This is a genomic window from Tatumella sp. JGM118 (genome assembly GCF_018257515.1).
In the GTDB taxonomy this organism is placed as follows: domain Bacteria; phylum Pseudomonadota; class Gammaproteobacteria; order Enterobacterales; family Enterobacteriaceae; genus Tatumella; species Tatumella terrea.
The window spans coordinates 57,672-98,882 of the sequence record NZ_JAERJR010000012.1 but is presented as its reverse complement, the minus strand read 5'-3'; the positions used below and the strand labels follow the sequence as shown (position 1 = coordinate 98,882).

At 52.6% G+C, this 41,211-nt stretch carries 40 protein-coding genes and 1 tRNA gene (1 of these 41 cut by a window edge); 33 read left to right on the top strand and 8 right to left on the bottom strand.

Annotation, left to right across the window (positions count from 1 at the left end; translation table 11 throughout):
* The first annotated feature begins 797 nt into the window (after positions 1-797).
* A complete protein-coding gene (gene argR, locus JK223_RS12050; RefSeq protein ID WP_212714427.1) occupies positions 798-1,268 on the top strand; it encodes a transcriptional regulator ArgR in 471 nt (156 codons plus the stop codon).
* Positions 1,269-1,345: 77 nt separating this feature from the next.
* A complete protein-coding gene (gene argS / locus JK223_RS12045) occupies positions 1,346-3,094 on the top strand; it encodes an arginine--tRNA ligase (RefSeq protein ID WP_212714422.1) in 1,749 nt (582 codons plus the stop codon).
* Positions 3,095-3,187: 93 nt separating this feature from the next.
* Here the strand turns inward: argS and JK223_RS12040 are convergent.
* A tRNA-Met gene (locus JK223_RS12040) sits at positions 3,188-3,264 on the bottom strand.
* 199 nt (positions 3,265-3,463) lie between these two features.
* Here JK223_RS12040 and mltA point away from each other — a divergent pair.
* Together mltA and tcdA are read left to right on the top strand one after the other, a co-directional pair.
* A complete protein-coding gene (gene mltA, locus JK223_RS12035) occupies positions 3,464-4,564 on the top strand; it encodes a murein transglycosylase A (protein ID WP_212714421.1) in 1,101 nt (366 codons plus the stop codon).
* Between the two features lie 77 nt (positions 4,565-4,641).
* Entirely contained in the window at positions 4,642-5,457 is an 816-nt protein-coding gene (tcdA, locus tag JK223_RS12030) for a tRNA cyclic N6-threonylcarbamoyladenosine(37) synthase TcdA (RefSeq protein ID WP_212714420.1), read from the top strand.
* Between the two features lie 11 nt (positions 5,458-5,468).
* On the opposite strand, the gene csdE is transcribed toward tcdA, so the two are convergent.
* Together csdE and csdA are read right to left on the bottom strand one after the other, a co-directional pair.
* A complete protein-coding gene (gene csdE, locus JK223_RS12025; protein WP_212714419.1) occupies positions 5,469-5,909 on the bottom strand; it encodes a cysteine desulfurase sulfur acceptor subunit CsdE in 441 nt (146 codons plus the stop codon).
* A gap of 4 nt (positions 5,910-5,913) precedes the next feature.
* Complete coding sequence (gene csdA / locus JK223_RS12020) at positions 5,914-7,116, bottom strand: cysteine desulfurase CsdA (protein WP_212714418.1); 1,203 nt, start codon at positions 7,114-7,116, stop codon at positions 5,914-5,916.
* 207 nt (positions 7,117-7,323) lie between these two features.
* On the opposite strand from csdA, the gene JK223_RS12015 reads away from it, so the two are divergent.
* The 4 genes from JK223_RS12015 to rlmM all read left to right on the top strand — a co-directional run bounded on the left by JK223_RS12015 (position 7,324) and on the right by rlmM (position 10,576).
* Positions 7,324-7,551: a YgdI/YgdR family lipoprotein gene (locus JK223_RS12015; protein WP_212714417.1), complete on the top strand. Its 228-nt coding sequence runs from the start codon at positions 7,324-7,326 to the stop codon at positions 7,549-7,551.
* A gap of 577 nt (positions 7,552-8,128) precedes the next feature.
* A complete protein-coding gene (locus tag JK223_RS12010; RefSeq protein ID WP_212714416.1) occupies positions 8,129-9,043 on the top strand; it encodes a transcriptional regulator GcvA in 915 nt (304 codons plus the stop codon).
* A 41-nt stretch (positions 9,044-9,084) separates the two neighbouring features.
* Positions 9,085-9,480 (top strand): DUF423 domain-containing protein, encoded by a 396-nt coding sequence (locus JK223_RS12005; protein WP_212714415.1) that lies wholly within the window; start codon positions 9,085-9,087, stop codon positions 9,478-9,480.
* The gene (gene rlmM / locus JK223_RS12000) at positions 9,473-10,576 is read left to right on the top strand and encodes a 23S rRNA (cytidine(2498)-2'-O)-methyltransferase RlmM (RefSeq protein ID WP_212714414.1); all 1,104 of its coding nucleotides are present in this window, start codon (positions 9,473-9,475) and stop codon (positions 10,574-10,576) included. The genes JK223_RS12005 and rlmM overlap by 8 nt, the downstream gene beginning before the upstream one ends.
* 6 nt (positions 10,577-10,582) lie before the next feature.
* On the opposite strand, the gene xni is transcribed toward rlmM, so the two are convergent.
* The 3 genes from xni to queF form a co-directional block, all read right to left on the bottom strand.
* Positions 10,583-11,350 carry a flap endonuclease Xni gene (gene xni, locus JK223_RS11995; RefSeq protein WP_212714413.1) on the bottom strand — a complete coding sequence of 256 codons (768 nt, stop codon included), beginning with the start codon at positions 11,348-11,350 and terminating at the stop codon, positions 10,583-10,585.
* Between the two features lie 84 nt (positions 11,351-11,434).
* Positions 11,435-12,799 carry a nucleotide 5'-monophosphate nucleosidase PpnN gene (gene ppnN, locus JK223_RS11990; RefSeq protein WP_212714412.1) on the bottom strand — a complete coding sequence of 455 codons (1,365 nt, stop codon included), beginning with the start codon at positions 12,797-12,799 and terminating at the stop codon, positions 11,435-11,437.
* Between the two features lie 187 nt (positions 12,800-12,986).
* Entirely contained in the window at positions 12,987-13,832 is an 846-nt protein-coding gene (gene queF, locus JK223_RS11985) for an NADPH-dependent 7-cyano-7-deazaguanine reductase QueF (RefSeq protein WP_212714411.1), read from the bottom strand.
* A gap of 62 nt (positions 13,833-13,894) precedes the next feature.
* Here queF and syd point away from each other — a divergent pair, with 62 nt between their 5' ends.
* The 9 genes from syd to eno all read left to right on the top strand — a co-directional run bounded on the left by syd (position 13,895) and on the right by eno (position 25,269).
* A complete protein-coding gene (syd, locus tag JK223_RS11980; protein ID WP_212714410.1) occupies positions 13,895-14,446 on the top strand; it encodes a SecY-interacting protein in 552 nt (183 codons plus the stop codon).
* Positions 14,447-15,028: 582 nt separating this feature from the next.
* A complete protein-coding gene (locus JK223_RS11975; RefSeq protein WP_212714409.1) occupies positions 15,029-15,358 on the top strand; it encodes a YqcC family protein in 330 nt (109 codons plus the stop codon).
* Complete coding sequence (gene truC, locus JK223_RS11970; RefSeq protein ID WP_212714408.1) at positions 15,358-16,134, top strand: tRNA pseudouridine(65) synthase TruC; 777 nt, start codon at positions 15,358-15,360, stop codon at positions 16,132-16,134. The genes JK223_RS11975 and truC overlap by 1 nt, the downstream gene beginning before the upstream one ends.
* Positions 16,134-16,580, top strand: coding sequence for a flavodoxin (locus JK223_RS11965; RefSeq protein ID WP_212714407.1), 447 nt, complete (start codon positions 16,134-16,136; stop codon positions 16,578-16,580). The genes truC and JK223_RS11965 overlap by 1 nt, the downstream gene beginning before the upstream one ends.
* A 511-nt stretch (positions 16,581-17,091) precedes the next feature.
* Positions 17,092-18,408, top strand: a complete 1,317-nt coding sequence (gene rlmD / locus JK223_RS11960; protein WP_212714406.1) for a 23S rRNA (uracil(1939)-C(5))-methyltransferase RlmD — start codon at positions 17,092-17,094, stop codon at positions 18,406-18,408.
* Between the two features lie 32 nt (positions 18,409-18,440).
* The gene (gene relA, locus JK223_RS11955; RefSeq protein WP_212714405.1) at positions 18,441-20,675 is read left to right on the top strand and encodes a GTP diphosphokinase; all 2,235 of its coding nucleotides are present in this window, start codon (positions 18,441-18,443) and stop codon (positions 20,673-20,675) included.
* Between the two features lie 68 nt (positions 20,676-20,743).
* Positions 20,744-21,544, top strand: a complete 801-nt coding sequence (gene mazG / locus JK223_RS11950) for a nucleoside triphosphate pyrophosphohydrolase (protein WP_212714404.1) — start codon at positions 20,744-20,746, stop codon at positions 21,542-21,544.
* A 698-nt stretch (positions 21,545-22,242) separates the two neighbouring features.
* The gene (gene pyrG, locus JK223_RS11945; RefSeq protein ID WP_212714403.1) at positions 22,243-23,880 is read left to right on the top strand and encodes a glutamine hydrolyzing CTP synthase; all 1,638 of its coding nucleotides are present in this window, start codon (positions 22,243-22,245) and stop codon (positions 23,878-23,880) included.
* Positions 23,881-23,967: 87 nt separating this feature from the next.
* Entirely contained in the window at positions 23,968-25,269 is a 1,302-nt protein-coding gene (gene eno, locus JK223_RS11940; protein ID WP_212714402.1) for a phosphopyruvate hydratase, read from the top strand.
* An 83-nt stretch (positions 25,270-25,352) separates the two neighbouring features.
* On the opposite strand, the gene JK223_RS11935 is transcribed toward eno, so the two are convergent.
* Positions 25,353-26,744, bottom strand: coding sequence for a PLP-dependent aminotransferase family protein (locus JK223_RS11935; RefSeq protein WP_212714401.1), 1,392 nt, complete (start codon positions 26,742-26,744; stop codon positions 25,353-25,355).
* Between the two features lie 459 nt (positions 26,745-27,203).
* On the opposite strand from JK223_RS11935, the gene JK223_RS11930 reads away from it, so the two are divergent.
* The 15 genes from JK223_RS11930 (at position 27,204) to queE (ending at position 39,432) form a co-directional block, all read left to right on the top strand.
* The gene (locus JK223_RS11930; RefSeq protein ID WP_249213601.1) at positions 27,204-27,446 is read left to right on the top strand and encodes a Flp family type IVb pilin; all 243 of its coding nucleotides are present in this window, start codon (positions 27,204-27,206) and stop codon (positions 27,444-27,446) included.
* A 60-nt stretch (positions 27,447-27,506) separates the two neighbouring features.
* Positions 27,507-27,929, top strand: coding sequence for a prepilin peptidase (locus JK223_RS17170; protein WP_212714400.1), 423 nt, complete (start codon positions 27,507-27,509; stop codon positions 27,927-27,929).
* Between the two features lie 12 nt (positions 27,930-27,941).
* On the top strand, positions 27,942-28,697 hold the full coding sequence (locus tag JK223_RS11920; protein ID WP_212714399.1) for an SAF domain-containing protein: 756 nt from the start codon (positions 27,942-27,944) through the stop codon (positions 28,695-28,697).
* Positions 28,694-30,052 (top strand): type II and III secretion system protein family protein, encoded by a 1,359-nt coding sequence (locus JK223_RS11915; RefSeq protein ID WP_212714398.1) that lies wholly within the window; start codon positions 28,694-28,696, stop codon positions 30,050-30,052. Before JK223_RS11920 ends, JK223_RS11915 begins: the two co-directional genes overlap by 4 nt.
* A 10-nt stretch (positions 30,053-30,062) precedes the next feature.
* Positions 30,063-30,503, top strand: a complete 441-nt coding sequence (locus JK223_RS11910) for a hypothetical protein (protein WP_212714397.1) — start codon at positions 30,063-30,065, stop codon at positions 30,501-30,503.
* A 16-nt stretch (positions 30,504-30,519) separates the two neighbouring features.
* Positions 30,520-31,644, top strand: a complete 1,125-nt coding sequence (locus JK223_RS11905) for a hypothetical protein (RefSeq protein WP_212714396.1) — start codon at positions 30,520-30,522, stop codon at positions 31,642-31,644.
* A gap of 2 nt (positions 31,645-31,646) precedes the next feature.
* On the top strand, positions 31,647-32,918 hold the full coding sequence (locus tag JK223_RS11900; protein ID WP_212714395.1) for a CpaF family protein: 1,272 nt from the start codon (positions 31,647-31,649) through the stop codon (positions 32,916-32,918).
* A gap of 3 nt (positions 32,919-32,921) precedes the next feature.
* Positions 32,922-33,854 carry a type II secretion system F family protein gene (locus JK223_RS11895; protein ID WP_212714394.1) on the top strand — a complete coding sequence of 311 codons (933 nt, stop codon included), beginning with the start codon at positions 32,922-32,924 and terminating at the stop codon, positions 33,852-33,854.
* Positions 33,854-34,699 (top strand): type II secretion system F family protein, encoded by an 846-nt coding sequence (locus JK223_RS11890; RefSeq protein ID WP_212714393.1) that lies wholly within the window; start codon positions 33,854-33,856, stop codon positions 34,697-34,699. Before JK223_RS11895 ends, JK223_RS11890 begins: the two co-directional genes overlap by 1 nt.
* Positions 34,692-35,438 carry a lipopolysaccharide assembly protein LapB gene (locus JK223_RS11885; RefSeq protein ID WP_212714392.1) on the top strand — a complete coding sequence of 249 codons (747 nt, stop codon included), beginning with the start codon at positions 34,692-34,694 and terminating at the stop codon, positions 35,436-35,438. Before JK223_RS11890 ends, JK223_RS11885 begins: the two co-directional genes overlap by 8 nt.
* A 35-nt stretch (positions 35,439-35,473) precedes the next feature.
* Entirely contained in the window at positions 35,474-35,989 is a 516-nt protein-coding gene (locus JK223_RS11880) for a TadE/TadG family type IV pilus assembly protein (RefSeq protein WP_212714391.1), read from the top strand.
* Positions 35,970-36,560 carry a tight adherence pilus pseudopilin TadF gene (gene tadF, locus JK223_RS11875; RefSeq protein WP_212714390.1) on the top strand — a complete coding sequence of 197 codons (591 nt, stop codon included), beginning with the start codon at positions 35,970-35,972 and terminating at the stop codon, positions 36,558-36,560. The genes JK223_RS11880 and tadF overlap by 20 nt, the downstream gene beginning before the upstream one ends.
* 12 nt (positions 36,561-36,572) lie before the next feature.
* A complete protein-coding gene (locus JK223_RS11870; RefSeq protein ID WP_212714389.1) occupies positions 36,573-36,974 on the top strand; it encodes a hypothetical protein in 402 nt (133 codons plus the stop codon).
* Complete coding sequence (locus JK223_RS11865) at positions 36,965-38,653, top strand: VWA domain-containing protein (RefSeq protein WP_212714388.1); 1,689 nt, start codon at positions 36,965-36,967, stop codon at positions 38,651-38,653. The genes JK223_RS11870 and JK223_RS11865 overlap by 10 nt, the downstream gene beginning before the upstream one ends.
* Positions 38,654-38,760: 107 nt before the next feature.
* Complete coding sequence (queE, locus tag JK223_RS11860) at positions 38,761-39,432, top strand: 7-carboxy-7-deazaguanine synthase QueE (RefSeq protein ID WP_212714387.1); 672 nt, start codon at positions 38,761-38,763, stop codon at positions 39,430-39,432.
* 55 nt (positions 39,433-39,487) lie between these two features.
* Here the strand turns inward: queE and queD are convergent, their stop codons facing one another.
* Complete coding sequence (gene queD, locus JK223_RS11855; protein WP_025902604.1) at positions 39,488-39,856, bottom strand: 6-carboxytetrahydropterin synthase QueD; 369 nt, start codon at positions 39,854-39,856, stop codon at positions 39,488-39,490.
* 274 nt (positions 39,857-40,130) lie between these two features.
* Here queD and cysJ point away from each other — a divergent pair, with 274 nt between their 5' ends.
* Positions 40,131-41,211, top strand: partial view of an NADPH-dependent assimilatory sulfite reductase flavoprotein subunit gene (gene cysJ / locus JK223_RS11850; protein ID WP_212714386.1) — the 5' portion only. The gene runs 728 nt beyond the window's last position; 1,081 of the gene's 1,809 nt are visible here — the first part of the coding sequence; it begins with the start codon at positions 40,131-40,133; its stop codon lies off the right edge, out of view.

Sequence of the window (41,211 nt, the reverse complement as noted above, 5' to 3'; positions counted from 1 at the left end):
CTTGCTGACTTGCTGACTTGCTGACTTGCTGACTTGCTGACTTCCTGACTTCCTGACTTCCTGACTTCCTGACTTCCTGACTTCCTGACTACTGACTACTGACTCCTGACTAGTGACTCCTGTCTCCTGGCTCCTGGCTCCTGGCTCCTGGCTTCTGGCTCCTGGCTCCTGGCTTCTGGCTTCTGGCTCCTGACTTTATTGCACTGTCACGCGACAGGGGAGTTATGCGATGATTTTATCCTGCGGGAGATCTGTCTTTTACTTCCCTACTCACTTAAGTGTCCGTTGTCTGGTTGTTCTGCCGGGTATTCATGGCGTCAGTGACACAGGCTAACCTGTTCACCGGCATCATGACTCTGCCGGTGACGGTCCTGACCACGGGGTAAAGAATAACGTATGTTTTGCCGGAGACGCTGATCCCGGGGGATTCAGTAAATCAGGGGCTGAGATCCTTGTTCGTCCTTTCGGCCAGCGCTGAGATTTTCTGTGGGTCGGCCGGTGGCCGCAGAAGTTGTGGTCTTCGGAATTCAGAACACTGAATATTAATTGACTATTTACCTTAATATTAATAACGCAGGATGATTAGCGACTATCAGGAATGAAATATCAGCGAAAAAAGCCTTTATGACCTCTTATCTGTTCGTTTTTTATTATGGAATAAAAGGCATGATTAAGGTCAATAAATAATTATTTTGTGAATATATGCCGGGATAAATTTATTCGGAAATGGTATTTCTGTAACGACTATAAATATACGTCTTGTATTTTATACGCACCGGGAAAAACTCATGACTGATATGATTAAGAAGATTAAACATTTGGATCTCGATAAAGTCTTTCAGCAATTATTAAGAGAAGAACGTTTTGGCTCTCAGGCTGAGTTTGTTGACTATCTAACCCGCAACGGGTTCAGGCATATCAATCAGTCTAAAGTCTCTCGCATGCTGACCAGTTATGGCGCGGTACGCACCCGCAATGCCAAAATGGAAATGGTCTATTGTCTGCCGGCGGAACGGGGAGTGCCGACGGCGAAAACCACCCTGAAAAGTTCAGTACTGAGTATTGAAACCAATGACTGGATGGTGGTTACCCACACGGTTCCCGGTGCGGCTCCCTTAATTGCCCGCCTGCTCGATTCCTGCGGAAAATCAGAGGGAATATTAGGCACTGTAGCGGGTGATGATACGATTTTTATCGTTCCGGTCATGGGGGTTAATTCTCATCAGCTTCAACAGTCGGTCATAAGTATCCTTCATTCTGATGGTTAATCAATGAATAAATAAAAGGAGGCTTTATTCCGTGGAGAATAAAGGTTGTTAATGATCTCACGGGTTAAAGAAAAATTATGGATATAAAAAAACTACTGGCTCAGCAGGTTCAGGAAGCGTTAACGGATATTCAACTCATTACGGATAAACCTGTTACGGTTCGACCTGCCGTCCGTCCTGAATTTGGCGATTACCAGGTCGACAGTATGATGGCTCTCGGAAAACTCTGCGGTGAAAATCCGCTGGTGCTGGCGGCACGGGTCGCCGATGCTCTGATGAAAAATAGCCACTCCAGGACGATGCTTGCCCGTGCAGAAGCGGTTGCGCCAGGCTTTATTAATCTGTTTCTGCGTGATGAATGGATTATTGATCTTACCGGACAGGCCGCGAACGATGAAAGGCTGGGGGTAGCCCGTCAGAACGCGCAGCATATTGTGGTCGATTATTCCTCGCCGAATGTGGCAAAAGAGATGCACGTCGGTCATCTGCGTTCAACAATTATTGGTGATGCCAGTGTGCGGACCCTGGAGTTTCTGGGGCACCGGGTGACACGGGTTAACCATATCGGTGACTGGGGGACACAGTTTGGTATGCTGATAGCCTGCCTGGAAATCGCAGAAAATCAGGGGGACATCTCTCTCTCTGATCTTGAAGGTTTTTATCGCGCGGCTAAAAAACGTTATGACGACGATCCCGGGTTTGCCCGGAAGGCTCGTGCTTATGTGGTTAAGCTGCAGCAGGGGGATGCCTGGTGCCGTGAAATGTGGCGTAAGCTGGTAGATATTTCGATGACCCAAAACCAGCAAAACTACGACCGGCTCGGCGTGTCACTCAGCAAAGACGATATCCGGGGGGAAAGTTTTTATAATGAGATGCTGCCGGAAATCGTCGACGATCTTCTGGCGCGGGGGATTGCCACGATGGACGGTGAAACAGCGATCGTTTATCTGGATAACTACCGCAATAAGCAGGGGGATCCGATGGGGGTGATCGTCCGTAAACAGGATGGCGGATATCTTTATACCACCACGGATATTGCCTGTGCGAAGTATCGCTATCAGCAGCTGCACGCAGATCGTATTCTTTATTATATTGATGCGCGCCAGCATCAGCACCTGATGATGGCCTGGGAGATTGTCCGCCGTGCCGGGTATGTCCCTGAGCAGGTCACTCTGGAACATCATAAATTCGGTATGATGCTGGATAAAACCGGCAAACCGTTTAAGACCAGGGAAGGGGGCACGATCAGGCTGGCAGAACTGCTGGAAGAAGCCGTCACCAGGGCACATAAGCTGGTCAGTGAAAAGTCTCCGCAGCTTGCTGCCGGTGAACTGGAGACGCTGGCGGAAATGATAGGTATCGGCGCCGTAAAATATGCCGATTTATCCAAAAACCGCACCACCGATTATGTGTTTGACTGGGATACGATGCTCAGCTTTGAAGGAAACACGGCCCCTTATATTCAGTATGCCTGTGCCCGTATTACCTCACTGCTGCGTAAAGCGGCGGCAACTGAGGGGCCGTTGCCAGAGACCTTCAGCGGAACACTCAGTTTTTCCACAGAGACTGAGCGGGCACTGGCCGTAAAATTACTGCAATTCGAAGAAACCTTGCTGGCCGTCGCAAAAGAGGGGATGCCGAATATTATGTGTCATTACCTGTTTGAACTGGCCTCGATGTTCTCAGGGTTCTATGCCTCGTCACCGGTACTGACACATCAGGAGCGATCCCGGCGTCAGAGCCGTCTGGCCCTTTGTGCTCTGACAGGAAAGGTCTTATCAACAGGGCTGGAGACGCTGGGGATCCGCGTACCGGAAAGAATGTAAGGCGGCAGGAATACGACAGCCGGGGCCGGGGAAGTCGCTGAATTCAGCGCAAAAAAAAACTTATCAAAATTAATTTGATAAGTTTTCTTCGGTTGGTTGCGGGGGCCGGATTTGAACCGACGACCTTCGGGTTATGAGCCCGACGAGCTACCAGGCTGCTCCACCCCGCGTCCGTGGATGCGCACTATACTCCCCATAGCCTTCGATGCAACCCATTTATGATAAAAAACGTAAAAAAAACCGTCATCTGCTGAATTTTACGGCAGTTTTCTTTTTTTATGTAAATCCCCGATGCTGATTCTGCGGAAGATTTAATTATCACCCGGCCTCTGCTATCTTCGCTTCAGATAATTCAGCGAAGGCAGCGTAATGAAAGGAAAATGGGCAAAGCTTGCACTGACCGGGGCATTTCTGGCGTTACTGGCCGGATGTTCTTCCCGACCTACCGATCGCGGTCAGCAATATAAAGACGGAAAACTGGAACAACCCTTTGCATTGGTTAACCAGCCGAATGCCAAAGGCAGTCCGGTAAACGCACGTGACTTTGCCGAACAGGTCCGGCAGATCCAGGGGGCCTCCGGCGCACTCTTCAGTCGTAACAGCAGTACCTATAACTCTATAGAAAGCTGGCTGGTCGCCGGGGGCAATACCCGCGACTTGCGTCAGTTTGGTCTCGATGCCTGGCAAATGGAGGGGACCGATGATTATGGTAACGTTCAGTTTACCGGCTACTATACCCCGGTGATCCAGGCCCGCTATACCCGCCAGGGAGAGTTTCAGTATCCTATCTATCGTATGCCGCCGCGCCGTCGCGGTTATAAATTGCCGAGCCGTGCCGAAATCTACAACGGTGCACTGAATTCCCGGTATGTGATTGCCTGGAGTAATTCATTAATCGATAACTTTATGATGGATGTTCAGGGCAGCGGTTATGTGGACTACGGCGATGGTCGTCCGCTGACCTTCTTTGGCTACGGTGGCAAGAACGGCTGGGCGTATCACAGCATCGGTAAAGAGCTTATCGATCGCGGGGAAGTCAAGCGGGAAGACATGTCAATGCAGGCCATCCGCGAGTGGGCTCAGAACCACTCTTATGCCGATGTCCGTGCTTTGCTGGAAACGAATCCTTCCTTTGTCTTCTTCCGTCCGGAGTCCTACACCCCGGTGCGGGGAGCCAGTGCGGTACCGCTGGTGGCTAAAGCCTCCGTTGCTGCCGACCGTTCGCTGATCCCGCCCGGCACCGTATTGCTGGCCGAAGTGCCGCAACTGAATGAAAAAGGCAAATTTAACGGCACTTACCAGATGCGGCTGATGGTCGCTCTGGATGTCGGCGGGGCGATTAAAGGCCAGCATTTCGATATTTATCAGGGAATTGGCCCTGAAGCGGCTCATCTGGCCGGTTTTTATAATCACTACGGACGCGTCTGGGTGTTAAAATCTGCGCCGGGAACGGGATTACTGACCCGTTGAGCGTCCGGCGAAAGGGGGGCAAACCCTGCCACTCTTCCGCCGGCGGTAATAAAGAATAATGTAAAGAAAGAGGATCTATGCCGGAAGTGACTGATACCTGGCGCCAGCGTTTTGGCGGGACAGGCCGTTTATATGGTCAGCAGGCTTTGCACTGGTTTGCAGATGCGCGCTTTTGTGTAGTGGGCATCGGCGGCGTTGGCTCCTGGGCCGCAGAAGCACTGGCCAGAACCGGCATCGGGCATATCACGTTAATTGATATGGATGATGTCTGCATCACCAATACTAACCGGCAGATCCATGCGCTTCGCGGAAACGTAGGGCAGGCGAAAACCGAAGTGATGGCTGAACGCCTGCGGCAGATTAACCCGGAATGTGAGGTGGTCTGTATTGATGATTTCGTCACGCCGGAGAATGTGGCTGCTCTGCTGGATCACCGGTTCGATTACGTGATTGATGCCATCGACAGTGTCAGACCGAAAGCAGCCTTGCTGGCTTATTGCCGCCGTCACAAGATCCCGTTGATCACCACCGGCGGGGCGGGCGGGCAAATCGATCCGACACAGATTGCGGTGACGGATCTGGCGAAAACGATACAGGATCCACTGGCGGCAAAACTGCGTGAACGATTGAAATCCGATTTCGCGATCGTTAAAAACAGTAAAGGCAAACTGGGCATCGACTGCGTCTTCTCCACCGAAGCGCTGGTCTATCCGCAACCGGACGGCACGGTCTGTGCTTCGCGCAGTACGGCTGAAGGCCCGAAACGCATGGATTGTGCCGCAGGATTCGGGGCGGCAACGATGGTGACGGCCAGTTTTGGATTTATCGCCGTATCTCATGCGCTGAAAAAGTTTATCGCCAGGAAAGTACGTCAGGCGGCCGACGCCACCTGAGGCTCTGCGGTTCAGGCGCTGCGGGCAATACGCTGAATGGCTGCAGCCAGTGCTTCCAGACCACTGCTGCGGCTGGCACTGAGTTGCTCTTTTAACCCCAGTAGTTCAAAAATGGCCAGCGGATCGAATTCTTCTAATTCGCTGGCTGTCTTACCTTCACAGACCGTCAGCATCACAGCCAGCAGTCCTTTCACGATGCGTCCCTCACTGTCACCATAAAAATGGAAACTGCCATCGTCCAGACGCTGGCTTCCCAGCCAGACACGGTTTTCGCATCCGTTGATTTCATTCTCCGGGGTTTTCAGTGCCTCCGGCAGCGGCGGTAATTTCCGGCTTAGCAGGATTAACTGGCGATAACGTTCCTCCCAGTGGCGGAACTGGCCGAACTGCTCCGTTAAGCCGGTCGCGGTGATGTCGTGACCAAACGGATGGGGGGCGATTAAAGACGTCATAACATTACTCACTTAACAGATCATGGGCCATCCGGACTGCCCGGACAAAAGCGTCAACATCCTGTCGATTATTATAAGGGGCAAATGATGCGCGCAGACAGCCCTGAATAGCCAGCGCTTTCATCAGCGGCTGGGCACAATGTTGTCCTGCACGTATCGCTATTTTTTGTTCAGCCAGCAGGGTCACCATATCGGACGGGTGGATACCGTCGAAACTGAAGGCTAACAGCGGCGCATTATGCTGCCGGAAACTGCGAAAACCGGGTAACTGTGCCAGTTGCTGTTCTGCGTCAGTGGCCAGCGCTTCGCTCCACCGGGCCGCGGCGCGGTGATCGACGGTGGATAAAAAGTCCAGAGTCGCGCCAAAGGCACAAACGCCGGCAATATTCGGGGTACCGGCCTCCAGACCGTGGGGCGGCGCCATTGCCGTGAACCCGTCGAAACTGACCTGATCGACCATTTTCCCCCCGCCGATCCACGGTTTCATTTCAGCCAGACATTCGGCACTGGCATAGAGTACCCCGACACCGGTCGGGCCGTAGAGTTTATGGCCGGAAAAGGCATAAAAGTCAGCCTTAAGGGCGGTGACATCGGCAGGCTGATGAACGATCCCCTGGGCACCGTCGACCAGTACTTTCACTCCGGCGGCATGCGCCGTGGCAATAATTTCGGACAATACCGGTAACGCCCCGGTGACGTTCGACATCTGAGTGACCGCCAGCAGGCGGGTTTTTCCGCTTAGCAGTGACGGCAGCAGGTCATTGCGTGGCAGTCCTTCCGCGGTCACCGGCCATTTCACCACACGGGCCCCTTTTTCTGCTGCAATCATCAGCCAGGGGATCAGGTTCGCGTGATGCTCCATCTCGCAAACCAGGATTTCGTCACCGGCCTGCAACTGAGGTGACAGCCAGCTATGCGCGACCAGATTGATGGATTCGGTGGTCCCCCGGGTCCAGACTATTTGTGCTGCGCTCTGCGCATTGAGCAATTCCGCGACCTGCTGGCGGGTATGTTCATAGGCGGCTGTCAGTTTTCGCGCCTGCGAGTGCTGGCTGCGGTGCACCGTTCCCGCGGCGCGATAACATTCTGAGCTGGCATCAATCATCACCTGAGGCTTCAGGGCGGTGGCAGCACTGTCCAGATAAATATTATCCTCAGTGAGCGCAGGAAACTGCCGGCGGAAAGCGACGGCATCAAAACCATTCATAGCGTACTCTTACAGGTAAATTTAAGATAAGACTGAAAAAACAGCCTCTGCTGGCAAAGTGACAAAATTGTCATATGCTTTATTAGCAGGCTGTAAGCATATTTATAGCTTAATGTTAGTTATCCGTGGTTACGGACAAAAACATGGACTGCATAAAGGCAGAATCGCTGACAGTTTAAGGTATTCTTATCTGTAAGGAGATAATAAATGAAAAAGCAACTCGCAGCAGTATTCGCAGTATCCGCGCTCGTCTTCACCCTGGCTGGTTGTTCGTCTAATTATGTCATGCATACCAATGATGGCCGTACCATCGTAGCACAAGGTAAGCCTGGCGTTGATGATGACACCGGTATGATCGTCTATAAAGACAGCAGTGGTATCAAGCAGCAGATCAACCGTTCTGACGTCAAAGAAATGACTCAGCTCGGTCAGTAAGCCTATCGTATTGATTGCAGTCGCCGGTGGCGGCTGCTTTATCTCTTCCTTCGTTTTTCCCGCCGTTTTTTGCAGATTATCTCTTCGTGTCGCCCGGCCAGTTTTTTACTGAAATGATTAATTATGTCGTTCCTCTGTCAGGTTTATGCATAATCTGAATCTATGCAAATATCTGCGCAAACGTTTCGCTTTTCGCATAAGGTGAGTTATTGCGGCTTGCGGGGTTTTGAAGGGGGGATAAGGCATCATCGCCGGAACTGAATATAAAAGACAAAAAAAAACACCGCATTAAGCGGTGCTGTAAAAATATAAACTATGGACAGACAGGGTATATCACAGGAAATAAATCAGGTCTGAAAAACAGACCAAATGCAAACACAACATCACCACCTAAAGCCAAAAGGCCCTGATATGACTGGTTCAGGAAACTTTTCGTTCCGGCTCAGGAAGTGCGTGAACTATAGGTATTTGCTGGAGGTTCCTCAAGGGACAATTTATAATGCTTCGGATAAAAAAAACTAATGTCTGAGTGCATTCCGGCTCCTGCATCCCATTGGCCCTGAATCTGAATATTGTTATGTCAAAACGACTGCCACCTCTCAATGCTCTCAAAGTCTTCGATGCTGCTGCGCGGCACCTGAGTTTTACCCGTGCGGCCGAAGAGCTGTTTGTTACCCAGGCCGCCGTCAGCCACCAGATTAAATCTCTGGAAGACTTTCTCGGTCTGAAACTGTTCCGTCGCCGTAACCGATCTCTGTTACTGACCGAAGAAGGCCAAAGCTATTCGCTGGATATTAAAGAGATATTTGCCGCACTGAACGATGCCACCCGTAAACTGCAGGCCCGAAGTGCGAAAGGTGCGCTGACGGTCAGTCTGTTACCCAGTTTTGCGATCCAGTGGCTGGTTCCCCGGTTGTCCAGTTTTAACCAGGACTGTCCGGGCATCGATGTCCGTATCCAGGCCGTCGACCGTGAAGAGGATAAACTGTCTGATGATGTGGACGTGGCTATCTTCTATGGCCGGGGGAACTGGCCGGGACTGCGGGTGGAAAAACTGTATGCGGAGTACTTACTGCCCGTTTGTTCTCCGGCCTTACTGACCGGTGAGTTTTCGCTGAAGAGTCCGGCAGACCTGGCCCATTTCACCTTGTTGCATGACGCATCGCGCCGCGACTGGCAGAGCTATACCCGGCAACTGGGGCTGAACCATGTCAATGTTCAGCAGGGGCCCATTTTCAGCCATACCGCGATGGTGTTACAGGCCGCTATTCACGGGCAGGGGATTGCACTGGCGAATAATGTTATGGTGCAGAGCGAGCTGGAAAGTGGTCGCCTGGTATGCCCGTTTAATGATGTTTTAGCCAGTCAGAACGCTTTTTATCTGGTTTGTCATGACAGCCAGGCAGATCTGGGTAAAATAGCGGCTTTCCGGCAGTGGATCCTGGCGCGTGCCGCCAGTGAACAGGAAAAGTTTCGTTTTCGCTATGATTAGCAAAACAGGACACAGCCAACGGGCTCGATGAGGAACAGGACATGTCCAGCCGCACGATGTTTATTTTTGCCGCCATCAGTGGTTTTTTACTGGTGGCTTTCGGCGCTTTCGGCGCCCATGTATTAAGTAAAACGCTGGGCAGTAATGAGATGGCGTGGATCCATACCGGTCTTGAATATCAGGCGTATCATACGCTGGCGATCCTCGGTCTGGCATCTGCAATGCTGCGCAGGGCGAATATCTGGTTTTACTGGAGTGCCGCACTCCTTGCATTGGGCACAGTGTTATTCAGTGGCAGTCTCTACTGCCTGGCACTGTCCCATCTGATGTTTTTAGTTTTTGTGACGCCGGTCGGAGGCCTTTGCTTCCTGGCCGGATGGTTATTGATGTTGATTGGCGCTCTGCGTCTGAAACGAAAGGCAGGCAGCCATGAATAAAGTTTTACTCTATTGTCGTTCCGGGTTTGAAAAAGAATGTGCGGCAGAAATCACTGCCCGTGCCACGGCACTGGAAGTGTTTGGTTTTGCGCGGGTGAAAGATCATTCCGGCTACGTGATTTTCGAATGCTACCAGTATGAAGATGCTGACAAACTGATCCGTCAGATCCCGTTTGCGTCCCTGATCTTTGCCCGGCAGATGATTGTGGTCGGTGAATTATTACGGGATTTACCGCCGGACGATCGTATCACGCCGGTGTGTGGCATGCTGACCGGTGCCGTGGAGAAGGGCGGTGAGCTGCGCGTTGAAGTACCGGATACCAACGAAGCCAAAGAACTGCTTAAATTCTGCCGTAAGTTTACGGTGCCGCTACGGGCTGCATTACGTCAGAACGGCATTCTGCTGAATTATGAATCGGCGAAGCGTCCGGTCGTGCATGTCTTCTTCATTGCCTCCGGGACCTGTTATGTCGGTTACTCTTATCCGGAAAACAACTCTCCGTTGTTTATGGGGATCCCGCGGCTGAAGTTCCCGTCCGATGCCCCGAGCCGTTCCACCTTAAAACTGGAAGAAGCTTTCCATATTTTTGTGCCGGCAGATGAGTGGGATGAGCGGCTGGGCAGCGGAATGTATGCGGTGGATCTGGGAGCCTGCCCGGGCGGCTGGACTTACCAGTTGGTGCAACGCAGCATGATGGTATATGCGGTCGATAACGGACCGATGGCCCCTTCACTGATGGACACCGGGCAGGTGATCCATTGTCGCGAAGATGGTTTTAAATTCCGCCCGCCAAAAACGAATGTGACCTGGCTGGTCTGTGATATGGTCGAAAAACCGGTCAGGGTCGCGGCTCTGATGACCGAATGGCTGATCAATGGCTGGTGCCGGGAAGCGATTTTTAACCTGAAACTGCCGATGAAAAAGCGTTATGAAGAGGTCACTCAGAACCTGCAAATGATCGCCGAATCTCTGCAGGCCGGCGGGATCAATGCACAGATCCGGGCGCGTCATCTCTATCATGATCGCGAAGAGATCACCGTCCACGTGCGTCGTATCTGGGGTGCCACACCCGGCCGTCGTGACGAACGCGAGTAAAGGTTGTCAGTGACCTGAGGCAGGCAGATAACGCAGGCTCTTCAGGTTTCCCTGTAACTCCAGATCGGTTGCCAGTCGGGCAACCTGTCTGGAGATCAGCGCGATTTCCTGCGACCCCTGCAATTTCTTACGCCACTTTTCTTCCACCTGATCCAGTTGCTCAAAAAGCCTCTCCAGATTACCAAACCGGTGGATAAGTTCTGCCGCACTCTTTGGTCCTATCCCCGCCACTCCCGGAATTTTACTGCCGGCGATACCGCAAAGCCCCCAGTAATCCGGCAGTTGTTCGGGTGACACGCCGTATTGCTGGCGGATAAAGGGGACATCCAGCCAGCGTTTCTGAAAGTAGTCACGTAAGCGAATGTCGGGGGCCAGCAACTGGCAGTAACCTTTGTCGGTCGACACAATGGTGGTCTGCTGGCCGGCCTGCGCCATCTTGCAGGCCAGGGTGGCGGCCAGGTCATCGGCCTCATCGTCTGTGGCATGCCAGCAGCGAATACCGCAGTCAGCAAACACCTGATGCAGGGCGGGCATCAGCAGACGTAACTCTTCCGGCATCTCCGTGCGGCCGGCTTTATAATCGCTCAGTATCCGGTGTCGCCAGCCTTCACGCTGATGAGGATTATCGAACACACCGACCACATGGGTTGGCTGACTGTGTTGCAGTAGCTGGCGCAGGGCGGCACGGGTGCCGGTAAGACACTGACTGCCCTGAACCGCATGGATTCGGCGAATAAGGTTCAGTGCATCGATGATCAGTAAATGAAAAGTCATAAGGGCCGGAGAATATCAACGCGGAACACAGCGTAAAGTAAAAACAGAAGCTGCTTACCGGCGGGTGGCCGGTAAGCAGAGAGATTATCTGATGATTTCGTAGCAAGGGACATACGCACTGCCCGGCAGTTTCATCCGGTGCTGCGCGATGAAGCCCTGCAACATTTCATCCATGCGGTGCATGATATCGGCATCGCCGTGAATTTTAAACGGTCCGTGGGCTCGTATTTCGCGGATGCCGATCTCTTTCACATTTCCTGCCACGATCCCCGAGAACATCCGGCGCAAATCTGCGGCCAGTTTATCTTTCGGCTGATCCTGGTTGAGGTTAAGGGCGGACATATTGGCATGGGTCGGCTGGAACGGCAGTTGCAGTTCCGGTTCGATGCGCAGTGACCAGTTAAAACTGTAGGCATCGCCGGTCTGACGGCGATACTCCTTCACGGCCGGCATGGCCTGTTTCATGGCTTTTGCGACCGCCGGGGCATCATCGATGATAATCCGGTAATGGCGGGTGGCCGCCTCACCCAGCGTATTGACGATAAAATCATCCAGCACACGGAAATAGTCTGCACTCTCTTTCGGCCCGGTGAGGATCAGCGGCAGCACCTGCTGGTGGTTGTGCGGATGCATCATAATACCCAGCAGATAGAGCAACTCTTCGGCCGTCCCGACGCCGCCCGGGAAGATAATAATGCCGTGTGCGATGCGTACGAAGGCCTCCAGACGTTTTTCGATATCCGGCATGATAATCAGCTCATTCACCAGCGGGTTCGGTGGCTCAGCCGCAATGATGGAAGGTTCGGTCAGACCGATAAAACGTCCTTCATGGTAACGCTGCTGTGCATGGCCGACGGCTGCACCTTTCATCGGCGCTTCCATCACCCCCGGGCCACAGCCGGTGCAGATATTCAGTTCACGCAGACCTAATTGCGTGCCGACATCCCGGCAATACTGATATTCCACCGGGTTCACTGAATGTCCCCCCCAGCAGACCACGGTATTCGGTAACTCCCCCACATGCAGAGCACGGGCATTACGCAAAATAGAAAACACCATATTGGTGATGTAGGCCGAATCTTTCGGGTTCGGTTCGCGAAAACGCGCCGAATGGTTCAGCTGACCGGTCACAAACAGGATATCCCGTAGTACGGCGAATAAGTTTGCCTGCAGCGAACGGATAATCTGACCATCGACAAAGGCATTTTCCGGCGGGTTAATCAGCTCCAGTTTTACGCCGCGTTCGCGACGCAATACATTGATATCAAAATCGGTAAAGCGCGATAGCAGTTGCTGACTGTTATCTGTCTGGCTGCCGGAATTAAGCACCGCCAGCGAGCAGTTGCGGAATAACTGATACAGGTCACTGCTGGCGGTTCTTTTCAGCATATCTACTTCCAGTTGTGAAAGCAGATCCATCGCCCCAAGGGGGCTGATATGTGTAATCAAGAGAACTCCTTACTCCCCGCGGGGAACTGCTGCATCACACAGCGGCTGTAAAATCATTGACCGTGACGCCGGCTCCCTGTCCGGCCCTGTGGTTTCACTGGCCGGTATTTCAGAGTATCGCTGGCTCGCGGATTTTCACAAGTGATAAGTGCTTATTCCTTGTGATGATTGCGGGGAATAGCGGAATTTACTGGCGGGCCAGCCGCGCTATAGGGGCATCAAACTCAACGTTACTGCGCCACGGGTTGATGTCCAGGCCACCTCTGCGCGTGTAGCGTGCATACACCGTCAGGTGCTCCGGCTGGCAAAACTGCTGCAGATCATTGAAAATGCGCTCAACACACTGTTCGTGGAATTCATTATGCTGGCGGAAAGAGAGCAGGTAGCGTAACAGCGCTTCACGATCGATCTGCGGGCCGCGATAGCGGATCATGACCGAGCCCCAGTCAGGCTGTTGGGTGATCAGGCAGTTGGATTTCAGCAGGTGGCTGACCAGCGTCTCTTCGACGATCTCAGGCACCGTGGCGCCTTTCAGCAGACTGTTATCAAAACTGTAATTATCGACGGTAACCGGCAGGTCGTCGATGCACTCTCCGGCGAAATGACCGACCGGTTGTCCTTCAGCCTCACTCAGGCTTGAGAGGGTTACCGTGACTTTACCCCCGGCACAGGCAGTGAGATCTTTTTCGAGAGTGGCTCTGACGGCTTCAGTATCCGCAAATTTTGTCTGATTGAAACTATTCAGATAGAGTTTAAAACTCTTCGATTCAATCAGATTCCGGCTGGTGGCACAGAGCGCCACATAACCGATAGCCACGCGCGGAACTCCCTGCTCATTTAGCCAGGAGAGTTCGTACAATGTCCAGAGGTCCTCGCCATGAAAGGGCAGGTTATCTTCCTGCAACCCCAGACCGTCACGGTTCAGGCTGCGCGGAACCGGTTGTAATAACTCCGGGGCATAATGTTCGGTGTAGGAAGTTTTTTTTCCCAGGGTCAGACCTTCCAGGGCCTGATGTTGGTCATAATGAGTCATGAAAGTACCACGGATAAAGTAAACGTTGTGCTCAGTGTACCCGATCAGAAGTGAGAAAATGAATGATGCAGCAAACCTTAGATGCTTTACACGCCTTTACCCGCCGCTATTGTGAGAAATGGCAGCAGCAAACCGGTCATTTTCCGTGGAGTGAAGCACTCGCGGGTATCGATTCTCCGTGTATTGAGTCGGGCGATGAGCGGGGGGTCTACTGGCAACCCCGGCCGTTTACTTTGCCCGCAACGCTGGAAGCGGTAGAACGTGCGCTGGATATTGTGATTCAGCCCGCCGTAGTCGCCTGGTATACCGCGCAGTTTGCGGCGGATATGCAGGCCGTCTGGCAGGGACGTCCGATGACCTTGCTGCAGGTCTGGAATGAGGAAGATTTCAGCCGGGTGCAGGAGAATTTAATCGGACACCTGGTGATGAAACGGCGACTGAAACAGACCCCGACCCTGTTTATTGCCGCGACCGATCACGACACCGAAATTATCTCGGTCTGTAACCTGAGCGGTGAAGTTATCCTGGAATCACTCGGCACCAAGAAGCGTGAAATTCTGGCCCCTTCACTGGCTGATTTTCTTACCGAATCTGACGGGATCGTGACGAAATAGTCTGAAATCCCGCAGTTTGTGAACAGAAGGCGGTAAGTAACTTGATTCAGATCAATAAAGAGTGTTTTTTACCTGGGAATTCGTCATTGTATAAAGCCTTCCTATTTCAGGGGGTTACTGTAAAAGCCATTGAATTATAAAGCTAATTAGGATTTTTACAGTAAAAATCCCGTTGCGAAAAATGGCAACTCTGCCAGAATGGCACCCACTGGCAGGACGCCGTGGAGGTGACTGGTTTTCAGGATGAAAACAGCCCAGGGAAGGTGGTATCTGTTATGGATGTCAGATGCCGTAAGGTTGTTTCAGGAAAGAAGTAACCTGCTCTGCCTGAGCTAACCCCCTCCCCGGGAGGGAAGTTGCTGTCGGGGATAGACAGTGGCGCATCGGGCCAGAAAGTCCGGTCAGGATGACCCGGCTGATACTGATTAAGCCCAATGAAAGCAGGGAGCACGATTGTAGCTGGATTGCTGCGAACAGACTGGGAGTACTGTATTTTTACAGTACTCCCTTTTTTATGCTCATCACTTTTCCTCCGTGTAATGGTATGCTGGCGCGGTTTTTATCAGGAAAAGGAGAACACCGGTGGCTGAGCAACATATCGTCCTGCAGCGACTGTCGCAACTTGAACAGATCTTACGGGACCATCAGCTATGGCAGGAAACGGCACCGGCAGAGAGCGCGCTGCAAAGCTCCCAGCCTTTCAGCCTGGACACCCTGCATCCGCTGGAATGGCTGCAGTGGATTTTTATTCCCCGGATGACGGACATCATCGATGCCGGGGCCGGGTTACCTGAAAAACTGGCGATCGCTCCGTATTTTGAAATGGCGCTGGAGCCGCAGCACAGCGTACGTCCGGTATTGTTACTGACCTTAAGGCAACTTGATGGTCTCTTTGAACAAGAAACGCCTTAATGCTTGAAATTATTTATCAGGATCGCTGGCTGGTGGTGGTCAACAAACCCGCGGGTATGCTGGTTCACCGGAGCTGGCTGGATCGGCATGAAACGACCTTCGTGATGCAGACACTGCGTGACCAGATAGGCCAGCATGTCTTTACCGTCCATCGTCTGGACCGCCCGACGTCCGGCGTGTTGATCTTCGCCTTATCGTCTGAGGTTGCCCGGCTGTTATCACAGCAGTTCGAACAGCATCAGCTGGAAAAAACGTATCATGCCGTCGTGCGTGGCTGGCTGACAGAGGCGGGCGAGCTGGATTATCCGTTGATGGAAGAGCGGGATAAGATTGCCGATAAACATTCCGCCGCGCCTGCCGCGCCTCAGTCGGCACTGACCCGCTATCAGCCGCTGGCTCAGGTTGAAATGCCGGTGCCGATAGGGCGTTATTCCACCTGCCGTTACACTCTGATGGAACTCACTCCGCAAACCGGTCGTAAGCACCAATTGCGTCGCCATATGTCGCACCTCCGGCATCCGATCATCGGTGATACTAATCACGGGGATTTACGTCAGAATCGCGGGGCCGCCGGACATTTCGGATGTCACCGACTGATGTTACATGCATCCCGGCTTATGCTGACGCATCCGGTGACCGGGGAGTCTCTATATCTGCAGGCCGGCCTCGATACGGTCTGGCAAACGGCCTTTGACCATTTCGGCTGGCAGGATCTGTTACCGGATTTACCCCGGACCATCCCGTTTATTGAACCGTCAGAGACGGAGGAGAAGTAATGGCCAGTATCGGAATTTTTATCGGTACCGTGTATGGTAATTCGCAGCTTATTGCCGAAGAAGCGCAGCCAATGCTGGAAGCCGTCGGACACCAGGTCCGCCTGTATGATGAACCGGTGTTAAGTCAGTGGCTGGATGAGAGTCTGCAGATCCGGTTAATTATTACCTCCACGACCGGGCAGGGCGACTTTCCGGACACTATCGCAGGGCTTTATACTGCCATGAAAGATCAGTGTGGTTACCAGCCGACGGTACGTTACGGGCTGATTGCTCTGGGGGATAGCAGTTATCAGGAATATTGCGGAGCCGGTCAGGCTTTCGATCAGCTGTTGCAGGAGCATCAGGCACAGCGTATCGGTGAGGTTCTGTTGGTCGATGCACAGGACTCACCGGTGCCCGAAGAGGTTGCCTTACCGTGGATTGAACACTGGATAACCTTGTTGTAATCCGCAGAAACCGCGGGCAGATGCATCTTTCCTGCCCGCCGCTTTTTGCGCTCTCCGGCGAACGTGCGGGCGAGTCTTTTTACTGTCGCCCCTTTTACTTCTTCATCTGTTGGGTCGTTTTACCCCTCCGCTTGCTAACCCCGTTCTGCTTCTTCGTCTGTCACGTCCTTTTACTGTTTCGTTTGCTCACTCCGTTCTGTCCCGTTATCGGTTGCTGCTATAGGGCTGTCAGCCACCGTAACATTTCAGGCAATCTGCCGCGCAGGCGGTATCAGGGATATATTTCCCCCTGCGGATCAGGGGGAGCTCTGAGAAAAGGTGTCTTTACCGGCAGACAGGATGAATGCTGAGTGAACAGATTTGTGAATGTATTTGGCTTTTTTACGCTACATTCCGTCTGTTTTTCCGTATCATTGTCTGCAGAATTTTACAGAGCAGGTAAAATACATTCTGTTGCCGGAAAGCCCGGCATACCTCTGACAATCTGCCATATTAAGAGAACACATTACTGATGGTGCAATTTTATTCCGCTGCCAGGCGCGCGAAGCCCCGCAAAGAACTCACGGTAACGATAGATGAGCTGGATCCGTTTGGTCAGGGCGTGGCGCGTTATCAGGGGAAAACCCTGTTTGTCAGTGGGGCGCTGCCCGGAGAAAAAGTGCAGGTGACGGTGCAGGAAGATAAACGTCACTATTCCCGCGGTAAAGCGACCCGGCTTCTCACGCAAAGTCCTGAGCGTGTGGTTGCACGTTGTCCTCATTATGGTGAATGTGGTGGCTGCCAGCAGCAGCACGTCAGTGAAGCTCTTCAGCAGCAAAGTAAAAAACAAGCCCTGGAAAGAATGCTCAACCACAACAGCCCGCAACCGTTAAAGGTTGAACAGGTGATCCACGGAGACAGCTGGCACTACCGGCGACGTGCACGGCTGAGCCTGCGCTGGGATAATAAACAGCAGCGGCTGGACATGGGCTTTCGTAAAAATGGCAGCAGCGAAATCGTGAATATCCGCCAGTGCCCTGTTATGGTGCAATCTCTGGATCGTTTGCTCCCCGAACTGAGACAGTGTATGACAGAATTACAGGGTGCCCGGGATCTCGGCCATGCCGAGCTGGTGCAGGCGGACAATGGGGTGATGCTGGTTTTACGCCATCTGAAACCATTTTCTGTGGCTGACCATGAAAAACTGGAACGATTTTCGCAACATCACCAGCTGATGTTGTTTCTTGCCCCGGACAACAATACTCTGCAACACATTTGCGGAGAAATGCCGTATTATCAGTCGCATAACCTGAAGCTATCCTTCAGCCCGCAGGATTTCATCCAGGTGAATGACAAGGTGAATCAGCAGATGGTGACGACGGCTATCGACTGGCTGGCGTTGCAGCCCGGCGACCGGGTACTGGACCTGTTTTGCGGAATGGGCAACTTCACTCTGCCTGTCGGGCAGTATGTTGAGAATGTTGTCGGTGTTGAAGGGGTAGAGGCATTAGTTCAGCAGGCTGCGCGTAATGCGCAGGATAATGATTTACATAATGTCACGTTCTACCGGCACGATCTGGAACAGGATGTGACAGGACAACCCTGGGCATCGCAGGGGTTCACTAAAGTACTGCTCGATCCGGCCAGGGCCGGTGCCGCCGGAATAATGGCGCATATTATTGCGCTGGCACCAGAACGTATAGTGTATGTGTCCTGTAATCCCGCCACACTGGCTCGTGACAGTGAGCCCTTGATGGCAGCAGGCTATATTGCGGAGCGGGTGACGATGCTGGATATGTTTCCTCATACCAGCCATCTGGAATCCATGGTGCTGTTCAGCAGAACCTAAACGGCCAGGCAGGCCGTCATGCAGGAGAAGTTATGGTTGCGGTAAGAAGTGCGCATATGAATACGGCAGGGGAATTTGCCCTCGAACAGTGGATAGCCACTCTGGGGATTGCTAATGAGCAATCCTGCCAGCGACTGGCGGACTGCTGGCGTTATTGCGAAACCGAGACCAGTCACCATCCTCTTCAGCCGATGTTACTGTGGCGCGGTATTGAGATGGTCGAAATACTGACCGAACTCAGTATGGACAACGATACCCTGCGCGCAGCGTTGCTGTTCCCGCTGGCTAACGAAGAGGTGGTTACCGAAGAACAACTGGAAGAGCGGTTTGGCAGGGAGATTGTCTCGCTGGTGCATGGTGTCCGGGATATGGATGCCATCCGTCAGCTGAAGGCGACCCATAACGATTCGATGGCCTCAGAACAGGTGGATAATGTCCGCCGCATGTTGCTGGCAATGGTGGAAGACTTTCGTTGTGTGGTGATCAAGCTGGCAGAGCGGGTCGCCCATCTGCGCGAAATGAAAGATGCGCCGGAAGACGAACGTGTTCTGGCGGCGAAAGAGAGCACCAATATCTATGCGCCGCTGGCAAACCGCCTGGGGATCGGTCAGTTAAAATGGGAACTGGAAGATTACTGTTTCCGTTATCTGCACCCGGAAGAATATAAACGTATCGCGAAACTGCTGCATGAGCGGCGGGTCGATCGTGAACAATATATCGAAAATTTCGTCGATAACCTGCGTCAGGAAATGACCCGCGAAGGGGTCAGGGCCGAAGTCTATGGCCGGCCGAAACATATCTATAGCATCTGGCGTAAGATGCAGAAGAAAGCCCTGTCCTTTGATGAACTGTTCGATGTCCGTGCCGTGCGCATTGTGGCTGACCGTCTGCAGGACTGTTACGGCGCGTTAGGGATCGTCCACACCCTGTACCGTCATCTGCCCAGTGAGTTTGACGACTATGTCGCTAACCCTAAGCCTAACGGCTACCAGTCTATCCACACGGTGGTACTGGGGCCGCGTGGACAAACGGTCGAGATACAAATCCGTACCCGGCAGATGCATGAAGATGCTGAACTGGGGGTGGCGGCCCACTGGAAATACAAAGAAGGCCCGGGGATCAGCAATACCCGTGGCGCGGCGGGTCACGAAGAGCGGATTGCCTGGCTGCGTAAACTGATCGCCTGGCAGGAAGAGATGGCTGACAGCGGCGAAATGCTTGAGGAAGTCCGCAGTCAGGTGTTTGACGACCGGGTGTATGTGTTTACGCCGAAAGGCGATGTCATCGACCTGCCTGCCGGCTCGACACCGCTGGACTTCGCTTACCATATTCACAGTGATATCGGACACCGCTGTATCGGTGCCAAAATCAGCGGACGGATTGTTCCCTTCACCTATCAGCTACAGATGGGGGATCAGGTAGAAGTGATCACCCAGAAGCAGCCGAACCCGAGCAGGGACTGGCTGAATCCGAACCTTGGGTATATTACCACCAGCCGGGGTCGTGCCAAAGTGCATGCCTGGTTCCGTAAACAGGATCGCGATAAAAATATCCTGGCCGGCCGGCAGATTCTGGACAGTGAACTGAGTCACCTGGATATCAGCCTGAAAGAGGCTGAAAAGCTGCTGTTGCCACGCTATAACATGACCTCGATGGATGAAATCCTGGCGGCCATCGGTGGCGGTGACATCCGGCTTAACCAGATGGTGAACTATCTGCAGGGCAAGCTGAATAAACCGACCGCCGAAGAAGAAGACAGGGAAGCCCTGCGTCAGCTGACTCAGAAATCACACAGTAATCACCATGCCGGCAAAGAGAGTGGTCGCGTGGTGGTCGAGGGCGTCGGGAATCTGATGCACCATATTGCCCGTTGCTGTCAGCCTATCCCGGGCGACGATATTGTCGGCTTTATCACCCAGGGGCGGGGGATCTCTATTCACCGGGCGGATTGTGATCAGCTGGCGGAGCTGACGAATCATGCGCCGGAACGTATTGTTGATGCCGTCTGGGGGGAGAGCTATTCCAGCGGATATTCGCTGGTGGTGAGGGTTATTGCGAATGATCGCAGCGGTCTGCTGCGTGATATTACGACCATTCTGGCCAACGAAAAAGTCAATGTGCTGGGGGTTTCCAGCCATAGCGATACGAAAAAGCAGCTCGCCACCATCGACATGGATATCGAAATTTATAACCAGCAGGTCCTGGGACGTATTATTGCCCGTCTGAATCAGGTGCCTGATATTATCGATGCCAAACGCCGCCATTAACCGGTCACCGGTCCCCGTTCAGCCTCTGGCTGACCGGGGATGGTTTTACCCCCTTCGTTGAGAATGCCATGAACACATCAGAATCTTCATTACAGCATTTGCTGACGCTGATGCAGCAATTACGTGACCCGCAGCACGGCTGCCCGTGGGATAAGCAGCAGACGTTTGCCTCTATTGCCCCTTACACCTTAGAAGAAACCTATGAAGTGCTGGATGCTATTCAGCGCGGAGACTTTACTGAACTGCGTGAAGAGCTGGGCGATTTACTGTTCCAGGTCGTGTTCTACGCACAAATGGCACAGGAACAGGGGCTGTTTGATTTCAGCGATATCTGTCAGAGCATCAGCAGTAAACTGGAGCGCAGGCACCCGCATATCTTTGCCTCACCGCAGGATAAAGCGGTGAACGATATCAACCAGCACTGGGAAGCGTTGAAACAGCAGGAGCGAGAGCAGAAATCGCAGCATTCCGCGCTGGATGATATTCCCCGGGCAATGCCCGCCCTGATGCGGGCCTATAAGATCCAGAAGCGTTGCAGCAATGTCGGTTTTGACTGGAATGAGACCGGGCCGGTACTCGATAAAGTTCATGAAGAAATTGCTGAGGTGATGGAAGAGGCTGGCCGCGATGAAATAAACCCGCAGCGGCTGGAGGAGGAGATTGGGGATCTGTTGTTCGCCACGGTGAATCTTTCCCGCCATCTTGGCAGTAAAGCCGAGACCGCGTTGCAGAAAGCCAACGATAAATTTGAAAAACGTTTTCGTCAGGTCGAAAGCATTATTGCAGCACAGGGGCTGACGATGCCTGGCGCGACCCTGGAGCAGATGGAAGCGGCCTGGCAGCAGGTCAAACAGCAGGAAAAATCCTGAGGCTGGTGGTGGGGCCGTCTGAATCAGGCGGATTTTCCCCTCCGCCGCCGGGCTCACCTCTGTGCGGGGAGCTTCTCCCGTGATCTGACGTTATGACCCCCGGCGAGCGGGTATTCTGACGGGGTTATCCGGCCCCGGTGGATGTTTTTCTTCAGTTGTCGACCGGGTATGCTGTGATACCGGCGCGGTGCCCGCGCAATAACCTTCCTGTGCAATAACCTTTCTGCGGAAAAAACAGGGTTTTCTGACGTGGGTATCCGGGCCCGGTAGTCGCCCCGGGGGATGCGTTGCTTTGTTCGGTGACGGCAGCCAGACTTTTCACCTCACCGGTACTTTCGGCCGTCGCCGGTGGCCCGCGTTAGCGGACTCGCGGGTCCCCGGTCCGCTGGTCTCCGGCAGAGGCGTGGCGTCAGTCTGCCGGAGCCAGTCGCGCAGTTTTCACCCTCCCGTTAATAAATTCGCCATAAGAACGTGATAAATAACTTTTATTCATCAGGCTAACTCGTTTCAGCTTTTTACGGAAAACGGGCAAAAATGTGATGAAAATCAAGTATAGCGGCGAGAGTTTGCCGTAAGGTGTCGGTTACGCAGAGTGAAGAGTCATTGAATGATTAATTGTGGCGGATGCGGCTTTCGGGTAGACTGCTTTCCCGTCCTGGTGATTCCACCGTCTTTAAACCTTAACTCTCAGGTTCAGCATGACAACGAACTATATTTTTGTGACCGGCGGGGTCGTATCCTCTCTGGGTAAAGGCATTGCTGCAGCCTCCCTGGCAGCTATTCTTGAAGCTCGTGGTCTGAAAGTGACCATTATGAAGCTCGACCCTTATATTAACGTCGATCCAGGCACCATGAGCCCGACTCAGCATGGTGAAGTCTTTGTCACTGATGATGGTGCAGAAACGGATCTTGACTTAGGGCATTACGAGCGTTTTATCCGTACCCGTATGTCTCGCCGTAATAACTTTACTACCGGACGTATTTACTCTGAAGTTCTGCGTAAAGAACGTCGCGGTGACTACCTGGGCGCGACTATTCAGGTGATCCCGCATATTACTAATGCTATCAAAGAGCGCATTATTGAAGGCGGCGAAGGCCATGACGTCGTGCTGGTGGAAATCGGCGGAACGGTAGGTGATATTGAATCACTGCCTTTCCTGGAAGCCATTCGTCAGATGGCTGTCGATGTGGGGCGTGAACATACCCTGTATATGCACCTGACGCTGGTACCTTATATGGCGGCGGCCGGTGAAGTAAAAACTAAACCGACTCAGCACTCGGTTAAAGAACTTCTGTCGATTGGTATTCAGCCGGATGTGCTGATTTGTCGTTCAGACCGTGCCGTCCCTGCCAACGAACGCGCCAAGATTGCGCTGTTCTGTAACGTGGCAGAGAAAGCGGTTATCTCTCTGAAAGATGTCGACTCTATTTACAAGATCCCGGGCATGCTGAAATCTCAGGGTCTGGACGACTTTATCTGTAAGCGTTTTAATCTGAATGCTCCGCAGGCTGATCTGTCCGAATGGGAACAGGTCATCTATGAAGAAGCCAATCCGGGTGGCGAAGTCACTATCGGTATGGTCGGTAAGTATGTTGAACTGCCGGATGCTTACAAATCGGTGATCGAAGCACTGAAACACGCGGGTCTGAAAAACCGTGTGACGGTGAATATTAAACTGATTGATTCTCAGGATATCGAAACCCGGGGTGTTGAGTTACTCAACGGACTGGATGCTATCCTGATCCCTGGCGGGTTCGGTACCCGTGGTATCGAAGGAAAAATTCTAGCCGCGCAGTATGCCCGTGAGAACAAAATCCCTTACCTGGGGATCTGCCTCGGTATGCAGATTGCGTTAATTGAGTTTGCGCGTAATGTGGCCGGGATGGCTGGTGCAAGCTCCACAGAATTTGATCCGAACTGTAAATCACCGGTCGTTGCGCTGATCACCGAATGGCGCGATGAAGAAGGTCATGTTGAAGTTCGTGATGAAAAGAGCGATCTTGGCGGCACGATGCGTCTGGGAAGCCAGGCCTGCCAGCTGTCTGATGACAGCCTGGTCCGTCAGATGTACGGGGCATCAACCATTGTTGAACGTCACCGTCATCGTTATGAAGTCAATAATCTGTTACTGAAGCCTATTGAGGCGGCAGGTTTGCGGATTGCGGGTCGTTCCGGTGATGACCAGCTGGTAGAAATTATCGAAAACCCTAACCATCCGTGGTTTGTGGCCTGCCAGTTCCATCCTGAATTTACCTCGACTCCGCGTGATGGTCACCCGTTGTTCTCAGGCTTTATTAAAGCATCGGTTGAGCATCAGAAAAGTCTGGCGAAGTAAGCTTATCACTGCAACGCGCGAACTTTTCGCGCGTTGCTTGTCTTAGGATTAAGAAGTTTTAGCTTAACTTGTACTGAGGAAAAACGAATGTCCAAAATCGTAAAAGTCATCGGTCGCGAAATTATCGACTCACGTGGTAACCCGACTGTTGAAGCAGAAGTACATCTGGAAGGTGGTTTCGTTGGACTGGCAGCTGCACCGTCAGGCGCTTCTACGGGTTCCCGCGAAGCACTGGAACTGCGTGATGGCGATAAATCTCGTTTCCTGGGCAAAGGTGTCACGAAAGCCGTTGCGGCGGTTAACGGACCTATTGCAGACGCAGTCACAGGTAAAGATGCGAAAGACCAGGCCAATATCGACAAGATCATGATCGATCTGGACGGTACCGAAAATAAATCTAAATTCGGTGCTAACGCGATTCTGGCGGTTTCTCTGGCAGCGGCTAAAGCAGCTGCAGCGTCTAAAGGCCTGCCTCTTTACGCTCACATCGCTGAACTGAACGGTACAGCCGGCAAGTTTTCTATGCCACTGCCGATGATGAACATCATCAACGGCGGTGAGCACGCGGACAATAACGTCGATATTCAGGAATTCATGATCCAGCCGGTGGGCGCTTCCAGCATTAAAGAAGCTATCCGTATCGGTTCTGAAGTTTTCCATCACCTGGCGAAAGTACTGAAGGCTAAAGGCCTGAATACTGCTGTCGGTGACGAAGGGGGTTATGCACCTAACCTGGCATCCAACGCCGAAGCGCTGGCGGTTATCGCTGAAGCGGTAAAAGCGGCCGGCTATGAGTTAGGTAAAGACGTGACTCTGGCGATGGACTGTGCGGCTTCTGAGTTCTATAACAAAGAAACCGGTAACTATGAACTGAAAGGCGAAGGTAAAACCTTTACCTCTCAGGAATTCACCCATTACCTGGAAGAACTGGCTCAGCAGTATCCTATCGTTTCCATCGAAGATGGTCTGAACGAATCTGACTGGGAAGGTTTTGCTTACCAGACTAAAGTTCTGGGCGATAAGCTGCAACTGGTCGGTGATGACCTGTTCGTGACCAATACCAAAATCCTGAAAGAAGGTATCGAAAAAGGTATTGCTAACTCCATCCTGATTAAATTCAACCAGATCGGTTCCCTGACCGAAACGCTGGCAGCCATTAAGATGGCGAAGGATGCCGGTTACACCGCGGTAATTTCACACCGTTCCGGTGAAACTGAAGATGCGACTATCGCTGACCTGGCAGTAGGTACAGCGGCCGGTCAAATCAAAACCGGTTCAATGAGCCGTTCTGACCGTGTGGCGAAATACAACCAGCTGATCCGTATTGAAGAAGCGCTGGGCCATAAAGCACAATTTAACGGTCGTAAAGAGATCAAAGGTCAGGCATAAGCCTTTTCCGTTCTCTGAATGAAAGCCCCTCCGGGAAACCGGAGGGGCTTTTTTTTTGCCTGCAGAAGGGAAGACCCGCGGGGTTACCCGGCGGCGGCTGAGCGTTGCTGTGACAGACGTAGCTGATGATTAATTTTTTCTATTTCATTACAGCTCAGTAAAGCAAACGGATATACCAGCGTGTTATTACTGTGCGTATCTGCGCTGGACGGATGACGGAACAGATTCACCGGAAAGAAGTAGCGATCGAGCAGTCCCTCCGGCAGTTCACTGATATTGGCGTGAAAAGTATAGAAACTGGCATTTTCCTGGCCATTGCAGCAAGGGTCCGGCAGGTACTGTAATCCACCCAGGGCCAGCGTGGCCTTCTGACGGCGCGACTGCATACTGCTGGTCAGGTATTTCATAAAACGGGTGGATTCCAGAAAGGCACTCAGTAAAGAACGGGTCACAGGATGAATATCACTGACCAGCAGCGGAGCCAGTCTGCGCAGGGTCTGCATTAACGGCCGGGGGGCAACAATACAGCTGACATTCATTCCGCTGCCGGTCAGCTCTGAAAGCTGGGTCAGATAAATAATCCGCGGGTCGGGGTAACGATGGCTGAGGGCAGGGATCACTGACTGACCAAACCCCAGCATCGCAAAACTGTCATTTTCGATGATTAGCGCATCATGACGGCAGGCCCACTCACTGAGCAGTTTACGCCGCACGGTACTCAACGGCACCGCCATCGGAAACTGGTGTGCAGGGGAGGTAAAGATAAGGTCTGCGCCACTGTCGGGAAAGTCTTCCACCCGCAGTCCCTGGTCATCGACACCCACCGGAATGACGGTAAAATGTAAGCATTCGAATAATTCACGAATATTTGGCGGACAGGGATCTTCAATCAGCAGCACCGGATGCGGGCGTGTTGCCGCGATACTTTTTGCTATCAGTAGCAGGGCTTCCTGCAGTCCCGGCAGCAGAAACAGATGCTCCGGTTGCAGCGGGATCCCGCGGGAAATACGAATAAACCGGCAGAGATTTTTTTTCAGTAACTGATCATTTTTATCTGCCTGCTCACCGCCGGTCGGTAGTGACAGCGTCCCGCTCTCTTCACACCAGCGACGGATAAAGTGTTTGGGTAACTGCACGCGGTTGCTGCATCCCAGCCACTGAGAAAACACCAGTGTGTTTTTTTTTTCTTCCGCAGGTTTTTCGGCCGTTACCGCGGCGCTTCTGACCGGTTTAGGGTCTGAGGCCGCAGAAAGGAACCCCCCGGTCACCAGATAACCACTGCGTTCGTGCCCCTGAATATATCCCAGTGACTCCAGCGTTTTATACACCAGTAAGACAGTCCCTCTGGAGACTTTGTACCGGGTGCCCATGGTACGAATAGAAGGCAGGAAATCTCCTTTTTTTAGCGTGCCAATAATAATCATCTGACTGATATCATCAATCATCTGTTGTTTTATTGTCTGTTTAGTCAGCATCGATACATGTTCCCTATGAATGGTACTGAATTAAGAGATTAATTCTGATATTCATAGCACAACATTATGAATTATCGCAACACAAATTGATTACCCTGAGACAGGGCCGATTTATTTATTCATTTTTTGTTAAATATAATGATACCGATGTAATGCAATAATTATCAATCCCTGTAATGATACCGGATAAAATGTTTGTGGGGGTATTATCACCGGAAGGCATAAATATCTTTTTAATTATCCGGAATTACCGGCAAGTACTGACGGCCTGGCGTGGGATCCGGGGGCTGTGTCAGTTTGTGAATAATATCCGGACACTGTCATTTTTATTAATGCATCCTGTCGCTTGAATATTATTTTTGTCAACGTATTATCATCGGACAATGCTGAGGAACGCATTGATGCACACACAATAAATGTTAATTGTTTTTTATATTTAAATGTTAAGGATGATGACAAATGACTGAACAACTGACTTCATTATCTCTGAAAGTCCAGATTGCCCTCAGCGAGGGTGGACGCCGTATCTGTCAGGCGATGCGTAAAGAGAATGGTGTAACGGCCATAGAATATGCTGTTATCGCCGTGGCAGTAAGTGCGATGTTACTGACTGTTTTCGGAAGTAAAGATGGTTCTTTCGTCAAAGCAATTACCGATAAATTTAATGAGCTTGCCAAAAATATTAATGGCACGATCCAGTAATGACTGAGTTTTAATTATAAGGAGGAGAGGTTTTTCCTCCTTATCCTGTGAATAAAGCAGATGATAAATACGCTGTGTCTGACCGTGATACTGTTGTTGCTGATCAGTGTCTGTTATACCGATATCAGGTTCAGGAAAATAAAAAACAGGACTGTCATTATTATCGCACTGTTTTCATTCCTTTCAGCACTTACGCATTCTGAGCCGGTAAACCTGATCTGGCCGGTCATGATCATCGTCACGGGCGTCTTACTGGTGCTGGCGAATATTATCGGGGCGGGTGATATTAAACTCATCGCCGCACTGAGTTTATCTTTACCCGGCACAGACATTCCGGCGTTCATTTTTTTAATCACACTGTCTGGTGTGCCGTTGATCCTGGTAACAGTATTGCTCCATAAGGTTACAGGGAGCAGCAATGAAATAACGTTACCCTATGGGGTTGCAATCAGTTGCGGATATTTATTTCACCTTTTGGGATAAACAGGATGAACAGTGAATCAGAGACTGTTAGTTATTATCGCGGTTTTGTTACTTGTGGTCGGCGCCAGTGGTTTGCTGATGAGTGGCCAAAGCTCACCGTCGGATAATCCTGAGGAAGGACAGAAACAGGTAACGTATTTCGTTACTGCCCGGGCACTGAGTGCCGGCAGCCGTCTGACAGACGATGATTTTACCCGGCAGACAGGGTCCGCCGGGGAGACCCCGTCGGGGATGCCGGACTCGCCGGTGGGATACTATCTGCAGGTGGATAAAGCCGCAGGTGAACGTCTTTCCGCCGGGGAAATAGCCCTGACCGACCCGGCCGATCAGCAGCCCGGTAAAAATATGATCCGTTACAGTGCGCTGATCCCTGAACGCTATACCGGGGCTATTCAGCATCTCCGGCCGGGAGATTGGGTGGATGTGTATCTGCGGTTTGATGCAAAGAGGCCGGAGACACAGGGCATGCATCGCCGCTCGCTGATCAATGGAGAATCGCGGCTTAATCTGTTCCGTATCTTTAAAGCACGCCGGGTCATCAGCCGGCCCGGGAAAGCCAGTGCTTCCCTGCTGGCACGTCAGTCACTGATTGAGGTTGATGATAGCGCGGCGGGGAAAGGCTCACTGAGTGTCGATATCGAACTGAGTCAGGCCGATCTGAAGCGGTTATTTCTGGTCACGGCTCACTATGAGCTGGTGCTGTTTCCGGTTGTCAGGGAAGAACAACCCAGGGTAACCCCCGGTAAAATGCAAGGAAAAGCAAAATGAAACGCCCCGAAAACAGATTTTCCGCGAATATCGCCGGGAAAGTGTGGCTTAAATGCTTACTCATGTTTTGCCTGTTGTTCCCCCTCAGTGTCTCTGCCGAGACGCTTTATCTGTCAAAAGGCGGGGCCAGAACACTGAAGGTGAACACAGTCATCGACACGGTTTTCACCACCGATCCGGAAGTGGTGGACTACAACCTGATCAGTGACCGTGAAGTCGTTATTTACGGTATCCGGAACGGGGTCGGTGAGATCCTGCTGGTCCAGAACGATGCTACCCGAAAGATCAAAGTGGTGGTGGATCCTCTGGTCGGTAAACTCGCGTCACAAATTCAGGATCAGTTCCCGGGATCTACCATTGAACTGCGGAAAGTCGGCGAAAGCTATGTCTTATCCGGGGTGGCCGTGGATGAAGAAAGCCGTGATGCCATTTATCAGATAGTCGGTGAAGCGCTGGGGATGGAAAGCGAAACCCGGGCCACCGAGATGAGTACGGAAAACCTGGGCAACGTGAATATCGCGATGCTCAACCGTATCAGCTATAAAAAATTACAGAACCGGATGCGTCTTCCGCAGGCCAATCAGGTGAATGTCAAAATTTCCGTGGTCGAGCTGAATAAAAGTTACAGCGACAGCCTCGGTATTGAGTGGGGACAAGCCGGCAGTGTCGGAAACTTTGTGCTCAATAAACTGAAGTTTAATGCCTCTGAACTGACCTCGATGATCCATGCGCTGGGCAATGAATCGGTCGCCCGGGTGCTGGCCGAACCGAACCTGTCGGTGCTGTCGGGAGAGACCGCAGATTTCCTGGTCGGCGGGGAAATCCCCGTGGTGACCAGTTCATCCAATGGCAGCAACGTGGAATATAAAGAAATTGGTGTGCGTATGACACTGGGCGCGAAGGTGGAAAACAGCCAGAAAGTCCGGCTGATGATCTATCAGGAAGTCAGCAATATTGACAGCCAGAACACCTCAACCTCTGAGTCTTACTATCTGCCGACACTGAAATCCCGTAAGGCCCGGACCACCATCGAGCTGGCAGATGGCGAGAGTTTTGTGCTGGCCGGCCTGCTGAGCGAATCAGAACAGGAAGTGCTGAAGAAGGTTCCTTTTATCGGCGATATCCCGGTACTGGGGGCATTTTTCCGCTCGACCTCAGCCCACCGTGAAAAAACAGAATTGGTGGTGGTGGCCACCATTAAGCTGGTGAGGCCGGTCTCATCGACGCAGGTCACTTTACCGGCCTGGCAACGCAGTACCTTACTGGAGCGCTATTTTAATATTCATAGTTTATCCGGGGACAATGGCGGCAAAAATGTGGTCAGTTTCCTTGAACAGGGTGGTTTCATTTACTAGTGAGGCAGTTATGCGGCAAGGGATCCTGCTGTTAATCGCATTATGGAGTTGCGGGGTAATGGCGAGCGAGGGGTATCGCTTTACGTTACAGGGCCGCAGTGATATCGACCAGGAAATCCTGGTCGCGGAAGTCGTTTCGTTTCATCGCTTTATACCCGGAACGCTTTTTCTGCAATGGTACCTGAATGATGCCGACCCTGTTGCCAGCCAGCTGAAACAGCGTCTGATCGCCGCCGGTGTGCCGGAAAACAGCATCCGGTCAGAGAAAGCCCAGGCCCGTGAAAATCGCTCTGCGCCCGGGCTGGTGACCGTGCTGCTCCGTCCCGGCGAACAGGATACGTTGTGTCAGTTACAGGAAAGCAATTTTCGTTACGACAGTGGTTCCGGCATCGGCTGTGCGGTTGAAAATAATCGCCGCGTCTCTGAAATGAATTCAGCAGGGCGTCACTGAGCGACAGGGAGGTCTGATGTTGTTATTTTCGGATAAAGAAAAACAGCCGGCTCAGATCGCTGAGCGGATACTGGTGATCACCGACCATCCGGAGGTGATGGAAAGTGTCTGTGAGCAACTGGCCATCCGTAACACCGGTGAGGTACGACAATTCGCCGGCACGGTTTCGCAGCTGGAGAAATATACGGAATCCGGCAATGTGGATGGGGTGATTTTTGAAGTCGGTGAACAGGATGACGTTGAAGTCATCGCCGGTTTACTGGAACTGCATATTTCCCGCAGCGCTTTTCAGATAGCGATAGGCAAACAGGATTCCCTGACCCGGGCAGACAGCTTTATGCAGCACGGCATCAGCTATTGTCATTATCCCTCCCAGCTCAATGCGATAGGGGCGTTACTGGCCTCCGGGAAACAGACATTCCGTGACAAAAACAGCGCGATCCGTTTCTCCATTCTGGGGTGTAAAGGCGGTATTGGTACCTCGCGGCTGAGTTATCACATTGCAGAGAATATCGCGCGGATCAGGCAATCGGCGACCCTGCTGGTTCAGGGCTGCGGCGGCAGCCGTAATCTGGATTTGATCTCCCGGGTGGCCATCAGTAATGAGGTGACTCTGCTGCAAAATAATTTCTTCGCCATGTACGAAGAACCGAACAATGCCTGGTTTTTTAATAATCCGTTATACGACCGGCATCAGTGTGTGGTGTTTGATTTCAGTGCCTATAACGCCTCTGATGAAAACATCGAAAATATCCTGACCCATTCCGACAGCGTGCTGCTGATCTGCGACCGTGACCTGTCATCTATCCGCGTCGCCAAAAAGATTATCGAAGCGAATGCGCACCTGCAGAACAGTAATAACGGTATTAAACGGCTTTACCTCTGTTTTAATCAGCATCATCCGAAGATTAACGGGGAAGTGATTGCGCGGGAAATGGGGGATCTTGTCGGGCAGCAGGCGGACATTATTATCCCTTACCTGCTGAAAGCCGGCGACCCCTCCCTGAGCCTGGAGGTCAATGGTAAATTCCGTCCGATACTGGAAAGTATGACCTATCTGCTACTGGGTAAGAAAAAAGAACTGACCCAACCCTCTCTGTTATCCGTGTTGAAACAGCGTCTGACAAGGAAGTCTGATTAACCATGAACCCGAAATATGAAGCGTTAGCCCGCCGTTTACGCAGCAATGTGCTGCCCCGGCTGGATCTGGATCAGATAGACAAACTGATGGACGATCGTACTGCGCTGATCCGGGAGATCTCGCAGGCCGTGCACCGGATGAGTGTGGAGCTGAACCAGTATCTGCCGGCGGAGGAGACCCGGGAGCTGGCGTCTGCGGTGGCCGATGAAATTCTCGGGGTCGGGCCGCTGCGCGAACTGATGGAAGACGAATCGGTGAGCGATATTCTGGTCAACGGGCCGGATAAGATTTTTGTGGAGCGGGGCGGAAAGCTGGTCTTTACCGGTAAAAAGTTTGTCGATAACCAGCAACTGACGGAGATCGCCAAGCGTCTGGTCAGTCGCGTCGGTCGCCGTGTGGATGAATCCCAGCCGCTGGTGGATGCCAGGATGAGTGATGGCAGCAGGCTGAATGTGGTGATCAATCCCATCGCCCTGGACGGGACGTCCATCTCGATACGTAAGTTCAGCCAGGTATCACGTACGCTGCGGGATCTGGTGAACTGGGGGGCGATGAATGAACAGATGGCGAATTTTCTGTCTATCGCGGTGCGCTGCCAGAGCAATATCGTGATCTCCGGCGGTACCGGCTCCGGTAAAACCACCTTACTGAATGCCCTGTCGCAGCATATCAACAGCGATGAACGCATTATTACGCTGGAAGATGCCGCGGAACTCCGGCTGCAACAGCAGCATGTGGTCCGGCTGGAAACACGTATGGCGGGGGCTGAGAACAGCGGTCAGATCTCTATGCGGGATCTGATGATTAATACCCTGCGTATGCGTCCGGATCGGATCATCGTCGGGGAGTGCCGTGGCGGAGAAACCTTCGAAATGCTGCAGGCGATGAACACCGGGCATGACGGTTCGATGACCACGCTGCACGCAAACTCACCGCGCGATGCGGTGGCCCGTCTGGAAAACATGGTCATGATGGCCAACCTGAGCCTGCCCATCGAAGCGATCCGCCGCAATATTACCTCGGCAGTAAATCTGATCATTCAGGCCAACCGCCTGCATGATGGTTCGAGAAAGATCACTCAGATCAGCGAAATTATGGGGCTGGAAGGCGACACCATTGTGCTGCAGGACATTTTCAGCTTTGAGGTGGATGACAGTGTGCAGGGAAAAGTGGTGGGGCATTTTACCACCCCCGGCCTGTCCGGACGCTCCAGTGTGGTGACACGGGCGCGGGAACACGGGCTGGATACCTTACTGAAAACGGTATTTGGTTAAGCGATGAACGTTCTGTTCCTGGCCTCCCTGATCATCGCCGTACTGGTGCTATGGCTGGTACTGCAGCGGAATCAGTCAACCCGGAAGGCGTTGTCCCGGTCGGTACAACGGCGGCAGACACTGCAATCCCTGATCAGTCAGAAGGGGAGCGAAAATCCCCGGGCTTCCCTCCCGTCCCGGCTGCGGCACATCATGCTGGCAAGGCTGGCCGGGGTTTACCGGGTATTTTATGCGGGCAGCCTGGTCATGCTGGTGAAGCATCTGGCCGTGCCGGCACTGGCCGCGTCGGGGATCATCGTACTGAACGGGCTTTATATTGGTTTTCCGGCCAGCTGGGTTGCCGGTGTCGCGGGGATCGGTTGTTTTGTGGTGTTTTACAGCATGCTGAAAAAGCGGCGCAGAAAGCAGTTTTCTGCCGATTTCAGTGAGGCGCTGACCACCATTAACGGAGCCATCTCCTCAGGACGCACGTTTCTGCAGGCGATGAGCGATTACAGCCAGAGCCGTGATAATGCGCTGGCCAGCGAGTTCCGTACCCTTTCCCGTCGTCTGAACCTGGGGGAACCGGCGGAGACGGTGTTTATGGAGTCCTGGCAGCATTATCCGTACCGGGAATACTATTTTTTTATTGTGGCCATTTTGCTGAACATTAACAGTGGCGGCCGTCTGAGAGAGGTGCTGGCAAAACTTCAGCGTTCCATTGCCAGCGGCATTGCGATGGAAAAGAAAATGCTGTCCATGACCTCGGAAATGCGGATGTCCGCGCGGATCACCGGGGCCATTCCCTTTATTTTTCTGATCCTGCTGAAATTTATCAGCCCGGAAAACTTTGAGTTTGTGCTGCACGATGAACGGGGAAAGGTACTGCTCTATTACCTGATTGGCAGTGAACTGTTCGGTCTGCTGGTGATTAAATTTCTGATGAGGAAGCTCTGATGAGTCCGTTATTACTGATTGCCGTGACCGGTATTGCACTGGTCGCTATCGTCCACGGAGAACGAAAATATCGGGCCAGTAAACTGCAGAAAGCCATGAAGGTGGTGGATGCCGGGATACATCAGCTGAAAATACAGCAACTGAAAGAGCATCATCATACGGAAGCGGTGCTTGAGCAGAACAACCCGTTACTGAATCTCTATCGCCGGCTGGATGCCAGCATGCTGAGTAAAGTACTGCTTGCTGTTCTGGCCTTTGGCCTCATCGTGGGCGGGTTCCGGGTCAGCGGCAGTGTGCTGAGCCGTGAATCCTGGCTGATGGCCGGTGTTTTCAGTCTGGTCGCGACCATTATCCTGCCCGGCATGGCCCGCGCGATGTTTGTCAAACGACGGGTAAAAACACTGAGTGCAGAGTTACCGTGGATGATCGAATTGCTGGCCGTGAGTGTGCAGTGCGGGATGACCATCGAACAGGCGTTCAGTTTTCTGGCCGACAAAATGGACGGAATTAACCCTGACTTTGTCCCGTTTCTGACCCGGCTGGTCAGGCGCACCGAGGTCAGCGGACTGAGTGTGGCGCTGGACCATTTTTACCGTGAATTGCCTTCCGCTGAGACGCGGATGTTTTGTGCCATGTTACAGCAAAGTATTCGTTACGGTTCATCCATGTATGAGCAACTGATCGAACTGGCCCGGGAGATCAGGGAAGTTCAGTTGCTGGGGACCGAAGAAAAAATCGGCCAGCTCGGCGCCAAGATGAGCGTACCGCTGATTCTGTTTTTTATGTTTCCCGTCGTGGTGATTGTCGCTGCACCGGGGGTGATGAGGGTGATGTCCAATGGGTAAGTTAAGGATAACAACATTGTTTTTCGCCATTGTGGTGAGTTTTATCAGCGGGTGCAGTGAGCCATCGGCCACCCTCGGGGGGCAGCGCTTCTCTCTGCCCCGCGGCGCAGGCGACGAACAATTACTGCTGAAAGCCAGAAATTACTCCGGGCTTATCAGCCTGAAGCAACAGGCGCTGAAGGCTAATGATACGCCGGAAATCCGCTACCAGCTTGCGGAATATTATTATTTATCAGGAGATTATAAATCCTCGCTGTACCACCTGAATAAACTGATGGGGAATAATACGGCGACAAAAGTCTATCTGCTGCAGAGTAAAAATCTCAGCTCCTTACAAAAATATAAAGAAGCGCTGAATTTCGTCGGTATGGCGCTGAATAAAGATAAAAACAGCGGCGAGGCGCTGAACCTGAAGGGGGTGATTCAGGCGGAAAACGGCGATCTGAAAAGCGCGCTACTGAGCTTTGATGCGGCGCGCAACGCCTATTACCAGGAAGAGTCCGTGGTTAACAATATCGCGATGGTCTATATCGTCCAGAAACGGTATCACGAGGCCGTACAGATGCTGCTGCCGGTTTATCTGCGGGGTTACCATAACCCGCAACTGGAACACAACCTGGCCTTTGCTCTGGCGAAAACGGGAGATTTACGTTACGCCAAAGAGATCATTAAGCGCGGTAATTATGCGAAGAATCCGGACATGCTGGTCGCGGATCTGTTCCGCGTGCAGAGCTTTTGATGCAACTCAATGTCAGACGCAGTAAAGGATGGACGATGAAAAAAAGCATCAGGGCATTAGGGCGGCGGGTCAGAGGAGAACAGGGAGTGATCACCATTGAGTTCTCCTTTATCTTTATTATTTTTATTTTCTTTATCTTCCTCTTCTTCGAGGTAAACCGTTTCGTCTACGTATCAGCGACTATCGATCTCACCTTATCCGAAGCCGCCAGAATCACCTCCCGTACCGAGAGCCGGGACAGTAATTACACGGATATCTTTGCCAGTAATATCCGTCAGCAGAGCAGTTTCTGGAAGATGTTTATTGATGCCAGTAATTTTACCCTGACGGTACGTTATTGCAACTCGGTCAGCGCGGCGATGAAAGGCAACTGCAGCAGTTCGGATGGACGGAACGTCCCGCTGGCCCTGTATTCGGCCCGCTATCGTTATCGTCCGCTGTTATTTACCTTCACCGGCAATAGCGCCGTCAATAATCTGTTTGCTTCGCTGGATAATTACCTTTCCCGCCAATTGTTGTATGTGCAGGAATATGAATCAGGGAATGAATGATATGGATGTCAGGCAGCGCATCGGGGCATTTGTCCGTAACCCGCAGGGCTCCGTGGTGGTGGAGGCGGCGTTTATCTTTGTCTTTCTGTCGGTACTCACCGTCGCCGCCATGGACTACGGATTCTGGATAATGGCCCGCAGCAAAGCGGAGCGGATCAATTACTCTCTGGCGGCCGTTATCCGTGAGCGTAATACCTTATATAACGGCCAGGAAACGCCCGGCAGCAGTGAAGTGACGGAGCTGGCTTCACTGGCAAAATTTCTGGCACAGGACAGTACGGCATCCTCGCTCTGCGTCCGGCTGGAAAGCGTCAGTTTTAAAGACTCCGCCACCCGGCAGGTCGATAAATATCAGAAAGCCAGCGCAGGAAAATCCCGATGTGAGGTCAATGCACCGGCCCTGACGGCGAACCTGCAACTCTCCCCGTTAAGCATTCGTGGTCGCTGGATACCGCTCTACCAGGTGTCTCTCAGTATTCCGGCTCCACGGGGCAGTCTGTCTGCACTGTTACGCCGCACCGGCGCCTTACCGGAGACCATCACGGTCAGTAATATCGTGCTGGCACGCTAAGCAGGGAGCAACATGAAACTTATTACGCGATTGCCGGGCATACTCTGTGCGCTGTTACTGCTGACGGGAGCCTTCCCCTCCGGTAGTGAGGCCGCACAAAGCAAGGACGGGCAGAAAAGACAGGCCATTATTTTCCTTAACACGCAGCAGGGGAAAGAACACCGGCTGGCGCGGGAGATTAACCGGCAACTCTATTACAGTCGCACGCTGTCACGTCAGCTGGAAGTCACGCTGATCGATATTGCTCCCGACGGGCCGGCGTTATCCGGGGCCGCCCGATACCTGCGGGATACGTCCGGTATCTGGGTGGCAAAATACCGGCCGCTGTCATTGCCCGCCTTATTCTGCCAGCAGGGGAAATCCCGGCGCTTCTATCACCTCACTACCGCGGAAGACATACGGAAATGTTTATAAAAAAGCTGAGAGCGTTAATTTCCTGCCTGGCCGGTGAGCGGGGCGTGCTGGTCGTTCCTTTTGCTATCCTGTTACCGATCCTGATTGCCCTGCTATCGCTGGGTATTAACAGTGCTGCCGGACTGGCCAGTAAAGCCAGAATGGCCGATGCCGCCTCGGAGGCATCACTGGCGGTATCGGCATCCTCCCTTGTCAATGACAACCGGACCGCCGAGGGGCGGGAAGAAATCGCCGCCGCTAAAGTGCTGGTCACCGCGTGGATGAAATACTATTTCCCGGCGATGAAAGGCTCGCCGCAGATCGCCTTCACCGTCGATCAGGATCTTAATCAGGCCTCCTCGGATATCCGCTATACCTATTACAATGTGGCGGTCTCCCTGGATCTGCCTTACCTGTTCAGCTACAAAACCGTGACCGGCAACAGTCATGATTACACGCTCAGTGCCGGTCAGGGCCATGTAAAAAAATACATATCGAAGCCGGCTGACTATGTTTTTGTGGTCGACTTTTCGGCCTCCCAGGCGGGTGCCCCGATGCGGATGCTGAAGCGTGTCTTTTATGAGATAACCAATTATGTCGTCTCCGCCAGCCCTGAATCCCGCATTGCGATTGTTCCGTTCAGTACCGGTGTGGTCGTCAAATTACCGGGTAAAAATGTCCGTGGCGGAGCCAATCTCGGTTGCAGCGTGCTTTTTGTCCCGAAAGAGGAGTGGAAGGTGAATTATGCTTTCTGGGCCGATAAACGCACGGCAACGACCTCTGCCTATCAGGCGCTGAACCGCCAAAATTATCTGATGGATGAGGCGCGCTACAATTATTACAAAGGCTATGTGGCGGCATCGTCGCCCGCCGTCGGTGATACATCGATGAAGGCGGCCTGGTGCCGGACGAACAGCAGTTACGGTCAGAAAACGGGGAAGTATCAGTACAGCTGTTATGACACGCGTTACCCGGATGACGATATATTTTCGGAAAGGTCACAGGAGATTATTCAGCGGGAATATCTCCGTGCGGCAAAGACCCAATATAAGCAACTCTCCACCTATACCATCGAACACGACGATGCTATCGATTATCCGGCAACCCTCGAAAAAATGTTCTCCGATGAGGCCATTATCACGATGCCCATGCCACTGACACCGCTGGATGGCACCTATTCCTGGGGGTATAACCATATGTGTCGTCAGGCAGGGTGGTGGAATTCGCGAACCAACAATATGGTGAACCGGGCACCGAAAGCCTGGCTTATCCCTTTGACGGGGGATGCCGGTAAGTTGCACGAATTTCAGTCAATGGAGCCTTACGGCTGGACCCACCTGTCCACGGCCCTGGTGCGCTCGGTGCCGGTGATGATGGAAGGCACCAACCGGCGTAAGGTGTTTATTATGATCTCGGACGGTTACGATAATCTTCATCCGCAAAAAGTGACCGATAAGTACCTTAAAACCTACAATCTGTGTCGCAAAATTGAAGAGGGGCTGCTGGCCCGTCCGCAGACCCGGACCAGCAAAGTCGAGTTCTACTACGTCTCCACGAATAATGCCGTCAGCCGGGTGAAATACTGGGCCGATAATTGTACCGGCAGCGCCCGGGCAAAAACCGCAACGCAGAGCGACTCGCTGATCAAACTGATTAAAGGGATCATTAGTGATGAAACCGGTCACCTGGCGGTGGACTGATCCGGCCGGCGGCGATCACCGCGTGCGGTCGCCGCAGGATCAGACATGATCTGCGGCGGCAGATCTGTAATAATGGTCGATTATCTTTTGTCATAATTGAGCAAGTGATGCTGTACCCGATTAACGAAATGTTTCAAACCCTTCAGGGCGAAGGCTTTTATACCGGTGTTCCGGCCATTTTTATCCGTTTGCAGGGCTGCCCTGTCGGGTGCAGCTGGTGTGACACCAAGCATACCTGGGAAAAATTCGCCGACAAAGAGGTCCCGGTGGGGGATATTCTGGTGAAGACGGCCGAAAGCGAGCAGTGGGGCAATGCTGAACCGCTGACGCTGCTGAAAATTATCAGCGAGCAGCAATGGACGGCACGCCACGTGGTGATCACCGGAGGCGAACCGGCCATCTATGATCTGCGGCCGCTGACCACCGCGCTGGAAGCCTTTGGCTATAGCTGCCAGATTGAAACCAGCGGTACGCACCCGATCCAGTGTTCTGAAGACACCTGGGTCACCGTTTCACCGAAGGTAAATATGCGCGGCGGCTATGATGTGCTGACCCCGGCGCTGATCCGTGCGGATGAGATCAAACATCCGGTGGCCCGCGAACGGGATATCGAAGCTCTGGAGCAGTTGCTGGCGCAGGTTGAGGACGATAAGTCCCGTATTATTGCGCTGCAGCCGATCAGCTGTAAGAAAGAGGCGACGGAGCTTTGTATCTCTGCGTGTATTGCCCGCAACTGGCGATTATCGATGCAGACACATAAGTATCTGAACATTGCCTGACCCGGAGCCGGCGGTCTGAGGATAGCCGGCATCGGTGAGTCTGTACTTTTCTGCGTTATGCCTGTCCGCGATAGACACAGCCTGCGGTACAGGTCTCTTTGATCATCACCGCACTGAGCAAAGGTAATTCCGGCTTCATTTTCTGCCAGATCCAGGCCGCCAGCACTTCACTGGTCGGGTTTTCCAGACCGTCAATCTCATTCAGGTAGTGATGATCCAGCTGTTCATACAGGGGCTTGAAGCGGGCCTTCAGTTCGGCAAAGTCCATCACCCAGCCGGTATGCGGGTCCACTTCCCCGGTGATTTCCAGCCGGACCAGGAAAGAGTGCCCGTGCAGGCGTCCGCATTTATGTCCGTCCGGGACATGGGGTAAATAGTGAGCGGCTTCGAACTGAAATTCTTTAAAGAGTGTAGTAACTGACATAATTCTTCCCGGATGTAAAAGCCGCAGATTCTACCGCAAAACCCGGCATTTCTCACACTTTTCCCTGATATTCCCCCCGCTAACCACGTCACGTCGCCGGCAGCTGACAAACCTTTATCTCTTACCACTTTTACTGGTTAATAATAGTGATAAAACCCGTTAGGCAATTTGGTTATGTGATATGCATAAGCTGTCTTTAACGGGCATACTCTCTCCGTTAACCTTACATTCTCTGATTCTATTTTTCGCCGCTGATACTGGACTACGAAACGCAATGACCAACAAGGCCCCACAGCTTCCGCTTTCGGCAGAACAACTCGCCCAATTACAGGCTGCGACGCAGGATTTTTCTGCGACCCAGATGGCCTGGCTTTCCGGTTATTTCTGGGGACGGTTAAGCGGCGATACGCCGGTCGCCGCTGCCCCTGCTGTCTCTGCAACTCCGCAGGCTGCTCCGGCGCCGACCGTGACCATTATTTCCGCGTCACAGACCGGCAATGCCAGGCGACTGGCGGAGCAGTTACGGGACGACTTGCTGACCACCGGCGTGGCTGTCTCACTGGTGAATGCCGGCGATTATAAGTTTAAGCAAATCGCTCAGGAAAAATGGCTGCTGGTAGTGACTTCGACCCAGGGGGAAGGTGAACCGCCGGAAGAGGCTGTGGCCTTACATAAATACCTGATGTCGAAAAAAGCCCCGGAAATGAAAGCGACGGCGTTTGCGGTGTTTGGCCTGGGCGACAGTTCTTATGAGTTTTTCTGTCAGGCCGGTAAAGACTTTGACCAGCGTCTGGCTGACCTGGGGGCAGAACGACTGCTGACCCGGGGTGATGCCGATGTCGATTATCAGGCGACGGCCGATCAGTGGCGTCAGGAGATTGTGGCATTACTGCAGCAACGGTTACCGGCGGTCTCCGACACGGCTGTGTCACAGGCGGCCAGTGGTGCCAGCGACGAAATTGACAGTACCCCGTATACCAAAGAACAACCCCTGGTCGCGTCGCTGGCCGTCAGCCAGAAAATCACCGGCAATGATTCGCAGAAAGATATCCGTCATCTGGAGATAGACCTTGGCAGTTCCGGCCTGCGTTATCAGCCAGGGGATGCACTGGGCGTCTGGTTTGAGAATGACCCGCAACTGGTGGAAGAACTGCTGGGATTATTATGGCTGGACGGAAAGCAGCAGGTCAGTGTTGGCGGTCAGTCATTGCCTCTGGCAACGGCTTTGCAACAGCATTTTGAACTGACGGTTAATACCGCGCAGATCGTGGAAAAATATGCCCATCTCTCCGGGCACAGTGAATTACTGTCGATGGCCGGGGATAAGGCCGCGTTACAGGCCTATGCGCAACGGT

What these genes read in the sequence shown, in the direction of transcription:
- argR (WP_212714427.1), top strand. Translation starts at nt 798, where the DNA reads ATGATTAAGAAGATTAAACATTTGGATCTCGATAAAGTCTTTCAGCAA.
- argS (WP_212714422.1), top strand. Translation starts at nt 1,346, where the DNA reads ATGGATATAAAAAAACTACTGGCTCAGCAGGTTCAGGAAGCGTTAACG.
- mltA (WP_212714421.1), top strand. Translation starts at nt 3,464, where the DNA reads ATGAAAGGAAAATGGGCAAAGCTTGCACTGACCGGGGCATTTCTGGCG.
- tcdA (WP_212714420.1), top strand. Translation starts at nt 4,642, where the DNA reads ATGCCGGAAGTGACTGATACCTGGCGCCAGCGTTTTGGCGGGACAGGC.
- csdE (WP_212714419.1), bottom strand. Translation starts at nt 5,909, where the DNA reads ATGACGTCTTTAATCGCCCCCCATCCGTTTGGTCACGACATCACCGCG.
- csdA (WP_212714418.1), bottom strand. Translation starts at nt 7,116, where the DNA reads ATGAATGGTTTTGATGCCGTCGCTTTCCGCCGGCAGTTTCCTGCGCTC.
- JK223_RS12015 (WP_212714417.1), top strand. Translation starts at nt 7,324, where the DNA reads ATGAAAAAGCAACTCGCAGCAGTATTCGCAGTATCCGCGCTCGTCTTC.
- JK223_RS12010 (WP_212714416.1), top strand. Translation starts at nt 8,129, where the DNA reads ATGTCAAAACGACTGCCACCTCTCAATGCTCTCAAAGTCTTCGATGCT.
- JK223_RS12005 (WP_212714415.1), top strand. Translation starts at nt 9,085, where the DNA reads ATGTCCAGCCGCACGATGTTTATTTTTGCCGCCATCAGTGGTTTTTTA.
- rlmM (WP_212714414.1), top strand. Translation starts at nt 9,473, where the DNA reads ATGAATAAAGTTTTACTCTATTGTCGTTCCGGGTTTGAAAAAGAATGT.
- xni (WP_212714413.1), bottom strand. Translation starts at nt 11,350, where the DNA reads ATGACTTTTCATTTACTGATCATCGATGCACTGAACCTTATTCGCCGA.
- queF (WP_212714411.1), bottom strand. Translation starts at nt 13,832, where the DNA reads ATGACTCATTATGACCAACATCAGGCCCTGGAAGGTCTGACCCTGGGA.
- syd (WP_212714410.1), top strand. Translation starts at nt 13,895, where the DNA reads ATGATGCAGCAAACCTTAGATGCTTTACACGCCTTTACCCGCCGCTAT.
- truC (WP_212714408.1), top strand. Translation starts at nt 15,358, where the DNA reads ATGCTTGAAATTATTTATCAGGATCGCTGGCTGGTGGTGGTCAACAAA.
- JK223_RS11965 (WP_212714407.1), top strand. Translation starts at nt 16,134, where the DNA reads ATGGCCAGTATCGGAATTTTTATCGGTACCGTGTATGGTAATTCGCAG.
- rlmD (WP_212714406.1), top strand. Translation starts at nt 17,092, where the DNA reads ATGGTGCAATTTTATTCCGCTGCCAGGCGCGCGAAGCCCCGCAAAGAA.
- relA (WP_212714405.1), top strand. Translation starts at nt 18,441, where the DNA reads ATGGTTGCGGTAAGAAGTGCGCATATGAATACGGCAGGGGAATTTGCC.
- mazG (WP_212714404.1), top strand. Translation starts at nt 20,744, where the DNA reads ATGAACACATCAGAATCTTCATTACAGCATTTGCTGACGCTGATGCAG.
- pyrG (WP_212714403.1), top strand. Translation starts at nt 22,243, where the DNA reads ATGACAACGAACTATATTTTTGTGACCGGCGGGGTCGTATCCTCTCTG.
- eno (WP_212714402.1), top strand. Translation starts at nt 23,968, where the DNA reads ATGTCCAAAATCGTAAAAGTCATCGGTCGCGAAATTATCGACTCACGT.
- JK223_RS11935 (WP_212714401.1), bottom strand. Translation starts at nt 26,744, where the DNA reads ATGCTGACTAAACAGACAATAAAACAACAGATGATTGATGATATCAGT.
- JK223_RS11930 (WP_249213601.1), top strand. Translation starts at nt 27,204, where the DNA reads ATGACTGAACAACTGACTTCATTATCTCTGAAAGTCCAGATTGCCCTC.
- JK223_RS17170 (WP_212714400.1), top strand. Translation starts at nt 27,507, where the DNA reads ATGATAAATACGCTGTGTCTGACCGTGATACTGTTGTTGCTGATCAGT.
- JK223_RS11915 (WP_212714398.1), top strand. Translation starts at nt 28,694, where the DNA reads ATGAAACGCCCCGAAAACAGATTTTCCGCGAATATCGCCGGGAAAGTG.
- JK223_RS11910 (WP_212714397.1), top strand. Translation starts at nt 30,063, where the DNA reads ATGCGGCAAGGGATCCTGCTGTTAATCGCATTATGGAGTTGCGGGGTA.
- JK223_RS11905 (WP_212714396.1), top strand. Translation starts at nt 30,520, where the DNA reads ATGTTGTTATTTTCGGATAAAGAAAAACAGCCGGCTCAGATCGCTGAG.
- JK223_RS11900 (WP_212714395.1), top strand. Translation starts at nt 31,647, where the DNA reads ATGAACCCGAAATATGAAGCGTTAGCCCGCCGTTTACGCAGCAATGTG.
- JK223_RS11895 (WP_212714394.1), top strand. Translation starts at nt 32,922, where the DNA reads ATGAACGTTCTGTTCCTGGCCTCCCTGATCATCGCCGTACTGGTGCTA.
- JK223_RS11890 (WP_212714393.1), top strand. Translation starts at nt 33,854, where the DNA reads ATGAGTCCGTTATTACTGATTGCCGTGACCGGTATTGCACTGGTCGCT.
- JK223_RS11885 (WP_212714392.1), top strand. Translation starts at nt 34,692, where the DNA reads ATGGGTAAGTTAAGGATAACAACATTGTTTTTCGCCATTGTGGTGAGT.
- JK223_RS11880 (WP_212714391.1), top strand. Translation starts at nt 35,474, where the DNA reads ATGAAAAAAAGCATCAGGGCATTAGGGCGGCGGGTCAGAGGAGAACAG.
- tadF (WP_212714390.1), top strand. Translation starts at nt 35,970, where the DNA reads ATGAATCAGGGAATGAATGATATGGATGTCAGGCAGCGCATCGGGGCA.
- JK223_RS11870 (WP_212714389.1), top strand. Translation starts at nt 36,573, where the DNA reads ATGAAACTTATTACGCGATTGCCGGGCATACTCTGTGCGCTGTTACTG.
- JK223_RS11865 (WP_212714388.1), top strand. Translation starts at nt 36,965, where the DNA reads ATGTTTATAAAAAAGCTGAGAGCGTTAATTTCCTGCCTGGCCGGTGAG.
- queE (WP_212714387.1), top strand. Translation starts at nt 38,761, where the DNA reads ATGCTGTACCCGATTAACGAAATGTTTCAAACCCTTCAGGGCGAAGGC.
- queD (WP_025902604.1), bottom strand. Translation starts at nt 39,856, where the DNA reads ATGTCAGTTACTACACTCTTTAAAGAATTTCAGTTCGAAGCCGCTCAC.